Consider the following 57,671-nt stretch of genomic DNA (forward strand, 5'->3'; position numbering starts at 1 on the left):
GTTTCAGGTTTCAGGTTTTTAGAAGTATTTAAATTATAATAGTAAATGAAAAAGTTTGTTTTTATTTTAAGTTGCCTTTTACTGCTCAGTTTTCAATCCTGTGGCTTATACTCTTTTACCGGTGCCGATACCGGTGCAGCTAAAACTTTTCAAGTAAACTATTTCCAGAATACTGCAGATAGAGTTGAACCGGGAATTGACAGAACCTTTACATTACAGCTTCAAGATCTTATTCAGAATCAAACTAATTTAAGCTTAACAAATGAAGGAGGAGATCTTATTTATGAAGGTGAAATAATAGATTATTATGTTGCACCAATTACGGCAACTGCACAAAACACTGCTGCTCAAAATAGGCTAACCATTTCGGTGAATCTTAGATATTATAATACCTTACAACCAGAGAAGGATCTAGAAAGGAGATTTTCTTTTTATTATGATTATGGAGCAAATGACCAATTAATAGGCGCCATTCTAGACACTGCCCTGGAAGAGATTTATACCAGAATTACTCAGGATATTTTTAATGCAACGCTTACAAATTGGTAATGAATTCTAAAGAATTAACTTCCTTATTTGAAAATTCTGCTTCTGTAAAATCGTCAGAAATAGCCGAGTTGGAATCTATTTTAGAGAGATTTCCATTTTTTCAGGCTGCAAGAGCGACTTATCTTAAGGGTCTACATTCTATGGATAGTCCTAAATACAACTCTGAACTTAGAAGAACAGCTGCGCATACTTTAGATAGGAGTGTTTTATTCGATTTTATTACTTCAGCAAATTTTCTTCAAGATAAAGTTGCGCTGCAAATCAAGAATCAGGAAGAAAATTTAAGAAATATCACGGTTTTTGAACCTGAAGAAGTTTTCGGAACTAAAAGCCTTGCTATAAATGAAGCTATAAAAATGAAGCAAATAGAATCGGATCAGGTAATGGATCCTTTCTTATTTGAAAAATTAGAAGCTGCACCTGAAGTTGTAATAAAAGAAAATAAGGCTTCTGAAGAATCTCCAATAAGCATTGGAAAGCCTTTAGAATTTAATGCGAAGGAATCACATTCTTTTTCAGAGTGGCTTAGTTTAACCAGAGCAACTCCTATTGAGCGCAACATTTCTAATCAAAAAAAGAAGCCCTCATTAAAATCCAGAAAATCGCAGCTTATAGATAATTTTATTTCGAAAAGCCCAAAGATAAAACCAATTAAACCTGCTACAAATTCCAATATAGCATTAGACAGAACCGTGCCTCCGGAGGCCCTAATGACAGAAACTTTGGCGAGGGTTTATTTGGAACAAAAAAACTATAAAAAAGCAATTCAAGCTTTCAAGATTTTAAGTTTGAAAAATCCCGAAAAAAGTGGTTTCTTTGCAGACCAAATTCGGGCAATTAAGAAATTACAAGAAAATAATACAGGAAAAGAATGAGCACATTCACAATTTTTTTTAGCGTTGATAATCATTGTAGCATTTTTGCTAGTAGTAGTAATTATGGTACAAAACCCTAAAGGGGGCGGACTTTCATCTTCATTTGGAGGTGGCGGAGGTCAACAAATAGGAGGAGTAAAGAAAACTGGAGACTTTTTAGATAAAAGTACTTGGACTCTTGCTACTTTAATGTTGGCTTTAATCCTACTTTCTAACATTACAGTTATGGATGGAAGTGGCATTTCTGAGTCTAGAGTTATCGATAACGATGGGACAATTAAAAATACAGTTCCAGAAGCTACTCAAACTCCAATTCAAACTGAACAAGAGCCAGAGCAGGAATAATAAACTTTTCCTTATAATATACAATGCCAGCTTGTCATAAGCTGGCATTTTTTTGTTTCATAATGTCAGTATAATTGGCGTGGCATAATTTTGGTCAATTAGGCTCTGTACAAATTAAATTAATTAACTAAAATACATTTCATAATGGCTTTAAAAATTAAACCTCTTTCAGACAGAGTACTTATCGAGCCTGCTGCTGCCGAGACTCAAACAGCATCTGGTATTTATATTCCTGAAACCGCAAAAGAAAAACCACAAAAAGGTAAAGTAGTTGCAGTTGGAAAAGGGACCAAAAAACATGACATGACCGTTAAGGTTGGTGATGAAGTACTTTATGGTAAATATTCTGGTACCGAACTAAAATTGGAAGGGAAAGATTATCTTATCATGAGAGAAGATGATATTCTTGCAATAGTGTAAACCCTTACACATTTAAAATGCCTTCTGCATTTTGAAATTAGAATCTATAATTTATTAACTAAAATAAAATTTCGCTTTTATGCCTAGCATAAATACAAGCTGAAGTTTTCAAAAAACTAAAAACAATGGCAAAAGATATTAAATTTAATCTTGAAGCCGCGACGGAATAAAGCGCGGAGTAGATGCATTAGCAAATGCTGTAAAAGTTACTTTAGGACCTAAAGGTCGTAACGTAATTATTGGAAAATCTTTTGGTGCCCCTGTGGTTACAAAAGATGGTGTTAGCGTTGCTAAAGAAATAGAATTAGAGGACACGCTTGAGAATATGGGAGCTCAAATGGTGAAGGAAGTTGCTTCTAAAACCAATGATCTTGCCGGTGATGGTACTACTACAGCAACTGTGTTGGCTCAGGCTATCGTAGCAGAAGGTCTTAAGAACGTTGCTGCAGGTGCAAACCCGATGGATCTTAAAAGAGGTATAGATAAAGCTGTGGAATCAATTACAGCAGATCTTACCAAACAAGCGAAAGAAGTTGGAAACTCTTCAGAAAAAATAAAGCAAGTAGCATCTATCTCTGCTAATAATGATGACCATATTGGTGAATTAATAGCTCAAGCCTTCCAAAAAGTTGGAAAAGATGGTGTAATTACTGTTGAAGAAGCTAAAGGAACTGAGACTCATGTAGATGTTGTTGAAGGGATGCAATTCGATAGAGGATACCTTTCTCCATATTTTGTTACTAATAGCGAGAAAATGACTTCAGATCTTGAAGATCCATATATCTTGTTATATGACAAAAAGATCTCTTCTATGAAAGACCTACTTCCAATCTTGGAACCGGTTGCTCAATCAGGAAAACCTTTATTGATTATCGCTGAAGATGTAGATGGTGAAGCACTTGCTACTTTAGTAGTAAACAAACTTCGTGGATCTTTAAAAATTGCTGCAGTGAAAGCTCCAGGATTTGGAGACAGAAGAAAAGCAATGTTGGAAGATATCGCAATTCTTACCGGAGGTACTGTAATTTCTGAAGAAAGAGGTTTCTCTTTAGAAAATGCTACTTTAGATATGTTAGGAACTGCTGAAAAAGTTGCTATTGATAAAGACAATACAACCTTAGTAAACGGAGCTGGAGATAATAAAGTTATCAAAGAGCGTGTTCAACAAATTAAAGCTCAAATAGAATCTACTACTTCAGATTACGATAAAGAAAAACTTCAAGAGCGTCTAGCTAAATTAGCTGGTGGTGTTGCTGTACTTTATGTAGGTGCTGCTTCAGAGGTTGAAATGAAAGAAAAGAAAGACCGTGTGGACGATGCATTAAATGCAACTCGTGCGGCTATTGAAGAAGGTATTGTTGCCGGTGGTGGTGTTGCATTGGTTAGAGCCAAGAAAGTTCTTGAGAGCTTAAAAGGTGAAAATGCAGACCAAATGACTGGTATCCAAATCGTGAATAAAGCGATAGAATCTCCTTTACGTACTATTGTTGAAAATGCTGGTGGTGAAGGTGCCGTGGTAATCAACAAAGTACTGGAAGGTAAAAAAGATTTTGGTTACGATGCTAAAACCGATACTTATGTAGATATGCTAAAAGCAGGTATTATAGATCCTAAGAAAGTAACAAGAATTGCATTAGAAAATGCTGCTTCTGTTGCCGGAATGATCTTAACTACAGAATGCGCTTTAATAGATATTAAAGAAGATAGCGCTGGTGGCGGAATGCCAGGCGGAATGGTGGAGGTATGCCCGGAATGATGTAATGGTAATGGCGCAGCATATTAAATATTAAAACCCGTTTCAAAATTTGAAACGGGTTTTTTTTATTGATTTTTCAAATAATAAACTTCATCGCTTTTGTCTGTTCGAGCGCAGTCGAGAACTTTTCAATTTAAAAGGGAGGTTTCGCCCGAAGTTTCGGGGCTTTCAATCTGACAACTGTTATAAATTAATGTAGGGCAAAAGACTCTAAAAAAACTAAATTAAATTATAACTCTTTCGCTTAAAAAGCAGAAAATAATCCTTCTTTAAAATGTTCCCAATCTGATAGAATCTGACTTACAACTAAAAAAAACCACAACGAATATCAAGATCATTTTCCAATTCCATTGTTTGCTCTTTGATTCTTCCATCATTTGAAATTTTAAAAATTAAAGATATTAAAAAAGCCATCTGTAAATACTACAGATGGCTTTTTAAAAAATCTAATCTCCGTTTAAGAAACCGCTTTCAGCTTGCTTATGGTAGATTTATTTAATTTGTCTTCTGCATATTCTTTTGTCACGATAAGTTCTTTTTCTTCACCTTCCGGCATTTCGAACATCGCATCGGTTAAAATTGCCTCACACAAAGATCGTAATCCTCTTGCTCCCAATTTATATTCTACAGCTTTTCCAACTATATAGTTAAGTGCATCTTCAGTAATTTCAAAAGAAATGTCATCCATTTCAAACAACTTCTTGTATTGTTTAATAATGGCATTTTTAGGCTCTGTTAGAATTGCTCTTAACGTATCCTTATCTAATGGATCCATATACGTAAGAGCTGGTAGACGTCCAATGATTTCAGGAATCAACCCATAATCTTTTAAATCCTTCGGAATAATATATTTCAGAAGATTGGTGCGCTCTATTTTATCTTCACTCTGGGAAGCGCTAAATCCAACAGCCTGCATGTTTAAACGCTTACTGATGTTTCTTTCGATACCATCAAAAGCTCCACCTGCAATGAATAAAATATTTTCAGTATCAACTTCTATAAATTTTTGATCTGGATGCTTTCTTCCTCCCTTTGGCGGAACATTTACAGTAGTTCCTTCCAACAACTTCAATAATGCCTGTTGAACTCCTTCTCCGGAAACATCTCGGGTAATTGAAGGATTATCGCTTTTACGAGCAATCTTATCTATTTCATCTATAAAAACAATACCGCGTTGGGCTTTATCTACATTGTAATCTGCAGCCTGTAAAAGCTTCGTAAGAATTCCTTCTACATCTTCTCCTACATAACCAGCTTCCGTTAAAACTGTAGCATCTACAATAGCCAAAGGAACATTTAACATCTTAGAGATTGTTTTTGCCATGAGGGTTTTTCCAGTTCCGGTCTCCCCTACCATAACGATATTACTCTTTTGAATTTCAATATCGTCTTCGCTTTTAGGTTGCAATAATCTTTTATAGTGATTATAAACCGCCACAGACATTACTTTTTTTAGTAGCTTCCTGTCCTATAATGTATTCATCTAAAAAGGCTTTTATTACCTTCGGCTTACTAAGCATCAAATCTGATAACAACTCTTTGGCACCTCCTTGTTTTGATTCCTCCAAAACAATCCCATGAGCCTGTTCGATACATTTATCACAAATGTGTGCATCTAAACCTGCAATCAGGAGATCTGTTTCTGGTTTTTTCCTTCCACAAAAGGAACACTCTAAATCATCTTTCGCCATTTCTTTCAATTTCAATATTTTAAATACTGCTTCCAGAATATATGAAATATACCGGCAGTATCCTAAATCATTCTATTTGTCGCGGGTTAGGATTTCATCTATCATCCCATACTCTTTCGCACGATCTGCTTTCATCCAGAAGTCTCTATCGCTATCCTCTTCAATTTTGTCGTAAGATTGACCACTGTGCTTTGCAATAATATCATACAATTCCTTTTTCAAGCTAAGGATCTCACGTGCAGTAATTTCTATATCACTCGCTTGTCCTTGTGCGCCACCTAAAGGCTGATGAATCATAACTCTAGAATGTGGCAATCCACTACGTTTTCCTTTTTCTCCTGCACATAACAATACCGCTCCCATAGAAGCTGCCATTCCCGTACAGATTGTTGCCACGTCCGGTTTAATAAACTGCATCGTATCGTAGATTCCAAGACCTGCATACACACTTCCGCCCGGAGAGTTAATGTAAATTTGGATGTCCTTAGCAGCATCTGTACTTTCTAAAAACAAAAGTTGCGCTTGAATAATATTAGCGATTTGGTCGTTGATGCCCGTACCTAAAAAGATAATTCTGTCCATCATTAACCGTGAAAAAACGTCCATTGCCACAGCATTCATTTGGCGTTCTTCAATAATATTTGGGGTCATCCCCATTGGGTTCATACTCGTGATAATTTTATCGTAATAATTCCCGTTGATGCCATGATCTTTTATGGCGTATTTTTCGAATTCTTTTCCGTAATTCATAGCTGTTTATATTCTCTATTTAAGTAAATAAGGCGTTATAACCATTGGTTTAACGCCTTAAAGATATGTATAAATTTCAAGAAAGTCTACTTGTAGATTTCTTTAACAAAGTCTTCGTAAGTAACCTCTTTTTGTTTTAAACTGATGTTTTCTTTATAGAATCCTAACAGCTTTTCGTTCATCAATTGCTCAGATAAACGTTTGATCTCGTCTTGGTTTGAAAGTACACGCGCAGCGATATCATCCAGTTCTTTTTCTGAAGGATTCATTTGCCCGAATTGAGCCATTTGCTCCTTGATTCTAGCCGTTGTGAATTCTTTAAGATCTTCAAATTTTACTTCCAAATTGTTCTCACGGATCAATTTCCCTTCGATTAATTGAAATCTTAAACCTTGCTCACTCTTTACAAATTCTTCTTTAGCTTCTTCTTCTGTTAATGGCTTCTCACCTGCTGTGCGGATCCATTTCTGAAGAAATTCTTTTGGAAGATCAAATTTGTTGTTTTCTATTAAAGCTTCAGTGACATCATTCAATAATTGCTGATCGCTTTGTTGCTGAAATTGTTTTGAAGCATCTTCTTTGATCTTTTCTTTAAGATCTTCTACATTTTTCACTTCTGAATTTGGGAAAAGCTTGTCAAACAATTCTTGATTCAACTCTGCAGATTCCTGATGATTAATTTCAGTTACGGTAAGAGTCACCTCAACATCTAAATCATGAATTCTATCATGTTCTACATTAAGAACTTTTTCTAATTGGTGATCATCTTCAAAAAGGCCTTTAGTTTTCAATTTGATAACATCCCCTTTTTTAGCTCCAACTAATTTATTTAGATTCTTCTTTCCTTTTAATTGGTCTAAAGTAATAGTCCCTAAATTATCTATATTCTCGTCTTCATTTACGAAAGTTCCTGCTACGATATCTCCTTCTTCAGCTACCTCTTTAGAAACCAACTTCCCATATTGCTTCTGGATATGAGTGATCTGATTTTTGATCATCTCTTCACCTGCCACAATATTGTAATGAGTGATAGGCTTTTTAGTCTTCAAATTCACGTCGAATTGTGGAGTTAAACCTAATTCGAATTCAAAAGAATAATTATCCTGATCCCAGTTAAAATTATCTTGCTCTTTTGGTAACGGATTACCAAGAACATCTAATTTTTCTTCAGTTAAATATTTATTTAAAGCGTCTTGCAATAATTTATTCACCTCATCTACCAATACAGCTTTCCCGTATTGCTTCTTCACCATTCCCATAGGAACATGACCTTTCCTAAATCCAGGAATATTCGCATTCTTCTTATAATCCTTTAAGATTTTATCTACTTTTTCAGTATAGTCGTCTTTCGCGATATCTACTTTTACTATCGCATTCAATTCATCAATATTCTCTCTGGTAATATTCATTGTAACGTGTTATAAAAATTGGTGTGCAAAAGTACACATTTTTCGCTTGTTCGCAAAGTTTCAAAACGCTGAATTTCAGCACTCTTCTAATCGGATCCTAGTATGGAATATAATATTGTTTGCAAAAGCGATAGCAACAAACTAAATATAAGGGCTATCAAGAATCCATCGACTCCAAATCCGCTTACAAAAGCATCTGCCAGCAAGATTATAACCGCATTAATAACTAACAAAAACAAACCTAAAGTAACAATGGTAACCGGTAAAGTTAAAATAACCAGAATTGGCTTCACTATAAGATTAAGAATAGCCAAGACAATCGCCACAATAATCGCAGTGACGTAACCGGCAACTGTTACGCCAGGTAAAAATTTCGCCAGTAAAACTACAGCTACGGCGGTTAAAAGAATGCGTATTAGAAACTTCATATTTTAGTTTTTTTTGATTGATTATCTCACAAAAATGCAAAAAAAACGCCGGAATAAATCCGACGTTTTAGTTTTTTATGATATAATTATTAGCATCCAAAAATTTAATTAGTTGAATACTATCAAGAAATATTATTGAACATCATTACTTAAAGTAACCGTACCATAAGCTCCGATATTTACTTTTGGAACTGTGGAGTTGTAAGTTGCATTAATCGCATCTATAATTGTGTTTGCAACCAAGGCATACCCTCTTGGAGTTGGGTGTACTCCATCTAGAGAAAACCCACCTCCTGTTACGAACTGAGAAGTCACAACACCTCCATCAAATGGGATTCCACCATTAGCAACTTGTGCTAATGTAGCTCTAGCATCTACAAATGCCAATCCATTAGCTTGCGCCAAGGCTTTTATAGTTGCATTATAACTAGCCTGAGCTGTAGAAATTGCAGACAACTCATCTTTATCCAAAGCATCTTTATCGTCTACCCCGCTTACCGCAGCTAATACTAACTGAGCTTGTTCTGGAGTTGGCTGTCCTCCTGTTTGTAAGATCCCCAATACCTGTAAAACTTCAGGAGTTAAAACCACAGAACCATAACCTTGAGCTAAGGCTGCCTGATCTATAGTAAGAACTAATAATTCATCTTCTGTCATTTGTCTAAACCCTAAAGGATTTGTTTGAGAAACCGGCACATCTATTAAAAATCTATTTGGACCTGCACTAAATGTAAGTGCATACTGAGCAGCTAAAGCTTGAGCTACTGCAGGATCTACACCTTGTTGGATTGCTCCTTGTGCAAATATCCCTGCTACTGCTTGGAAGAAACCTGTTAGGTTTGCTGCCGTTGCTGCATCTAAAACCAATGCATTATTTGGAACTGTAGTAAAAAATGGAATAGAAGTTACATCCGGTAAATTCACCAAAGCACCATCTGCCCCTGTTCCAACCATTGTATTTACTATCGTTGAATAAACTGAAGCAAAAACCTGTGGATCCGTAATATCATTCATTCCATACGTACTTGGATCTAAATTTCCTGTTTGATCTACTCCAACTCCACCAGAAGTCGCAAAACTCAACACATCGTTATTCCCTATAAATACAGAAAAGAAGCTTGGGTTTTGAGCGGCAGCATCAGCTAAAATAGTTGAGCTAGGGCTTGTAGCAAACCTTACAAAATATGGATTTGCAGTTCCAACTGGAACTCCAGAAACATCACCATAACCTGGAGTTACCAAATGGAAACTTTTTGCTCCCGGCACACCCATGTTGCTAAATGGTCCAGATAATACATTTGCAATATCTGTAGTAGGCTGCATTCCTGTATAAATTTGAGGACGCGGACTTCCATTCGCACCAACAGCCAATACAAATCTATTAGCAGTAATTTGATTTCCTGCCAGTAATAATCCTCCAGCATTGTCATTTACTAATGGCTGAGTAAACAATTGAGTTTCCTGAACTTTAGCAAATTGCTGTGCCATAATATTAGGATACGAATTTTCTTGCCCAGTTATGTAAAGGGCACCATCTGCATATCCCGCAGTTAGTGAATTCCCTAAAGCTACAAAATTGGAAAAGTCTGTTTCTCCATTAGAATAAAATCCGACTTCATCTACGGGATTGTCTAGTTCCGGCTCACAAGAAATAACTCCTAATGCCAGAAATGGTAAATATTTTATATAATTTTTCATTTTTTAATATCTGGTTTAAACTATTATAATTTATAAGTTATTCCTATTCCCGGTACAAATGCACTAGACTTGTAGGTTCCTGAAAATGGAACTGCTTGTCCGTTTTCGAAATAAAAATCGTAAGACGCGTCTATTTCTTTAAACCTAGAATATAAGAAAGAGGCATCTATAGCAAAACGCTCATTTACATTAACTGAAAGTCCAGCAGTAAAGTTGTTGGAATCGTTACGAGGCGTTTCAGGAGCAAAATACCCATCTTGCACTGGAGACTCATCAAAGTAATATCCAGCTCTTAAGGTGAACATGTCGTTAGTTTCATATTGAAGACCGAACCTATAGATAGAAGAGTCTTCATACATTCTAGCATTTTGAGAGTCTGGAATGTTAGGATTAGCAAAATCTAAATCCAAAGATTCGTAAACACTCCAAAAAGTCATATTATAGTCGAATGCAAATAACCATTTATCGCAAAATTCATAAGAAAAACCTACAGCAAGTTCAGCCGGCAAAGGTAATTCTGCATCAAATTGAGTATCCTCGAATGGAGTTAAAGGAGAGTTTGGAATATTCTCAAAATCTGCATCCCCATCTTTCGCTTCCAAAATGATTTCAGATCTATAGTTAAAACCAATTCTTAAATCTTCGGTTGGAGAAAACATTGCACTAGCAGACCATCCCCAGTTAGAAACACCAGAGGCATCTACTGTTACTTCCGCTCTATTTCCATCGATATCAGTTAAAGTTCTATTTAGATTTCTATTGAAATTTACACTTCCAGTCACATATATTGGTCCACCCCCAACGCTAAAATATTCGTTTAACTTTAAAGACAATAAAGGTTGAATGTAAATTGCAGCAAGATCTATATTATTTACAAGATGTGAACCTGCCCAGTCGTCTTCCCATTCCACAGAACTTCCGTAAGGAGTATAAACACTTAAGCCTGCCGTAAGCCAATCTGTAACTTTATAGGAAGCATACAAATACAAGGGTGTTCCTACACCGCTATCTGTTCTAGCAAAATCTCCAGTTTCTACATTTTGATAAACAACATCTGAAAACACTCCAAACCCACCAACAGATACGTTTAACTTATTCTCTAAATACACTAATCCAGCAGGGTTAAAAAACCCAAGTTCTGCACTGTTTACGACTGCCACTCCGGTATGTCCCATTGCCAAAGCCCGCTGCCCCTGCAAACTCACACGATACCCTCCGGCATAGGTTACTGCGGTAGTCAACGCGAAAACCGCTAGAAATAATAGTTTTTTCATAATTAAATTTAGAGTTAATATGTTTTTTTATGGATGCCTCAAAATTAGCATAAATTATAAATTACGCAAGGAAATGAATAAATTTATTATGCGTACATAATAAATTTAACAGAAAACTACAGAAACGATAATACTAGTCGATAAAATTCATTCATTTTCTCAGCATGTATCCAATGCCCAGCATTTTCTATAGTTTTGATTTCGGAATTTGTGAAGTGCTTATGTATTAAAGTATTATCTTCTTCAGTGATATACCCCGAATTTCCTCCCCGAATAAATAAAGTAGGTTTAGAAAAAATGATTTTTTCTGAAAGTGCAGCGCCAATATCTTCTCCAGAATTGCTCAATACTTCCAAGTTCAATCTAAGAGAAAGTTTTTCTTTGGTTTTCCAGTATAAATTCTTCAGAAGAAAAAGCCGGGTTCCTTTATCCGGAACAAATTTGGCTAAGAAATCTTCAGCATCTCCTCTGGAGGTGATCGTTTCATTATCTAAAGCTTCTAGACCTTTTAATATTTCATGATGATGAGGCGGATAATATTTTGGAGAAATATCTACAACGATAAGTTTTTGTAACAATTCCGGAAAATCTCCCGCTACCTGCATAGCCACTTTCCCACCCATAGAATGCCCAAGCAGCACAATATTCTTTAAATTGTTTTCTTCGCAGTAATGTTTAATGTCCTGAGCCATTACCTTATAATTCATTTCTGAAGTATGAGGACTTCTACCATGATTGCGCTGATCTAATAAATGAACCTGAAACCCATTTTCCGAAAACTTACTGCCGAGGGTTTTCCAGTTATCACTCATCCCTAAAAACCCATGAAGGATTAAGAATGGAATACCTTCCCCTATGACGGTCGCATTTAATTTTATCATCCTTTCAGTAATTTTAAATACCTCTTAATTGTTGTTTCTAAACCAAAATAAAGAGATTCCGTAATTAAGGCATGTCCAATAGAAACCTCTAGCAATCCAGGAACTTCTTGCTTAAAATATTGAATATTTTGCAAGGAAAGATCATGACCCGCATTTAAACCCAGATCCATTTCAATAGCCATTTTAGCACAATCTGTATATATCTTTACAGCGTCTTTATTTCCTTTTCCAAATTCTTCCGCATAACCTTCAGTATACAATTCTATTCTATCTGTACCAGTTTTTGCCGCATGCTCCACCATCTTCACATTTGGATCTACAAAAATGGAAGTTCTAATGTTATTCCTCTTAAATTCTGAAATAACTTCTTTTAAAAAATTTTTATGCTGAATGGTATCCCAACCCGCATTGGAGGTGATAGCATCCACAGCATCCGGCACCAAGGTTACTTGAGTAGGTTTTGCTTTCAAAACCAAATCGATAAACTTAGGGATTGGATTCCCTTCAATATTAAATTCAGTTTTTACCACTGGCTTAAGATCAAAAACGTCCTGATATCTAATATGGCGCTCGTCCGGCCTGGGATGAACCGTGATTCCTTCAGCCCCAAAAGATTCTATATCCTTCGTAAATTGAACTAAATCTGGAACATTACCACCTCTAGCATTTCTTAGTGTGGCAATTTTATTGATATTTACACTTAAATGAGTCATTTTATTTGGCTTTGAATTAACAAAAATACAAAGATGCAGATGCCTTATTGAATATAATTTTAATTAATTTGCATTAAAATGAAGAGGAATTATGAGTATTGAGAGTTATATAATAAACGACATGGAGATCTGTCAGGTTACCGATAAAATAGGTGATCTAAAGGAAAAGTTCAATGAGCTCACCTATTCTCATTTGCCTGTCGGGAAAGAAGATGTTTATTTGGGATGTATTTCTGAAAATGATGTGCGATGTTTTAATTCAGAAAAAACAATTTCCGATTATCAATACGCTCTGGAAGGCTTTTATGCACGATTATCTGACAATTGGTTGGAAACCTTAGAAACATTTGCCCAACAGCAAACCAATATTTTACCAGTTTTAGGATTAGAAAATCAATATCTTGGCTATTTAGAGCTTAGTGATATTCTGCATCAATTTAACGAAACGCCGTTTCTTAATGAAGCTGGAGGAATAGTTGTTCTAGAGAAAGGGAGTTTAGATTATTCATTTAGCGAAATAGGCCAGATTATAGAATCCCAAAATGCCCGGATTTCCGGAATGTTTGTTTCTTTACAGGAAAATGACCTTACACAAATCACTGTAAAAGTAAATGCCTCGGGTTTAAATGAAATTTTACAAACACTTAGAAGGTATGGCTATACCATAATTTCTGAACATCAAGAGGACCTTTATAGCAAGAATTTAAAAGAACGCTCCAGATATTTGGATAAGTACCTTAATATATAAAGATGAAAATAGGGATTTACGGTCAATTTTATCACAAAGATTCTGGTATTTATATAAAGGAGCTTTTTGATATACTAAATCAAGAAAATATTGAGGTATTTGTTGAAAAAAATTTCCTTCAACTCATTCATGAGCATAAAATACTAAGCAAAGAGTATAATCATTTTAGCACTTTTAAAGAGCTAGACAATTCTTATGACCTTTTTTTTTAGCATCGGTGGAGATGGTACTATTTTAAAATCCATCAACTATATACAGGATCTTAACATTCCTATTTTAGGGATTAATACTGGAAGACTCGGTTTTCTTGCCACTATTCAAAAGGAAGAGATTAAGAAGAGTATTTCTTCTATCCTTCAAAAAAAGTATGAGATTTCAGAAAGAACAGTTTTGTGCATAGAGACAAGTCCAAAAAGCGAAGAAATTGGAGAGACAAATTATGCACTGAATGAAATAGCGGTGAGCAGAAAAAATACAACTTCCATGATCACCGTGGAAACCTGGTTAAACGATAAATATTTAACGTCTTATTGGGCAGATGGCTTAATAGTTTCTACCCCTACTGGCTCTACAGGTTATTCTCTAAGTTGTGGTGGCCCGGTAATCGTTCCAGACACAAAAGCCTTGGTCATAACTCCAATTGCTCCTCATAATTTGAACGCAAGACCCTTAGTAATAAAGGATGACACTAAAATTAGTCTTAAAGTATCGGGAAGAGAGGACTTTTTTCTAGTTTCTATGGATTCTCGCATTGCAACCCTTAGCAATGACACCAAGATCAACATTAAAATTGCTCCCTTCACAATTAGTATGGTAGAGATCGAAAAAGATAGTTTTCTTGGGACCCTTAGAAAAAAACTTTTATGGGGCGAAGACAAACGCAACTAAACAATAAAACCCTGCATTATTTGTTTATAGACATATACAAAAACGCCTAAATTATTGCAGGGCAAACAATATTGTTATATTTGCAAACTTTTGAAAACCTATGAGGCACCTGATATTACTAATTATTTTGTTTGCTTTCTCTAAATCTACTGTTGCTCAAACCTTTGAATTAGGTCCATTTATTGGAGGTGCAAACTATATAGGAGATGTAGGAAAATCTTCCTATATAAATCCCAGTACGCTTGTAGGTGGTGCTTTAGTTAAATGGAATAGAAGCGATAGACATAGCTTTAGATTTAGTTTACTATATGCTGAAATTCAGGCAGACGACACTAAATCTAATGAAGTACGTAGGCAGCAAAGAGCTTATAGTTTTACAAACCATATTGCAGAAGCTTCATTAGGACTGGAGTTCAATTTTTACGCTTTCGATCTTCATGATGCTGTACAGCAAGGCACACCATACCTTTATACAGGAATCACCTATTTTAACACAAATCATCATTATTTAAGTGCGGATCGCCCAAACTCAGGGATGTTAGAACCTCAAGGAGACAACTGGAGTTTTGCAATTCCATTGATTTTTGGATATAAGCAAACAATAACTCCAAAAATCATAGGCGCTCTAGAAATTGGGGTAAGATATACCTTTACCGACAATATCGATGGTAGTAATCCTCAAGAATTATTAGGGCGAAGAGACCCCCCAAGAGAATTTGGGAACACAAATACTAAAGACTGGTATGTATTTTCAGGTGTAAGCTTTACCTTTACGTTCGGAAAAAAACCATGTTACTGTAATATATAAAATGTTCAAAGAAAAAATCAACCTAAAAAGTTTACCAAAACATATTTCCATTATTATGGATGGTAATGGTAGATGGGCAAAGCAAAAAGGATTTTTACGTGCATTTGGACATGAAGAAGGCACGAAAGCCGTTCGCGACGTTGTAGAAGGTTCTGCGGAGTTAGGCATCGAAAATCTTACTTTATATGCTTTTTCTACAGAAAATTGGAATCGCCCAAAATTGGAAGTAGATACGCTAATGCGATTATTGGTCACTTCACTGAAAAAAGAAATAAAAACACTTATCAAAAATGACATTAAGCTAAATGCCATAGGAAATCTTGATACATTACCTAAAAAAGCGCAAAAAGAGCTTAAAGAAGTTATAGATAAGACGAAAAATAACAATAGAATGACCCTTACTTTAGCTTTAAGCTATGGTTCTAGGGAAGAATTGATTCATGCAGTTAAGGATATTAGCCAAAAAGTAAAAAATGAGGAATTATCCTTAGATGCTATTGATGAATCAATTATAAATCAGCATCTTTACACCCAAAATTTACCGGACGTAGATTTACTTATTCGAACCAGTGGCGAACAACGGATAAGTAACTTTCTATTATGGCAAATAGCATACGCAGAATTATATTTTAGCAAGATTTTATGGCCTGATTTTCGTAGAGAAGATTTGTACGAAGCCATTTATAATTATCAAACGAGAGAACGAAGATTTGGAAAAACCAGTGAGCAGATTAGTTAAAGCAAGCATGTCAAAAAAGTTTTTAAGCCTTTTGGCATTTTGTTTTTTGTATACCCTATCATTTCAGGCACAAGATTTACCGCTAGGTGGAGGAAGTAAATATACAATAGGAAAGATTGAAGTAACAGGAACAGTTAGTTATAATGAGCAGACTGTCATAGCCTATACAGGCTTAAAAACTGGTGATGAAATCTTTATTCCGGGAGATAAATTAAGTAAGGTTATAAAGAAGCTTTGGGACCTTGGTCTTTTTAGCGACATTAATTTTTACGTTAGCAATATAGATGGTAACGTTGCAGATCTTGAACTTGAAATTCAGGAAGTTCCGGAGTTGGCAGAAGTTAGAATTCAAGGAATCAAGAAAAAGACTGCTCAAGAGGAACTCATAAAAGAGAACTCTTTAACTCCTGGTTCCAAGGTAACAGAAAATCTCACAACTACTACCAAAAATTATATAGAAGACAAGTATAAAAAAGATGGCTACTTTAATACAAAAGTATCTATCAATACGACTCCAGTTGTAGATACTACAGGTGCCAGTAAGGTAAACATGGTAGTAAATGTAGATCGTGGAGAAAAGGTAAAAGTGAGCGATATTGAATTCATTGGTAATGAAGAGTTGAGTGATGCTAAGCTTAAAAGTGCCATGAGCAACACTAAAGAGAAGAATTTCTTTAGAGTTTGGAAGCGATCAAAATTTAATTATGATGATTTTGAAGCAGATAAAGTTGAAATTGTAAATAAGTATAAAGAAAAAGGATTTAGAGATGCACGGATAGTATCTGATACCTTGATCATAGAAAATCCTGAAACAGTTGCATTGCAACTTCAAGTAGAAGAAGGAAATAGACATTATATTGGAAACATAGATTTCATAGGAAATGTGGTTTATTCTGATGACTTACTAAAGAGAGCTTTAGGAATAAGTAAAGGGGATGTGTATAATGGAGTACTATTAGAGAAACGTATCTCAGATCAGTCCAAGCCAGATTCTCAGGATATTGCCAACCTTTACAAAAACAACGGGTACCTTTTTGCTCAAATAAACACGGTTGAAACCAAGGTATATAATGACACTATAGATTTTGAGATCAGAATTGTGGAAGGTAAGGAAGCTTATTTCAACAAAATTAGTATAGTTGGAAATACCAAGACCAAAGATCACGTTGTATATCGTGAACTACGTACGAAGCCAGGCCAAAAATACAGTCAGGAAAATGTTGTAAGAACTATTAGAGAAATAGGTCAGCTTGGATTTTTTGATGCAGAGAATGTGCAGCCAAATTTCCAAAACGTAGATCCAAATAGCGGAACGCTAGATATGGAATATGCCGTAACAGAAGCTGGAGCTAGCCAGATAGAGCTACAAGGTGGTTATGGTGGTGGTGGTTTCATTGGGACCTTAGGATTATCTTTTAATAACTTCTCACTTGCAGGTATTTTTGATAAAGAGGCCTATAAGCCAATTCCAATGGGAGACGGTCAAAAACTATCTTTGAGAGCACAAGCAAGTATCTATTACCAAACCTATAGTCTTTCTTTTGTAGAACCATGGTTAGGTGGAAAAAAACCTAAAAGTTTATCTACTTCCTTTTCTTATACAAGACAATTCTTATTTGACCCACAAACTAGAAGAGCAGATAAATCTAGAAGTTTCGATATTTTAGGAGTAAATGTTGGTTTAGCGAAGAGATTACAATGGCCAGACGATTATTTCACCTTATCTCAAGCAGTAGGTTTCCAGAGATACGATTTAAATAATTATAACACAGGACTATTTACTTTTGGGGATGGATTCTCTAATAACCTTACCTACACATTAGGACTTAGCAGAAACAGTAAAGGGTTAAACCCAATTTTTCCAACAGTAGGATCTGAATTTAATTTTATAGCAAAATTTACGCCTCCGTACTCTTTATGGAACGGTGTAGATTATAATGATCTTGAAAACCAAAGAGAATTCCAACTTGAAGATGCAGATGGAAATCTTTTAAATTCAGATGGCTTAAGACTACGACCAGGTGATACACCGGTAGGAGATCAAGCTAAAATAGATCAGGAAAAATTTAAATGGTTAGAATTTTATAAAATAAAATTTGACGCTGCATGGTTTACGACCTTATTTAATATAGGGCCTAAAGGACCTCTAGTTTTAAAAACAGGTGTAGAATATGGATTCCTTGGAGCTTATAATAATGATCGTGGGATTCCTCCTTTTGAGCGTTTCTATTTAGGTGGAGATGGACTAGGGGCTTTCAGCTTAGATGGAAGAGAAAGTATTGCATTAAGGGGATATCCAAACCAATCTTTAGTACCTTTAGATAGAACAAGTTTTAGTCAGGCTACCAATCAAGATGGAGCCGTGATCTATAACAAATACTCGCTGGAATTAAGGTATCCTATCACGCTTAAACCAGCAGCATCTATTTACGCATTAATGTTTATGGAAGGTGGAGCATCTTATGACAATTTTAGAGACTTTAATCCGTTTCAGTTAAACAGGTCTGCAGGTGCCGGATTGAGAATTTTTATGCCTCAATTTGGGTTGCTAGGAATAGACTTTGGTTATGGTTTTGATCCTATCCCTGGAGGAACATCACCAAATGGTTGGGAAACTCACTTTATAATCGGGCAGCAATTCTAGGTTTGGCACGATTATTTCTAATAGCAATACTATGAAACGTCAAGTTTTTATTCTACTAATTTTTTTAGCAGGATTTCAGCCATTAGTTCAGGCTCAGAAACCAAACAGGATCGCTTATATAGATATGGAATTTATCTTGGCAAATGTTCCTGAATATAAAGAGGCTTCGGCGCAATTAGAAGAGCGAGTGCAGCAGTGGAAGATGGAGTTGGATAGAGATTTGAAGAAAGTGGAAGCAATGCAAATTGCTCTGGAACAAGAAAGACCTTTATTAACAAAGGAACTTATTGAAGAAAGAGAAGCAACGATCGCTTTCGAAGAATCTAAAATAGCAGAATATCAGCAGAAACGTTTCGGTTCTAATGGAGATTTTTTACTTCAGAAGAAACAATTAATAAAGCCAATTCAGGATCAGGTTTTTAATGCGATTCAGGAAATTGGAGCTCAAAGAAATTACGATTATATTTTTGACAGAACCTCTAATGTGGGAATGGTTTTTTCAGCAGAAAAACATAACATTAGCGATCAAGTTTTAAGGATCATTACAAGAGCATCTAAAAGAGAACAGTTAAGTTCTAGAGACGAGATTGCTGAAATGGAAATTGAAGAGAATCGTACTGTAGAGGAAGATGAAGAAATTGCTGAAAAGCAACAAGCTGTGAAAGCCGTGCAAGATGAAAGAGAAGCTCTTTTAGAAGCTAGAAAGCAAGAAAAAGACTCGATTAGAGAGGTTAAAAAAAGAGAGTTTGAAGAGCGCAGGCAAAAATATTAGCAGATAGACAACGTAAAAAGGACTCGATAGATGCCGCTAGAAAGCAAAAAATTGAGGACATGAAAAAGAAAGATAACGATTAATAAATAACGCAAACCTTTAACACTTAACAATTAATACATTAAAAATGAAACAATTTAGAACCCTTTTTATAGCAGTAGCTTTAATGATTGGAGCAACAGCTTTTACTAATGCACAATCGAAAGTTGCTCATATTGCGTCTCAAGAATTAGTTGAAACTATGCCTTCTTACAAAGAAGCTATGGGACAATTAGAAAAATTACAAAAGACCTACGATGCTGAGATCAGAGATATGATGACTGAAGCTCAAAAAACAATGCAACGTTACGAATCTGAGGCTGCTACAAAGACAGATGAAGAAAATGCAAAAAGAGCTCAAGAATTACAAGGAACTCAAAGAAGAATTCAAGAACACGGACAAAAGGCACAACAAGATCTTCAGAAAAAAGAACTTGATCTTTTAAAGCCAGTTTACGAAAAAGCTAGAGTTGCAATCCAAAAAGTTGCAAGAGCTAAAGGATACGATTACGTATTAGACTCTTCTAATGGAGCTGGAGTGATCATGGCAGATGGTTATAATTTAATGCCTGACGTAAAGAAAGAATTAGGAATGTAATATTTTCTAAATAATATTTCATAAAACTGCGCTTCATTGAGGCGCAGTTTTTATTTTTGTACCAATGAGCAACTCAAGCCCCATTGGTTTTTTTGATTCTGGCGTAGGCGGCACTTCTATTTGGAAGGAAGTGATCCAGCTATTACCTAGAGAACATAGCATTTATCTTTCCGATAGTAAGAATGCTCCTTATGGGGAAAAACCTATCGAGGAAATTATAGCTTTAAGTAAAAAAAATACTGAAAAGCTTCTAGCTATGGGTTGCAAAATTATCGTAGTAGCGTGTAATACGGCTACCACCAATGCTATTCAAATTTTAAGAGACACCTACCCTCTACCAATTATTGGGATAGAACCTGCAATTAAACCGGCAGCATTAAAATCTCAAACAAAATCTATTGGGATTCTAGCCACCAAAGGGACACTTTCCAGTAAACTGTTCTCCAAGACTTCCGAACTATATTCAGAAAATATCAATATTATAGAAGTAGTAGGAAACGGTTTGGTAAGTCTTATCGAGCAAGGAAGACAAAATTCCACCGAGATTAAGGAGCTATTATCCAAACTTCTAAAACCAATGCTCGATGCAAGGATCGATTATCTGGTTTTGGGATGTAGCCACTATCCCTATTTACTTCCTGTCTTAAAAGAAATTTTACCTGCAGATGTAACCATTATAGACTCCGGGGAAGCAGTTGCGAGACAAACCAAGAAAGTGCTTTTGGAAAACGAGTTAATGAATACTTCTGCAAATAACTCAAAGCACATTCTTTACAGCAATGCCGATCCTGATATTCTAGCAAAATTAGTAGCTGCTGAAGAAAATAACCTAGAAGTTACTTATTTAGATTTCTAATTGATCGCAGGACACTTACAATCGTATCTTCCACGATCCTCTCCAAAATTGTAGCCTAAGGTAATTTGATGAAAACCATTATTACTAAGCACTATAGAGTTTATTTGATGCGAATACGTATACGCAAAAAGGAATCTCTTGTATTCTAAGCCAATAAAGGGAGTTACATATTGCAATTGCTGATTTTCGATCTTTGTTCCATCAGTAGTATATTCTGCACCCTCAAAACTCCTTCTATAAGAAACACCTCCAAAAATATCTCCAAGTTCTAAAGTTCTGTACGCCTTTAGGTTTCCATCTATAGATTTTTCTGAAGTTTGATCTCTTAACTGAAATAAAATTGAAGGTTCAAAACTCCAATCGCTGTTTGCTTTGGTATAAACATAGCCCGTAGAGAATAAATACTTTCGCTGATTATTAGGCACAGCATCTGAATAGAATAATTCTCTTCTAATTGGAAGAATATTCTTAGCCGTTGCATGTGCGAAAAAATCTAAATAATAATAAGACATCCCAACATCCATATTTGCGTAGATATCTGATGGATTTCCGCCTCCAATTAGCGGATCGAAATCTGTAAAGCCGGATTGATCTAAACTATGTTGTATAACCCCTAGACTTATCCCAAACGAAAATTGATTGAGATCTAGTTCACTTCTGGAAAGCAATAAATGATATGCCATTGTAGCATACACACCTTGTTTAGAATAGTTTCCATTTTGGTCATTAAAAACGATACCTCCAACCCCAATCTTTTCACCTAATCGGCCATTTACACTTAAAGTTTGTAAACTAGGTGCCTCTTTCACGTCGAACCACTGCTGCCTCGCAGTAAGTCTAATTTTATTGAAATTTGCTGCACCCGCCATAGAAGGATGCAATAAATATAAATTATCAGTTAAATAGTCTGAATAGGTAGGTATTACTTCTTGAGCTTCAGAAGTCGAAGTCGTTAAAAAGCATAGCGCAAGAATGACAAAAAAATATAATTTCATTAAATGACAAATCATTTGAAAAATACCAAGGCCCTTTTTAAATTCAGAATAATTCCAAGATAAGTTTAACCTATCAAGGCAAGTGGAATAACAATTGTAAATATATAGATTACCGCACTTTGTTTTAGTAATTTTGCAACAAAATATTGAAGATGAACACATATACCATAAATATAGAGCCAACCTCTAATCCGGCGATTGTAAAATTTGAAACAAATCAGTTTTTAACAAGACATGAAAGTTTTGAATTCGGAAATATAGAGGAAGCTCAAAAATCCCCTTTAGCACAGCAATTATTTCACTTACCATTTGTAAAAACTGTTTTTATAGCTCAGAATTTTATAGCTATAGAAAAGTACAATATAATAGAATGGGCAGATGTGCAGGAAGAGGTTTCAGAACAATTATTGGAGTACTTAAATAATCATGGAGTTATTATAAAAGCAGATGACAGTACTGCGACCCCTTCCAAAAAAGTGCCTGTTACTGTTTATGCAGAAACTACTCCCAACCCATCTGTAATGAAATTTGTGGCCAACAAGAAATTGGTGATCGCAGCAGCTGAGTTTAAAAATATAGATGCTACTCAAAATGCTCCTTTAGCAAGAGCCTTATTCAACTTTTCTTATGTGAAGGAAATATTTATCGATGAGAATTATATTTCTATTAATAAATACGATATCGCAAACTGGGAGGAGATTGCCATGGAATTACGTGAATTTATCACCAAATACATTCAGGATGGGAAAGACATCGTTTTAAAAGAAACGCTTAAAAAAGAGCAAGAAAATAAAGCTGTTGCTACTGGAGATAAGAAACCGGAAAATTTGGATCCTGTTTCTACTCAAGTTATCGAGATCTTAGAAGAATACATAAAACCCGCTGTTGCAAGTGATGGAGGAAATATCATTTTTGACTCCTACAATGAAGAAACCAAAACTGTGAAAGTTATCTTACAGGGAGCTTGTAGTGGTTGCCCATCTTCTACCGCTACCTTAAAAAATGGGATCGAAGCCATGATGCGAGATATGCTGCAAGGGAAAGTAGAACATGTAGAAGCTGCAAACGGATAGTATTATTTTACAAATGCTAAGGATTAGCCATTTAACATAGCTTTATAAACAAGGCCTTTATAATTCACTAACTTAGATAGGTAATTAATAATAACCAATTTAAAAGAAATATTATGGCAGTAATTAAAGTAATTGAAGTAATGGCAACCTCTAGTAAAGGTTGGGAAGACGCAGCTAAAAATGCTGTAGTACACGCAGCTAAAACGATAAAGAACATCAAATCTGTTTACATAAAAGACCAAAGTGCACGAGTACAAGGTGAAAATTTAACCGAGTATCGTGTAAACGTAAAAATCTCTTTTGAAGTAAGCTAAAATTTTCTTCAGAAAAATTAGTAAAAGCTAATAGCAAGTAATTTAATAGTCTTACAGACTGAAATACTTGTTATTAGCTTTTTCGCTTTAAATGATTCTTTTATTTTTTTATATTATTATTTATGAAATCTGAAAAGCATACAAATTCTCTAATCAACGAAAGCAGCCCCTATCTTTTACAGCATGCTCACAATCCTGTAAATTGGTATCCTTGGGGATCTGATATTCTAGAGAAAGCTGTTGCAGATAATAAGCTGATTATTATTAGCGTAGGTTACGCCGCTTGCCATTGGTGCCACGTAATGGAACATGAAAGTTTTGAAGATGAAGATGTGGCAGAAATCATGAACACCCATTATTATAATATAAAAGTAGATCGGGAGGAGCGACCAGATGTAGATATGGTATATATGAGTGCCGTACAAATAATGACAGGAAGCGGTGGATGGCCAATGAATATAGTTGCCTTACCAGATGGTCGCCCGGTTTGGGGCGGTACTTACTTTAGGAAAGAAGACTGGAAAAATTCGTTGTTACAAATTGCCAAACTCTATAAAGAAAACCCTGAAAAGTTATATGAATACGCCGATAAATTAAATGAAGGACTTAAAAATATTCAATTGATTGCAAGTTCGAAATCTGAAAACGATATCGATCTCAATCTTATCTCTGAAAAATTAGAAAAGAATTTCGATTGGCAATATGGGGGAACTAAACAAACTCCCAAGTTTGTGATCCCTTCTAATTTTGAATTTTTACTGAAGTATTCACAGTTATACAATCATAAAAACATTAAAGATTTTGTAAAACTGAGTCTAACTAAGATTTCCTTTGGTGGCATTTACGATCATATTGAAGGAGGATTCTCAAGATATTCTGTAGACGAAAAATGGCACATTCCGCATTTTGAGAAAATGCTGTATGACAACGCCCAAATGGTGAGTCTATATAGCAAAGCCTATGCTGTAACAAAAATAGGTTGGTATAGAGAAGTGGTAGAACAAACCTTGGAATTTATAGAAAACAACCTTAAAACCAAAGAAGGCTCATTTTACTCTTCGCTAGATGCAGACAGCATCGATAAAAACGGCAAACTTAGAGAAGGAGCTTTTTATACTTGGGAAGTAGACGAATTGAAAGAGCTCTTAAAAGATGAGTTTTCCCTTTTTAAGGAATATTACAATGTGAATTCTTATGGAAAATGGGAGGACAATGAGTACGTTTTAATTCGAACCGAAGATGAAGCTTCATTTTTAAACAAGAATCAATTAGATTCAATGGAATTTAAAGCGATAAAAGCTCATTGGTTAGAGGTACTTTCTTCAGAAGAAAGAAATAAAAGAGAAAAGCCAAGATTAGACGATAAACAACTAACCTCTTGGAACGCCTTGATGCTATCCGGTTATGTAGATGCTTATAAGATTACTCAAAACAAAGATTATTTAGCTACCGCCCTTCAAAATGCTACCTTTATACAAGAACACTTATATAAATCTGAAGGAAATCTTCATCGCTCCTTTAAAAATGGAATAAGTTCCATTAACGGCTATTTAGAAGACTATGCTTTTACAATTGAAGCCTTTATTAAATTGTATGAGATTACCTTAGATTTTGAATGGCTTCATTTTTCAAAGAAATTGATGGATTATAGCATCCAAATTTTCTATGAGCCGGAAACAGGACTATTTTATTTTACATCTAAGCAAGACAAGCCACTTATTACTCGGAATTACGAACTTTCAGACAATGTAATCCCTGCATCAAATTCTGTGATGGCTCAAAATCTATTCAAACTTTCAAAATATTTTGAAGAGGGGACTTTTTTAAATATTTCAGAAGAAATGATAAATGCGGTAACCCCTCAACTTGAGGATTATCCACAAGGCTATTCCAACTGGCTAAGTCTTCACCTTAATTTTAACCACAGTTTTTATGAAGTTGTAATTATGGGGCCAAATGCAAAAAAAAATACTGCAAGAGCTTAACACCCAGTATCTTCCTAATGTTTTAATTGCAGGTTCAGAAGTAGAAAGTGAAAATTCCCCCCTTTTTCAACATAGATTTAAAGAAGGTCAAGATCTCATTTACGTTTGCACCAATGGAGCATGCCAGCTTCCTGTAACAACAATAAAAGCAGCTTTAGAGTTAATAAAATAGATTTAACAATACTTAAACAGCAAAAATTATCAATTCCGCAATAAATATCTTTTTTTTGCGAAAAATTAAAATCAATGAAATACTTAGACAATTGGGAAGAATACGCAAAAGAATATACAGACAAGTTTATAGACTTTCTTCCTAGTCTTCTTTACGCTCTATTTTTATTAATATTTGGACTTTGGCTTATTAAAATTGTAGTAGGCTATATTCGAAGATATTTTGACAAAGCAGATTTTGATGTAACTCTCGAAAATTTTATAGTTAACATCACCAACTACACGCTTAAAATCATCTTATTTATATTGGTGATTACAAAACTAGGTGTGGAAACCACCTCTCTAGTAGCAATTATTGGTGCTGCAGGTTTGGCAATTGGTTTAGCCTTACAAGGTTCACTCTCTAATTTTGCCGGAGGAGTTCTAATTATTGTATTGAAACCCTTTAAAGTGGAGATTTTATTGAAGCTCAAGGTGTTTCCGGAACGGTGAAGGAAACCTCTTTATTTTATACTAAATTAACAACCTTTGGAAATCAGTTGGCGGTAATTCCTAATGGTCAGTTAACAAACGATAATATTATAAATTATACCGTTGAAGGTAAGAGAAAAGATGCAATTACTATAGGAATCTCTTACGATAGTGATATTAAGCTAGCGAAAGATATTCTTGTAAATCTTATGGCAGAGCAAGAGAAAATCTTTAAAGACCCTGCGCCTCAAGTAGTTGTTACAGAATTAGCAGATAGTGCAGTAAATCTATCTCTAAGATTTTGGGCTTTAAATGAAGATTTCTGGGATTGCCACTGGTATACAATTGAAGAAGCAAAAACGAGATTAGAAGCTGCCGGAGTAGGAATTCCTTTCCCACAAAGAGATGTGCATTTTTATAATCATTCAGATAAAAAAGAAGGGATTAGTTAATTTATCCCACCATAAAATCTTTTAAATAATAAGGTTCAAAATAAGCGACATCCTCAAAGTCGCTTTTTTTGTGCTTTGTAGTTGCCAATGTTATCATTTGCGCTGCAGATGGCAATATATTTACTATATATCGAGCGTTCGGGTGTTCACAGATCTTCTGAAGTTTTTCTACGCCACTCCCTATAAAATAAACAATGTGCTCATCTAAATAGTTCTTATAAGATGTTGCATCAAGAATTTTAGCAGAGGTTTCTTCAATTTGATTTCCATCCTTATCGAATATTGCCGTGTAAACTTCCATTCTTCTAGCGTCCATCATAGGTATAGCTAAGCCTTCTTCGCTTCCTTTAACCTGCATGGCTAAAGAAGTTAGTGTAGGCACGGAAATAAGAGGAATGTCTAATGAAAAACATAAACCTTTAGCTGCAGACACGCCGATGCGCAAGCCGGTATAAGATCCCGGACCTTTACTTACCGCAATAGCGTCCAGATCTGAAAGTTCTAAGTTGTTTTCAGCAAGTATTTCTTGAATGAATATATGCAATCTTTCCGCATGCGAATAGTTGGAATCGTAATCTTCTTTTAAGGCGAGCAACTTTCCATTCACACCAATCGCCACAGAGCAATTGGTGGAAGCGGTTTCTATACAAAGTATTGTGAACACTATTCTTTTATTTATTCACTAGGCTTTTCCTCTTTCAATAAGGTTACCTCATCTCCAGATTTTAAAGATTTTGTAACTGTATTATAAGGCCCAGTAATTACTACTTCTCCTGGTTTTAAACCCGAAAGAATTTCGATATTTCTATCGTCTTGAATTCCGGTTTTAACAACGCGCAATTTAGCCTTATCTCCGTCCTTTACAAAAACAGTCTCAAATTTTTGTTCTTTATTTTCATTAGCTTCGTCCTTCTTTCCTTTAGATTTTGTGGTAGTGGTGTCATTTTTAATAACAATGGCGCTAATTGGCACACCTATCACATTGCTTTTTCTTCTAGTAATAATATCTACAGTAGCAGTCATTCCTGGTCTGAAGGGAGAATAATTTTCCTTTTTCCCTTCCAAAAGATCTTGATAAGAAGACTCTAATATTCTAACCTTTACTTTAAAATTCGTTACCTGATCTGCTGTTAAGCCTTGGATCGCAGAGTTCGAAATTTCTGTAACCACCCCTTTAAATTCTCTTTTTAAGTAAGCATCCACTTCTACTTTCGTGCTATCTCCTACGGATACCTTTACAATATCATTTTCATTTACATCTACTTCCACTTCCATTTTAGAAAGATTGGCAACACGCATAATTTCTGTTCCAGCCATTTGCTGAGTTCCAACAACACGTTCCCCCAACTCTACATCCAGCTTAGAAATCGTTCCGCGCATTGGAGCGTAAATAGTTGTTCTTGCTAAGTTATCTGTTGCTTCGGTGACTGTTGCTGCCGCACTTTGCATACTGTAGTAACTTGCATTTTTAGAAGCTTCAGATCGCTCGTAAGCCGCTACTATTTGGTCCCATTCTGCTTTAGAAATTATTCCTTTATCAAATAAGGTTTTATTTCTCTCATAATTAGATTTTGCTTCCTTTAAGCTTGCTTCAGATTGTGCAAAGTTCGCACGTACATTCTGAAGACCTGCTCTTGATCTCTGTAAACTAGACTGATAAATATCAGGATTAATTCGAACTAAAAGATCTCCTTTTTCTACCATCTGGCCTTCCACAATTGGAAGATCTATAATTTCTCCGGAAACTTCAGAAGATAGTTTCACTTCGATCTCCGGCTGAATTTTTCCAGTAGCAGATACCGTTTCAATTATTTCTAAAGGCTCAATTTTAGTAATCTCTACTTCTTTAAAGTTTCCTGAAGCTCCAAACCAACCGGCTTTTTTTCCTACCACAAGGACAACTATTAATAAAACTGCAATGACACCAATGATAATAAGTGTTTTTTTCTTCATGATTTAAAATTTAAGATCGGTTGCCGGGATTCCAAAATATAACTCGATCACCTTTAATTTGAATATATAATCGTACTTAGTTCGCAATAATTCTGTTTGTGCATTTTCCAATCTCACTTTAGACTGACTGAAATCGAAGGCATTGGTTAAACCAACATCAAAACGCTCTGTAGCATACAAATAGGCCTGATCTTGTGCATCTAAAGCCGACTGTGCTGCTTCGTAAGCTTTTAATGCTCCTTGGGCATCTACATAGGCTTGGTATACATTTGCCTCCAAATCCAACTCTGCCTGCTCCAAACGATATTCTGCTCGCTCTACGTTGATTTTGCTGCGTTTTACCTGATTTCTAGTGGCAAAGCCATTCAAAATAGGAATATTCATTTGCAATCCATAAGATACCCCGTCATTCTCATATAATTGGCGTGTGAAATCCCTGCCAAAATTATCGTTATCCGCATATCGAGTATTATAATCGAAGAAAGCAGAAAGCGTGGGATAATAAGCTCCTTTTGCTATTTGCACATCCTTTTCTGCTATCGCTTTTTGCTCTTCAGCAATTTTAATCTCATAACGCTCTTCCTTAGCTTTTTCTATAAGCTCGTAGGGTGAATTCGCTAACATTTCATTCCCAACAATATTATAATCCCCTTCTACAATGTCAAAATTTTCGTAATCTTTAATCAACAATAGTTGAGCAAGACTAATTAAAGAGATTTTAATGTTGTTTTCTGCTACTATAATTCGTTGCTGCTCATTGGCTGCTGTAGCTTCAATTTCTAAAAGGTCACCTTTTGGTAACACCCCTGCATCTACTAAGTCCTGAGTTCTTTTTAATTGGTCGATAGTAATTGTATTTTGAGATCTAAGTACTTCTGCGTTTTGTTTATTGAATAACACTTGCAAATACGAGTTAGCCACAAAAAGTGCAATATCGTCTTTCATTTGTTCCAAGGAATATTGACTGGCCAACTTTGAAAGTTTAGCGCGCTCTAATTGCCTTAAATTCCGAAGCCCATCAAACAAGGCTAAACTGGAAGAAAAACCACCTGAAAATGATGTGAAACGAGTGTTCTCAAATTGGTTGCTTGTTGGATTAATACTTAAACCTCCACTACTCGTTAAAGAACCACGACCATTTAAGGAGGGGATAAAATTCCCAACAGCATCTAAGCGTTCGATCTCCGCCGATTCAATATCCAATGCCGATTGTTTAACAGAGATATTATTTTCTAATGCATAGGCTACGCATTCTTGCAGGCTCCATTTTTTAGTTTGCGCAGTCACCACTGCAGAAATTAAAAATAGGCAAGCTAGTAATATTGTTTTTTTCATAATTAAGATTGTGAAGGATTGGTCTAAGAAATTAGGAAGTTGTTACACAAAAGTTGAAACTAGTTATTATTCATGGCTTGAGCCGGTTTTACTTGATTCCAGATTTTAATCTTATCTCCTTCTGAAACTCCACTTAAAACCTGTACAAAAATCCCATCGCTCACCCCTAATTCAACCTCTTTTTTCGTGAATTCCTGATCGCCGGTCATTACTTCTACAAATGGTTTTTGTGTCTTAGGATCAAATTGAATTAAAGCCTCTTTTAATGCCAAGGCATTATCTACTTTAGCCAATATAATTGAAGCATTTGCACTAAGGCCTGCTCTAATAAAGGTAGTGTCCGCTTTATTTAATGTTCCTTTAATATTGAATTGGATTGCCCCATTCTCACTGATTCCTTTTGGAGCGATATAATCTAAAATCGCATCAAACTTTTTATTCTCAATGGCACCAACGGTTATTTCTAAAGGAAGGTTTTCCTTTATTTTCCCTACTTCACTTTCATCTACCTTTCCTTCAAAGATCATGTTATTCACATCTGCCAGCGTGGCTAAGGTAGTTCCATCATTAAAGTTGTTACTTTCAATTACTTGGTTTCCTTCTTTCACAGGAACATCCAATACCATCCCGTCTATTGTAGATCTTATTAAAGTATTCGCTGAGCTTCCAAGACCACTAGTAGTTCCAGTTTTAATAATCTCATAATTCTGTTGTGCAGATTTATAATTCTGAAGCGACCTCTGGTATGCAACTTGGGCATTATCCCAATCGTTTGCAGAGATTACACCTTTATCAAAAAGTGATTTTTGCCGGTCGTATAATTTCTTTTCGGTATCTAAATTGATCTTAGCCGTTGCAACCGCATCTTTCCCACTTTGTAAGGAAGACACATTAGGGATTACCCTAATTTTCGCAATAAGATCACCAGACTTAATTGCATCTCCAGCTTCGATATAAATCTCATCTATAATTCCTGAAATATTTGGTTTTATAAGTACTTCTTCTTTTGGAACTATGCTTCCAGTAGCAACCGTCTTCTTCACGATAGATTGGCGCGATGGAGTTTCGGTCTCATACACTATTGGATCTTCTTGATTCTTTTGAAACAAATAATACAAAGCCCCCACAAAGGTGATGGCGATAAGTACAAGAATTATTACTGTAAATACTTTTTTCATTTTTCTTATTATTAGTCTAAATTGTCTTTTATTCTGTTCTGAGTGCGTCTACGGGTTGAATTTTAATGGCATTCTGTGCAGGAATTAAACCTGCCAATAAACCTGAAATTATTAAGATACTCAAAGCCACAAATACAACCCCAAGATCTACGCTAGGATTTGCAAACATCATAGTGGATGTATCTACTCCCTCTAATTGCATATTTACCAAGGCGATAACTCCTGTAGCGAGTACAATACCAGCCATTCCGGATATAATTGTTAAAAATATAGATTCCATTAATATCTGGCCTCTAATGTTCCAAGGAGTAGCTCCAAGTGCTCTACGAACACCAATTTCATTGGTTCTCTCTTTCACTACTATGAGCATAATATTAGAAATACCAATAATTCCCGATAGTAACACCAAAATTCCTACGAAATAAGCCACTGCTTTCAAGGCCACGAATAATCCGTTTATTTTGCTGAATTCTTCATATAAGTCAAAATTCCCTATAGCCCGATCGTCTTCGGGATGTAATGAGTGTCTGGATTTTATAACATCGAAAACTTGAGTTTTTAAACTGGTAATAGAAGAACCATCTTCCGCAGTAATCGCCATCCAACCTACATTATCTGCCATATTAAAAGCCTGTGAAAAAGCTGTGAAGGGAACAAAAATTTGTTTCTGATTTTCTTCCGGATTCCCATTATTACCCTTCTTTTTATAAGAGCCAATAACCATAAAGTTCACACCATTGATTTTTATATAAGAACCTATGATATCCTCTCCGGGATCATACATATCTTTAATAACGCCTTCTCCTATAATGGCTACTTTTCGGTTGTCTTCTATATCTGAATAATTTATAAATCTTCCGGACGTAATATCCATAGGCTCTTGCTGAATTACTTCAGGATAATCACCATACACATTAAATGCTCCGGTTTTAAGACCGCGAACCACATTATTCGCTCCTCCAAAACCACCTAATTGATTCCTAGGAGAAACAAAACGAAGATTAGGAACATTTTGTTTGATCGCTTCTACATCCCCAGTCTTAAAATTATAACGTCTTCCTTTAGGCAAACCTTTATAAGGTTTTGAGGGAGTTTGCGCCCACATGAACATAGAGTTGGTAGCCATGCCACCAAAACCTTGCTTTACACCATTTTCCAAACCTTTCCCTGCAGCTAATAAGATTACCAATATAAAGATCCCCCAAAGTACTCCAAAGGCGGTTAGTACAGTTCTAAACCAATTGGAAGTTAAGGCTTCTATTATTTCGCTCCAGTTATCCTTGCTAAACATACTATTCGTCTCTTAAAGCGATTATTGGTTTAATTCTGGCGGCTCGCCAAGCAGGAAAAAAGCCTGCAATGGCTCCTGCTAAAACTAAAATAAACACTGTGATTAATGCCACATTAAAGTTCACCGAAGGGTTTGCTATATATTCTGTTTCTATTAAAGGCCCAACAAATTCGAGCAACGCCAAACTAAAAATAAGCCCTACAAAACCAGCAATAGTGGTTACAAAAATAGATTCGTGAAGAATCATACCGATAATGCTTAATGGTTGTGCGCCAAGGGCTTTACGGATTCCAATTTCTTTGGTTCGCTCCTTCACTATAATTAACATGATGTTACTAACTCCAACGATCCCGGCAATGATGGTACAAATACCAACACCCCAGAAAAAGAATCGTATCATATCCATTAAGTCATAGAATCTTTTTGCATTCTCCAAGGAGTTGTTAATTCGGATAGCTCTTTCGTCATCTGGTGCTACAGTGTGTCTTTCTTTTAAAAAAGTTTCAAGTTCTTCTGAAAATTTTTCAGAAGAAGCTAGAGCAGCTTCGAAATTCTCTTCTTTTTGTAGCGTAAAAGACATGAAATTAATATCGTTCCCCGCATTAAATGCTTTTTGAGATGTTGAAATAGGTATAAAAACTCTAGACTCTTCACGCTCCCCTCCCGGATCTGTATAAACCCCTATAACCTTAAAATTGATATCTTTTATTTGAACATACTCTCCTATAGGATCCTTTCCATTCTTAAAAAGATCGTTTTTTACCTTATTCCCAAGTACTACGACTTTTTCGAAGCTATTGTTATCATTCGGATTAATAAATCTTCCGTGGGTCATCGAAGCATTTTCAAGAAATTGAAAATCGGGATACACCCCTTCTACCCTATACGAGCCAGATTCTTTTTCGTAATTTATTAAACCACCCCAAATTCTATAAACAGATGATTTATATTCTAATTGATCTTCGTTTTTAGCAACTGTGGTATTATAATCATCATTTTTCATGGTGATCCGTCGCCCGGGATTAAGGCCCTTGTATTCTTTAGATGTAGCTCCAGTGAATATAAATAAAATATTGGCAGCGTCATTCTCGAATTCGCTAGATATCCCATTTTGCATTCCTTGTCCAATTCCCAATAAAATAACCAATATAAAGATCCCAGAAGCTACAGAAAGCCCGGTTAGAAACGTTCGCATTTTATTCTTGCTAATGGTTTCAAAGATCTCTTGCCATCTTTCTAAATCAAACATTGCTTAATGCTCTTACTTGATTAACTTTAGAATCGTCTATAATAACCCCATCCTTTAAGTTCACAATTCTTCTGGTCATCTCTGCAATATCGTGCTCATGAGTTACAATAAGAATTGTTCTTCCTTCATCATTTATTCCTTGGATTAGGTCCATCACTTCATACGAAGTTTTGGTATCTAATGCTCCGGTAGGTTCATCGGCCAATAATACTTTTGGATTAGACGCTAAGGCTCTTGCAATTGCTACTCGCTGTTTTTGTCCTCCAGAAAGTTCGTTTGGCAAATGTCCAGCCCAGTCTGCCAATCCAACTTTTTCAAGATAGCTCATGGCAACATCCAAACGCTCTTTGCTCTTTACTCCTTGATAATATAATGGCAGTGCCACATTATCTAAGGCACTTTTATAAGATATTAAGTTGAAAGATTGAAATATAAAACCTAGAAATTTATTGCGGTATCGAGCTGCAATTTTTTCATTTAAATTTTTGATAGGAAGACCATCCAGGGTATAAGAACCAGAATCGGCTTCATCAAGCATTCCTAAAATATTTAGTAGTGTAGATTTCCCGGATCCCGAAGAGCCCATTATTGAAACTAACTCTCCTTCTTGAACATTAAAATTTATCCCTTTAAGAACATGGAGTGAATTACTCCCCATTTTATAGGATTTATGCAAGTCTTTAATTTCAATCATATTTCCAGAATTAGAACCAGCCTACAGAACTTGAGTGTTCAATTTTTAGGTATATGCATAAGACTAAGACTAAGAAGAATTGTTACAGTCTTGTTTGTTACAAAACTGTTAAATTTTAACTGAAATTTAAGAAACTAAGCAGCAGTTTTCTTATTCCGTAGCGATCTATAAATAAAGAAGCCTATTCCTCCTATAAGGATATATGGGAAAATCATTAAATAAACGATCCCGTCATTTATACCTTTGGCAGCAGCCTCAGAGCCTTCGCTTTCCAATACTGCTCTACACATAGCGCATTGTGCTTCAGCAAAAGTTGGCAGTAGCACAAATAATAACAATATTAGGATTAACTTAATTTTCATTTCGATTCTTTCAGAATTAATTCATCAAACCTCGACTATAAATTTAATAAAAATTAATAGTAAGGCCACATAAAGACATACACTAAAACCCCAGTTACTGCGACATATAGCCAAATTGGAAATGTCCATCGAGCAACTTTAGTATGTTTATCGTACTGCCCAGTGAGTCCGCGATACATTGCAAACAAGACCAAGGGAACTATAATTGCCGAAAGGATTATATGGGTTATTAAAATAAAGAAATAAATATAACGCAACATCCCTTCTCCGCCATAGGGCACCGGCTCGTTACTGATTTTTGAGATCACGTAACTTACAAGAAATACTGAGGATAGCACAAATGCCATAATCATCACATTTCTGTGCCATTTATACTCTTTAATGCTCATTAAAAAATAACCAACAGTAAGCAAAATTGCTGTACTACCATTTAAGACAGCATGGAAAAATGGAAAAGTTCCAGATTGAGTTCCAAAAACATTATACCGCTCCGGTAAATACATTAAAATTATAACTACGATAGGAATAAGGATGGAAAGTGCAATGATTATTGGCACTGCAATTCTATCGGAACTTATTTTTGCCATTTATAAAAGTTTTTTAAGGTCTTCTATTAATATCTCTATTTGAGGCTCTTCTTCCCCTTCTAAAACAGATATCCCACGCTCTATGGAGCCCTTGTAATAAATAATAGGGTTTCCAAATTGATCTGTTCTAGAACGGATATACCCTTCTCTATCTACAAGTGCAAACATCCCAGAATGAGCAAAACCTCCAGGAACATTTTCATCTGGATTGGCAAAAATACCAAACCCCTTATTTGCTAGTGTATAAATAGCTTCTCTATCCCCGGTTAAAAAGTTCCAATTTGGATTAGTTATTCCATAATTCTCAGCATATTGCTTTAAGACCTCTGGAGTGTCATGAGCCGGATCTATAGAAATAGATACAATCCCAAAATCTTTATTTTCACCTACCTCCTTTTCAACCCCTACCAAGTTCTTATTCATAATCGGACAAATAGATGGACAAGTGGTAAAGAAAAATTCTATCAAGTATACTTTTCCCATATAATCTTTATTGGATATAGTGTCACCATTTTGATTTACAAATTGAAAATCTGGTACTTTTTTATTTTCACCGTATAATTCGATATAAGAAAGCTCATCAGTTTTAGTAAGCCCCTTCCCAATATTCATTCGGTCATTTTCTACGACCTCATTATTGGAGATTCTATCAATTATTTTAGGAATAAAAATGATTCCAAAAACCAATATCACTAAGGATATACCTATATAAGATTTGTTGTTCATTACTTCTTAGTTAATTTGGAGTTATATTTTTTTAATGCCAGTCTATATTCTGCCAGAATCACTTTAATATCATCATTCATCTTGTTTCCAAGTTCCGAAACAGATCTGGAATCATATCCATACAGCAAGCCCTCGTCGTCATCATCTCGGCCCCTTAAATTAGAATCCTTATCTACTATAAATACATAAGGAGTTTGCAGCTTAGAATCCAGTTCTAAATTTGTTTTAAAACTTTTGAAAATATCTTCAATTTCGTTTGGTTCTCCATAAACGAAGCTCCAGTAGTTAGAGTTTGTAATGTTATTAAACTCTGAAACAAATTCATCTGCTTGCGCTTTGGCTGATTTTGGAAGAATGATTACAAATTGAAAATCATCGAATTCGTAAAATTTTTCGAGAATCTTCTTATCTAAATTGAATGTATTTCCTTTTAGAGCATCTAGATCATTCCCAAAGAAAGCAACGATACTAATCTTATTTTGAAAACTAACTATGGAATCCCTGTTGTTCTCTAAATCCCTAATGTCTTTTACATTCTCTGTAAGCACAGGAAGTTTAGCGAAATTATTTATTCCAGAAGAAAAGAATAAATAGGCAACGATTGGCAATAAGAATAAAACGCCAAGTATTAGAAATTTCTTCATAAATCCGTGTTATTACGGGTTACAAAAATAAAAAGACGGTTTTAAATAACCGTCTTTTCTTATGCTTTTAACTTATAGTTGGAGATTAAAAATCCCAAGCTACGTGGTTACTCTTATAAACATCGAAGATATAATCTCCTTCGGTTAATAGAATAAACATTAAGTAACTTATTAGAAAGATCGCAGTCCAAACAACAGATCTTCTCATGCCTTTAGTTTCACCTTCCAGGTGCATAAATGCCCATGCAATATAATAAGCTTTATAAATTGTAAGAATTATAAAGATCCAGTTAAGCAGACTCATCGCAAGGAAATGCGTATCTACTAAGAAATCTGGTTTTATAATCCCTAAAACTACCTCGACTATTGTAACAACAGAAAGCAAGGCAAAAACAAACCAAATTCTTTTGGTATTAGACTCGTGATGATGTGTAGTACTATGTGCCATTTTTATTTATTTCAGAATTAAACCAGGTAAAAGAATGTAAATACAAATACCCAAACTAAATCTACAAAGTGCCAGTATAAACCAACCTTTTCAACCATTTCATAACTTCCGCGACGCTCGTATGTTCCTAAGATCACGTTGAAGAAGATAATAATATTTATAATTACCCCAGATAATACGTGGAAACCGTGGAATCCAGTAATAAAAAAGAAGAAATCTGCAAATAATGGTGGGCCATACTCATTTTCAACAAGATTGGCTCCATGAACCACTCCTATAGCTTCAGTGTTTAATTTGCTTAAAGATTCCTCTCTGGAAAGAATGGTCTTTTCACCATTCTCATCGATTATTTTAGTTCGAACAAAAATATTGTCATTCGCTAAAAAACCAGCTTTTACTTCTTCAATAGTAAAGTCAGATAAAGTTTCGTTTTCAGAAAACCAAATCCCGCTGTTTCTTTGATTAGCTACTCGGGTTACAGGTAGTTCTGCTGCGAAGTCTGCAAGTGCAACTCGCTCACCTTCACCATCTACAAACTGAAGAACATTTCCTCCTCTGGTTGTTACCGCACCATATTCACCTTTTATAAAATTCTTCCATTCCCAAGCTTGAGACCCTACGAATATCGCTCCACCAATAATGGTTAAAAACATATACAAGGTCACTTTTCCCTTTTTCATATGATGCCCGGCATCTACTGCCAATACCATCGTTACAGATGAAAAAATAAGAATGAACGTCATTAACGCCACATAATACATAGGAGCATCTAATCCATGTAAAAATGGGAAGTGATTAAACACTTCATCGGCAATTGGCCAAGAATCTATGAATTTAAATCTCGAAAAACCGTAAGCAGCTAAGAATCCGGAAAATGTAAGTGCATCAGAAACGATGAAGAACCACATCATCATTTTACCGTAACTAGCCCTTAATGGGTCATTTCCACCGCCCCAGGTTTTACCTTCGGTACCTGTTCTAATAACAGTAGCTTCCATATGAAGAATTTGATTTTATATGATGGGCAAAAATACGCAAATTTATTATCTAAAGAAATATAAAAACACAAACAGGTAAACCCATAATGCATCGAGGAAGTGCCAAAACGTGACACCTAGCTCAATTCCAAGCATTTGACCCTTTTTGTAGCGTTGTTTAAAATGGTTATAAATTACTACCAAAAGCACTATCAGCCTGCCGCGAGGTGGGCAAGGTGTAGTAAAACCACCACATATATAAACGAAGTAGTAATTGTACTTTCACTTCCGGTAAAATAATAACCGGATGATATAATTTCTGAAAAACTTCGGAATTGCAAATCAACAAACCCAATCCCTAAAGCTAGGGTAGTTAACAACAGTACCGTTGCTTGCGAACGATTTTCCTTTAGAATTGCTCTTTTCGCCAGCATAAATGTGACGCTACTTATTAGAATAACCAATGTGCTCCAATACAAGGTTTCCGGTAGCACAAAATCAGAGATCCAATCTGGTCTATTTTTACTTACAACATAAGCACTGGTAATCCCCGCAAACATCATTACCATACTGGCAATACCAAACCATAACATCATTTTCTTGGCTCTGCCAATTTTATACTGTCTGGTTTCTTGTGTTATATCCATTCTCTTAAAAATTTATCCAATACATAAACAATTTGCAACAGTGTAATATAGGATACACTTGCAAACATTAATTTTTTAGCTGAAATAGCATCACGATTCTTATATAATTTGAAGGCATAATATAGCATCCCTAAGCCTAGCACTAAAATAATTGCTCCCGCATACGGCGTAAGGAACAATCTTCCCGTAACTCCAAAAACCGGAATCAAAGACACCATAATAGTCCAAACCGTGTACAATATCACTTGTATTGCCGTACCCTTATCCCTCTTCCCGGTAGGCAGCATAAAAAATCCACCTTTCTTATAATCATCGAACAACCACCAACCAATAGCCCAAAAGTGAGGAAACTGCCAGAAGAACTGAATCATAAAAAGTGTTCCCGGTTCAATACTAAATTCATTGGTAGCTGCTACCCATCCCAACATAAACGGAATAGCACCCGGAAACGCACCAACAAATACAGATAATGGTGTTCTAGTTTTAAGCGGAGTATAAACACTTACATATAAAAAGATGCTAATAGCCCCAAACATAGCTGTTTTAGGGTTGATGATATAAAGCACTATCAAACCAATGACAGTTAGCGTGCTCGCTATTATAAAAGCAGCATTAACAGACATTCTTCCCGCAGGAATAGGCCTATCCTTAGTACGATCCATCAAAACGTCAAGATCCCGCTCAATTATTTGATTGTAGGCATTAGAAGCCCCAACCATGCAATAACCTCCTATTGCCAATAGCAAAACGGTAACAAAATTCACTACCTCCGCCCCTAAAAAGTATCCTGCTACAGAAGAAAACACCACACTAATGGCTAATCGCATTTTTGTGATCTCTTTAAAATCTGAAAGTATTGATATAGAAGGGGTATGTACGCTTGTATTACTCAAAAAAGCAATTTTATATTTGGCGCAAAGATACTTCTTAATTGTGTTTTAACAAGAATGTAAAAAAGTTAATTTTCAGGATAGGTTCCATATAAAAAAATTAAACTTTTAGGGCTTATTGAATTTTAAGACAAGAACAAATAAGCTCACAGAGTTTTTGTGATAATCCTTGATAACTAATAAGATAAACTAACAGAATTGCTTCATATTTTTTAATAGAGCTTAATAACTGTTAATATTCGTAATACCAGTTAAAGATATCGGTTCGTATTCCAACATTAAACCAAACCGTATTTTCCTTTAATATAAGATCTGTATTTACTTGTGGATTAAAATCTCTATAGATAAGACTTCCAAAAACTTTAAGATTGGTTATAGGATTTATAATATATCCTGCTTCCACTTCAGAAAACAAGGTTGTAGTAGTATTACCCTGCCCAATTTTCACTCCATCTTCAAAAGCGCGGTCGCGCTCGCTGCGGTAAATATTTCCGCCATAATATCTATCGTCACTCCCGTCATCAAAATCGAATCCTCGTTTACCATAGATTACCTTTGCACTTCCAAAAATTCGATCTCTCCTATATCTTGCAATTCCTATGATCTCCCTAAAGTTTGCTCCCCATAAGTGAGCTAAAGATTGGTTGTTATGCCCATAGTTTAATACTATTGAATTATGGGAATACGTATAAGGTCTCACCTGATTATATTCTGCCTGCAAATAAAAATCGGGCACATTAAAAGCATCAAAATATTTTACCCCTAACTGATAGCCTAATTTATTTTTCCAACTCTGATTGCCCCCAAAGATCTTTTCCGTAGAAAATTCATCTATAATCCATTGTCCATAAAGATTGATTTGGTCGCTCCATTTATACTTTCCTGTGATCCCAATGATGGCATTTCCACCCCTCGCTCCAGTTGAAAACTCGATGGATCTATAAAAAATAACCGGATTCAAATAATTAACATCAAAGCCACGGCCATTATCATTTTGCCAGATCACCGATTCGAATAAACCAAGATTAAACCTCTTTGTTAAATTCAAACTCAAGTAATGATTGGCCATATATTTTGTTCTATAAGAACCTTCTGCCGCAACCTCTTCCCTTACATCACGTAAAGACATAAATGTATTGGTGTATTTTAACTTCCAAAAGCTCGTGTTTAGTTTAAAGTAAGGATACGGACTGGCAATATCACTCATCAATAAAGAGCGATACCCATCTCCAATAAAATTTTTCCCATGCCCAAATTGGACATTGAAAAAATCTGAAACTTTATAAGACAAATAACCTTCAGCTACAGGGAAATCATACCCGTCTTCTAAAAACTCTTTAGCAATACCCCTACCTGGAACAATCGCCGGATTTCCGCCAAATGGGCCAATACTCTCCGCATATCTATTAAAATAATCGGCAAAGCGACCTTGGCTTTCAAAAACTACCGTGTAAAAATTAAAATTCTCTCCCAAGCCTCCCTGAAAAATGGCACCACGAGTATTGTTATAAGTAAATTCAACATCACTTTGGAAATCCTTCCCAATTTGAAGATCTAGAACCACATCTCCCGTAAACCAGTAGTTTTCACCTTGAAAAGTAACTAAATGTTCGTCCCATATTTTTCTTCCCACCCAAGAACTCCGTGTTTTCCCTTGTTCGAATTCAGCATCGAAATTGTAATATTTGGAAACATCGTTATATAAATAGGGTTTAGTAGCGGTATGGCTATTATTTCCAATCCTATTCATTTCTGCATCAAAGCGGTTATATCTCTCATGAGAAAGCGGCACAAACAAATTGCTAGAATTTATTTTGCTCACAAATGGTTTGGATACAATACTGTCGTATTCGGTAAGTGTATTTTTCTTCTGAACAGATCTAGCTTCCTTTGCAATAGCAGCTTCAGATGAAGAAGAAATCATTTCAGTATATCCCAATGGAATTTTTAACGGTAATCGGAATTGAGCATATGCAGGTTTTCCATTGTATGTTGCCGGAGAGATTGTTGGCAAATCATCGAAAACACGCTGTATCTCATTTTTTAATTCAGAATAAATAGCATCTACATAAAGCACCTTGAAATCCCCTTCTTTTGTTACCTCAAAAAGAATGATGACTTCACCTGTATAATTTTCTTCGGAAACTTTAGCAGGTAACTGAAAATTATCAGTCAGCATTTTCATTAAAGTATTTTTGAAACAAGCTTCTTCTCCATTAAATTCTACTTCTGAACATTCAGAGAACGTCGGATAGGTTTCAAATTCAGAAAATTCGTCTTGCGAAAATGCATTATAGGAAATAAAGCAGAGAAGTAGGAATCCAATATATTTCATAAAAGGAGCACAGATGTTATAGCGTGAAACAGCCGAAAGATACCAAAATTTTTATTCTTGCATACAAAACCTTTATAAACGAAAAATTCCCAAACTGCTAAGCAATTTGGGAATTTATATAATTTTTAAACTGTTTTAATCCTGTACTTGAAATACAATTGGTAAAGAGTACATAACTCCTACTGGTTTACCTCTCTGTCTTCCTGGTTGCATTTTAGGTAATGCATTTATAACCCTCGCAGCTTCTTGCTCCAATCTTGGGTGTGGCGCACGAGAACGAACATCTGTAATATTACCATTCTTGTCTATCTTAAACTGAACGATTACACGGTTAACCCCTGTTAATCCTAATTGACTACCAAGATCTGTATTAAATTTTTTCTGTACAAATTCTTGTACTTTCTCACTCATACATTTCTTACGCTGATCGTTGTTAGCTAATTTTTCACAACCCGGGAAAATTGGCACATTTTCAATTACTGCAAATGGAACATCTGCAATTACTTCTTCAACAGGTGCTTCAATAACCTCTTTTACCTCAACAATCTCGTCTTGATTAGTTTCTGTAGATTCAATGATATCTTCCTCTACCTCTTCCTCATCTTCAACAACCTCGATAATTTCCGGTGCTGGTGGTGGTGGTGGTGGAGGTGGTGGAGTGTTAAGAATTTCCGTGATTGGAATTTCTTCATCATCTAAATCACCAAGGTCTAATTGACCAAGATCTACATTGCTTTTATCGTATGTTTTCCATTCTATACCTTGCCAAGCAAGAAATAAGACTAAAATAAGTCCTAACTGAAGAAAGAGAACGCTACGTTTTGTTAAATCGGCTTTCGGATTTTTCTTGGGTTTCATAATTCGATACTAATTAATAAGGGTTGCTAAAGTAAAATATTTTTTCATAAAAATGAATTAATCTTATGTTTTAAGCGTTTAAAGAATTTTAATAATCCTAGACATATGCCCAACGCCAATAAAACTCCGATACTATTTGCCAGTATATCAGCCCAATCCGGGTCTCGATAATCTGTAAGTGCTCCTTGTAAAACCTCAATTAACATACCAAATAGTATAATTATAATTGAAATGTTAAAAAAAGCCTTCCTTTTAATACTTCCATCCTCGTTTTTAAACAAATAGTAAAAAAACCAAACAAAGCCCAACACAAAATATGCACCTAAATGCATCATTTTATCTGTAGGGTTAAAACTTCCAAGTGAAATTTTCCCTAATTGCATTAAGGACAAAGAAGTAATTAATAGGGTGTACAGTACTGCAAGTACAAGTAATAGTCTAGCCGCCAATAAGATCTTTATATTCTTCCGGACTCATTAAACCAGTGATTTCATCTTCATCTGTAATCTGAATCTTCACCATCCATCCGTCTCCATAAGGATCTGTATTCACTTTTTCCGGAGTGTCTTCAAGGCTTTCATTAAATTCGATGATCTCTCCGGCAAGAGGTAAAAATAGGTCTGAAACAGTTTTTACGGCTTCTACAGTCCCAAAAACTTCTTCACGCTCCATAGTTTCACCAACGGTTTCCACCTCAACATAAACTATATCACCAAGTTCTCCTTGTGCGAAATCTGTAACGCCAATTGTGGCAATGTTCCCATCAATTTTCACCCATTCGTGATCTTTGGTGTACTTTAATTCTTGTGGTATATTCATAAAAATATTTTTTTCTAGGTGCACAAAGTTAATTTATTCTTGGGTTTGTTCAAATAGCTACCAATTAATTTCCAAAATTATATCTCAAGGTGATCCCAGATCGAATTGTTGTTTGCGGGAACGCAGTAGAAATGGCATATTCCGAGAATGTATGATCGTAATATACTAAAGCCGTTAAATTTTTGGAAATCGCATAATCTGCTACAAAATTTATAGCCCACAGATCTTGCCCGGCAATCACCTGACTATTATCAAGATCCAGATATCTAATGATATTTATATTTTTTCTATAAGCAACATCCGCTTTAAAATTAAGGTCACTGCTTAAAACGCGTTGTTTCCCCCCAAGGTTGGTAACAATCTTAAAATCTTTTATTCTATACCCCAAGCCTAAGATATATTCATTTCCTTTTACCTCTGTAAGCAAGTTGTTATCGAAACTCAAAGACATGGTTCTATCTTTCTTAATTTCGGCCAAAATCCTAATGGCTTCATTTGTTTCCATATCTACTCTAACCAACGGACTAAATAGCTCAGTTAAATTGATATTTGCGAACAATAGCTCATTTTTAAAATTGTTAGCCTGATTAAATTCAAAAGGATTATTAGGATTATAATCTAAGTTAGATTGAAATTGATTAATTGTATATCCTGCTCGATATCCATGACTTAAAGAGAACCTTCTAAAATTCTTTTTAAACCACTCCAATCGCATTAAGCCGGTATATTTAATATCCCAGTTAGGAATGGGCACATTTCTAAAAGCTCCTAATTTTACAGAAGATGCATTTTGTCCCATATACGCAGCAAGAAATGCCGGCAACAAAACAGCCTGATTGGTTTTTCCGTAACCTACCGGAAAACCATCTGCATCCACATCATTAGGATCGCGTCCGTTTTCTGATGCCAATCGTTGTGCAACTTCCAGTCGATTCTCTCTAAAGGTCTGAAAGGTTTCAGAAAATTCCTGATCATTCCTTTCAAAAGCGCTCTTAATAAGAACTGTTGAAATATTGAAATTTCCAAAATTATAAGGGCTCAAAGATTGATACTCTAAACTAGTAGGACTAATTCTATAGTTTTCATTATAGGTTTCCGAATAGATTCTGCTTGCGTTTAAATCTATCGTAAGATCTGGAATAAAACTCAACGAAGCCTGCATGTCCAATTGCTTGTTTTGAACCGAAGTGTACTGCTGATTGAATTCCTGATACAAGGTTAACCAGCCATTTCTTGCTGCAATACCTCTAACATCGCTTTGACTTCCCAAGGTAAAGCCTGTTGTAGGTCTTAGCGTTCCTAAAAACCCTATACTAGGCGTATATCCGGGTAAAAAGATCCCTCTATTTTCTCGATATGTTACTTGCACTCGCTTAAGAGCAGTGACAAAACCTAACACAGTATTATAAGCCTTATCAGATTTCGGCTGTGTTGCCTTTTCTTCTTCCTTAGTCTCATTCGGAGATTTTGGGACACCGGCACTTCGGGCTTTTATGGAGTTCGCAGTAGACTTTCTAGGAACAAGATTTAGATACTTATACAAACCTTGCATATCCATATTAGCATTGATCTGATGGATACTGGAGTTTTGTACTGAATTTCCTAAATCCGGCACCCCTTCTAATTGATCAAAAATTTGAGATCCGCGCTGCCATTGAAAATCTCCAGTATAGGAATACGTGGTTTTAATAAATTCTAAGATCGGGATTTTAGCAAATGGCAGTTCATAATTCACCTGTAAAGATTGAAAATGCTGATTTGGAGTTCCTATGTTAAAAAAGTCGTCCCAAATCCCAATGCTGTTATCTACAAAATTATCTTCGGTAAAATAATTTCTTACTAATCTGTTATTAGTCGCACTAAAACTAAATTGAAGCGATTTCGTTAAATTATAATTTATCCGATATTGCCAATCGAACATAAAATTTCGTTGGTACAAAGTTGGGATTCCTATATCATTTTCATTTAAAGATAACTCTCTGAATTTTTGCTCGTTATACTGTCTAAATATATTTGAACCTAAAGAAATATTAGTAGGCAGTAAATTCACATTAAAATCTTTCACTAAAGAATAATAATCACTGCTATCTAATGCCTTTATATTTTTGAAAGGCTCCAAGGTTAAGGGCAAGAATCCATAATCGTAGGTTGCTCCAACCCGCACATTTTGACTCAATGCATCTTCAATTTCAAAATCACGATGATCTACTTGATTGTAAGAACTAGAAAATGCAAAATTCTCGATGTCGTAAGGCATAGGTTTTTTATCTCCTACCCGTTCTTTTCGCAAACCAATAACATTTACACTTTGCCTTTTCGTGTAAGATTCAGATTGCTCCCTTACTAAGTCTCGTTCTGCAGGATCTGCAATATCATCTAATCTGGTTTGAAGTTCCAGATCTAAGAATTCCTGATCGTATTTAGGAGTGATTAGCTCTTCTCCTCTGCTATAATTAAATGGAATTTGAACCCCCCATTTTTGTGGCAATAACTGCCCTGCATTTATATTGGTGACAACATCATACTGCTGAAAATCTTCTCTACTTCTTTGATTTGGTCCTTCCTCTAAAGCCCCAAATCCAATGGTGCTTTTTCTTCCAGTTGCAGATACCGTAGCAAAATCGGCAATGTTGGTATCCATATTTACAATCGCTGCCCAACCTCCTTGGTTATCCAAATCGGACAATCGCAATTCGTTGAACCAAACTTCCCCGCAAATATCTGATGCAGAATTCTCAGGACTTCCGTTTTTCACCCCAAGCATTAATAGCCTTACATTTCCAAAGCTTGGATTTCCTTTAATCCCTATTCTAAGCTGCCCAACTTCATATGGATCGTTAGAATTAACAAGACTTAGATCCTCATTAAAATAATTCAATTCGGTAGGAATCAAGGATGGCTCTCCTAAAGCCCTTGTTTTTACCTGTTGTAATAAATCCAATTGCAATAAAAGCCTGTTCGCTTCCGGCCAGATCTCTTCAGCAGAAGTTGCACCGGGTAAGGTTGCAGTTAATGGTATTTCAATTTGATAATAGTTATCTGTAAAATCGGTTCCTATTCTTACAAAAGCAATTAGTTGCCCATCTTTTAAAGCGATCTCATTCACAAAAGATTCAGCATGCAAGAACATTTCCAGATTCTTATACTGGCGCATATCCACTTGAAAATTCTTATAAACTGCACGCGCATCCTGAGGTTCTAATTCGCAAGTTCTAATAGACAGCGATTGCTCATTCTGGCGGATATTTGTATTGTTATTGAACAATTCCTCGCGATTTACCCCCGGAGGTAATACGTAAGGAATCGGCTCACGATTTTCATTTTCTTCAATATTTACTGCAGAAACCTCGAACAGAGTTCCTTCTTCTACAGGCTGTCCGGGTGTATCCGGATCTAAACTTTGATTGTATCTTCTATAATCCCCACGAACCAAATCCATAGTTCCGAATCTCAAAACGGTCTCCTGTTGAAAGTCTGATAAGAAAAGTCGCATAAATCGGATCGATCTAAAATCGGCAATTCCACCTTTGGTATCAGTTGGCTCAAAAATTGGAACTTTAAATTGAATCCATCGTACCGGTAAATCTTGACCATTAGGAAGCGGCGCATCCAATTCTCTAACATCTGTAACATATGGGCTATTAGCAGCGTTCATTCCAGGAAAGATCTTTACATCATACTGGAAATAACTATTAATAGTGTTCATCGTATTATCTCTATTGAGATCCTCGGTGGTTGGCAAAGTTGTATTTCCCCTATTCGTATCTGTTAACTCTGTTGGAGAGTTTCCTTGAGTACCATTATAATTTCTATAACGATCTATAATACTTCCCGTCCTATTCAGAAAATACTCATAGTTATCTGCAGATGGATCTGGCAGGTTTCCAAATGCTGAAAATTTTATGGCTTCTTCTGCATCTCCTAAACCATCAAATCCTACATCTTGATTAATTCGTTCCTGACCTTGCGTATCAAAAGCATAAATCAAAGATTGATCTGCAGGCACTTTTGCAAATGCCGTAATTACCGTATTTTGAACCCCACCATCCTGCGGAAGCCCATTTTCATATTGTTTTCTACCATCCCGAAGTACATCTTCAGAAATATTACCTAAGTTAAAAGTGATGGTCCCTCCTGGATTTCCTGCGTTTTCTGAATAAATAAAAGGATCCATCATCCAGAATTCGATAAATTCTACATTGGTTTGCTCAAAATTGGTAGAGGTGATGGCTCTTGAAATACCTGCAAAATTTTCCTTAGGATTATTCAATATGTTTCCTCCTGCCGCCGATGGGTTGAAATTGTATGGTCCACGAGTAGTTGGAGAAAAGGCAAGGTCCATCGTATAAATTACCTGCGGTTGCCCTTGAATCACATCGGTATTCGGAAATATTTCATTTAGAAAAACCCTTCTTGTAGCAAAATTAGAAAGATCGGCATCTGTGATTCCGTCCGGCCTTCTACTACTATAAAAAATAGGATCTATCGTATACCAAGATAGATTAGCCCTTTTATATCCTGAAGCCAAATCTCCATTATTTAATTCTCCTCCAAAATCCAGAGGCACACTGGAAAGCTCCCAACTTAATGGATTATTGATTGAGATAGAAGTTTGAGAAGCTTCAAAATCGTCTATATACGTTGTTGCTTTTTGGTCGAAATCATTAACCTGCGGTGCTCCGGGTTGTAAATAAGCAAACTCTCCTCTAATAGAAAAATTAGAAGGAACATCGGTATCTATATTTGGCAGTTTATTTACCAATCTGGTTAAAAATGGCACTTCTGTACTATACGTAGCATTTAAGCCATAAATCGTATTGTTTACAGGCTCGTAACTATAATTGGCTTTTTGTGTAAGCGGACGTTCTTTTAGGTTCAGAAATGTTCCACCAACCAATAATTTTTCATTGAACTGATGTTCGATATTTATCCCTGTAAACCTTTTAGATTGCTGCCCGAATAAGGCATTGTTCTCTGTAGAAACCTGAATCGGAATATTAGAAGCCAACAAAGAATCGTCTATAATTTGCACTCTTCCTAACTGATAATTCACGACATAATCTACCCCTTCCTGTAAAACTCTTCCTCCCGCGGTAACGGTTACCGAGCCTTGTGGTAAATTAAAACCAACCGGAATTCCATCTACTTGAGAAGATTTATACCTTCCTTTTAACTGAAATTTATTTTTATCGGCATCTTCTTGCTCTGCCTGAATCTTGGTTGTTCGATATAATGATCTAAATACATATTCCCGCTGATTGTCATTATAAGATTGTGGAATATTGTAATCTTCACCTCCACCATTTGGGGTGTTATCCAGTTTATTAAATAAGTATTCTCCAAAAGGCTCTACTGTAGTAAAAATCACCAATCCGTTTTGCGGATTTATAGTAATTCCCGGTACATAATCGAAAAACCCATCTCCTCCATTTATGGGATCGTTGTTCGTGTTTAATTTATCGAGGTTAAACACCCGTAGTAAGGTAGTTTCAGCAACATCTTCCGGCAAAGGCACACCAGATCCCGGAGCTGGAGATAAATAATTTTGTGGCTGTGGATCTGTATATAAAATATTTAATCTGAAGTCATCTTCCTCTAATTGAAAAGCACCTAAAGCATAGATATTCTTCATCATTAAATCCCAAATTGGCTCACTCACATTGGTAACAGTACTTTTCAATAACTTAACCACCAGGTTCTGATTAATTCTAGCACCATCTCCATCTGCTTGAGTATTCGCATCTACTCCATCATTGGCAAATTCCCCAACCTGATACACTTGGCCATTCACCGTATATTGAAAGGCAACACCCAAAACCTCATCATTACTCAATCTTTGGTTCAGACTTATATACCCCAATCTCTGATCGAATGTAAATTCATTAGGCTTTAATTGTCTGGCATTTTCTAATTTCGCATAATCTTGTCCTTCAGAAACAACAACTCCACCAAAACCACTTTGTACGGTAGAAATATCTCTAATCGCAGGAGTTAAAATAGACTCTCCGGGCCCTGTAATTCCAAAAGGATTAAAATCGTTATTTGCGTTATTTGGAAATGCTCCCGCTGGCGTATTAAAAAATCCACCAGGTGGATTCTCTAAACCGATATTTCCGGGAATATTAGTTTCCCCAAGATCTTGTATGGCAACAATGTTTCGGGTATCATTTAAATTTTGAATATTATTTGTTCGGTTGGTTACCCAAACCTGAATACGCTGAATTTGAATATTACTATTGATAAATGGATAATTCTGAAGCGATTGATTATAGGTGTCCCTAAAATAATGTGCTAAGAAAAAGTGCCGATCTTGATCGTAATCTATGGCAAATTTCTCGAATTCTTCAACTGTAGCACCACCTTCTACATTCACAGTTCTACGTTCTGATTTTTGTTCAGAAAAAACTCCGGTAACCCGAGTTTTCCCAAATTGTAATTCAGTTTTAAATCCAAATAAACTTTGGGCTCCTTGAATAAGAGCACTATTTAGTGGCATATTTACATTACCAACCTCTATCTTTTGTATGATATCGTCTTCATTGGGAGTGTATTCCAGTTTCAACTGATTCTGAAAATCGAAAGTAGATTCGGTATCGTAATTTGCGAGTACTTTTAGTTTTGTCCCAACGTTTCCAAGCAAACTAAGTTGAATCCTTTGATCGAAATCGAAGGTTAAATTGCTTCTGTTCCTTGGAGAAAAAGATGGATTGTCCTGTTTAGTATAGAGCAGTCCAAGATCCATGGCAACGCTACCTTGTGGCACTACTTCTATTTCTTTTCCACCAAAAATGCTTTCAAAAAAACCAGAATTCACATAATAACTTGGTAAAAGATCTTGTTGAGCTTCAGGATCTCCTTCTCTATTTTCAGAAATCGCATTGTTTTTTTCTTTAAAATAATTACGAATCTCTTCCTGAATAACCAATTGCTGGTATTCCTCCGGAGTAAGAATTAAAGGAATGGATAAGTTATAAGTTCCTAACTTTTCAGAATAAATATATCTATTGAGAATTGGATCGTACTCATAACCTGCTACGATGCTGGCGGGATTAGGCAAAGACAGCGTCCCGGTTGCATAACCAGTACGGATTGAATCCTGAGCTACCAGTGTATCTTGCGCATATAAACTAGGTGAAGAGACAAATAACCAGAAAATCCCAAACAGAGATGTTAATTGCAGTTTCAAGTAATTATTCCTCAAAATTAGTTAGTGTGAAATTATAAATTCTTTAATGCTAATTTTATTATAGTTTCTACGGTAGGGTCTTCTGTAGCACCTTTCATAATGCGATCTACCACCTTTTCGGCAGATTTTCTCGCAAAACCTAAAGTTTCTAATGCAGATAACGCTTCTTCCTTGTTTGTATTGCTCTGAGAAACGAAAATCTCCCCTTCTCCAAAGACTTTTAAAACTTTATCCTTTAAATCCAAAATCACTCGCTGCGAAGTTTTTGCGCCAATACCTTTAATACTTTGGATTGTCGCCACATTACCAGATGCAATAGCATCCATGATTTGTTTAGGGTCTAAAGAAGACAACATGGTACGTGCAATACTGGCGCCAATACCGGAAACAGAGATTAGCAACCTAAACAGTTCCCTCTCAGATTTCTCCATAAATCCAAATAGGGTATGGGAGTCTTCTTTAACTTGTAAATGTGTATAGAGACTTATCGCCTCTGAGGAATTTTTGAGTAATGCAAATGTGTGCAAAGAAATATGTAAAAAATATCCTACGCCATTGCAATCTATTACAACATACGTAGGATTTTTTTCTATTAACTGCCCCTTGAGGTGGTGGATCATGCTATTAAAAAAATGTTAATATTCAAATGTACTAAAATAATACAGAGCTCCAAGTCTTAAAAAGACTTGAAAACACAGCTATTTTGCCGTTTTTGCTCTTTTTTCTTTTTCTTGAGCATCAACCACCGCTACAGCTGCCATATTTACTATTTCTTCTACACTAGCTCCTAATTGTAAAATATGAACCGGCTTTCTCATTCCCATCATAATAGGACCAATTGAGTCGGCATTATTCATTTCTTTCAGAAGTTTATAAGTACCATTAGCCGACTCTAAATTAGGGTATATCAAGGTATTCACCTTTTTTCCTACCAATTTAGAGAATGGAAATTTACTTTGAAGCATTTCCTTATTCAGGGCGAAATCTGTTTGTATTTCTCCATCTATAATAAGTTCGGGATGAGATCTATGTAGAATGGAAACCGCCTCTTTTACCTTTCGAGCTCTTTCATTTTTGGAAGATCCAAAATTGGCATAAGAGATCATAGCTACCACCGGCTCCATTCCAAATAATTTTACAGTCCGCGCTGTCATCATCGCAATCTTAGCAAGGTCTTTTGCTGAAGGATCTATGTTAATAGAAGTATCACTAATAAAAAGTGGCCCTCTTGAAGTATTCATTAAATTGGTTGCAGCAATCCTATCTACGCCTTTCGCCATTCCAATTAATTCCAACATTGGCTTTACAACCGAAGGATACGCTCTAGAATATCCGGATAAAAGAGCATCTGCATCTCCTTCATTCACCATCATCGCCGCAAAATAGTTGCGCTCGCGCATTAAATTATTTGCATCATATTTAGTTACTCCACTTCTATAGCGAGTCTTCCAATACACATCGGCATAGCGTTCTCTACGAACTTTTTCCTCGTCGGATTTTGGGTCTATAATGGAAACTAACTCCTCATCAAAATCTATTTCATTCATCAACTCCAAAATCACTTCTTTTCTTCCCAAAAGTATTGGAATAGCAATTCCTTCTTCTTGAGTGATCTGTGCCGCCTTCAAAACATCTAACTGATCTGCTTCGGCAAAAACCACTCTTTTAGGATCTGTTTTTGCGCGATTCATCAAGAGACGAGAAACTTTATTATCGTTCCCCATTCTATTCAGCAGCTCTTCTTCATAACGCTCCCAATCTAAAATCGGGCTTTTCGCCACGCCACTTTCCATAGCAGCTTGCGCTACTGCTGGAGGAACCTTAGCGATTAATCTAGGATCGAAAGGTTTTGGAATAATATATTCAGGCCCAAAATTCAATTTAGTCTCGCCATAGGCGATATTCACTTGCTCAGGCACCGGTTCTTTGGCTAAATCGGCTAAAGCCTTCACTGCTGCCATTTTCATGGCTTCGTTAATTTTTGTTGCTCTAACATCCAAGGCCCCTCTAAATATGAAAGGAAAACCAAGCACGTTATTCACCTGATTAGGATGATCGCTTCTTCCTGTTGCCATAATTAGATCTTTTCTTGCTGAAACGGCAAGATTATATTCGATCTCCGGGTCCGGATTAGCCATTGCAAAAACTATTGGCCGCTTGGCCATACTTTTCAACATCTCAGGTGATACAATATTAGCGATAGAAAGACCCACAAATACATCGGCATCTTTCATCGCTTCTTTAAGGGTGTCTATTTTTCTTTTAGTAGCAAATTCAAGCTTCTCCACAGTTAGGTTAGGTCTATCTGCACGAATAACTCCTTTGCTATCCAACATTATAATGTTCTCTGCTTTTACACCGAAAGCTTTGTACAATTTAGTACATGAAACTGCTGCTGCTCCAGCTCCACTTATTACTATTTTAACCTTTTCAATTTTCTTTTTTGCTATTTCTAAAGAATTAAGCAATGCTGCTGCCGAGATAATAGCAGTTCCATGCTGATCGTCGTGCATTACGGGAATATCCAATTCCTCTTTCAATCTGCGTTCAATTTCAAAAGCTTCCGGAGCCTTAATATCTTCCAGATTAATCCCTCCAAAAGTAGGAGCGATATTTTTTACTGTTTGAATAAAAGCTTCTACATCTTTGGTATCCACTTCTATATCGAACACATCGATATCTGCAAAAATCTTAAATAATAAGCCTTTTCCTTCCATCACCGGTTTTGAAGCTTCCGGGCCAATGTCACCAAGCCCTAGCACTGCAGTTCCATTGGAGATCACAGCTACAAGATTTCCCTTAGATGTGTATTTATAGGCATTCTCTTTATTTTTTTCTATCTCTAAACAAGGGATGGCCACACCCGGAGAATATGCCAAAGAAAGATCTCTCTGGGTTGCATATTTCTTTGTTGGTACAACTTCTATTTTACCAGGTTTTGGTTTGGCGTGATATACCAAAGCTTCTCTCCTTTTACTATCCTTACTCATAATCTTAATTTTTGGCGGAACTACAAATGTAACAAGCTAATGTTGCTTGAAGAAAATTATTTTAACTTAAAAAATAATTTCATATATATAAAGGTCAACCAATGATATCCTCATATATTGTAAAAAAAAAATAGACTATGAAAGTATTTCTGATATATATAATTCTTACACCTTTTTGTTTACTAAATACAAATGCTCAACCTAAAATTTATACATCATTAGAAGTGGATGATCTCCCTGTAATTGAAAATTGCCAAGAAGAAAATCCAAATTGTTTCCAAGAATCTCTTAAAATTTACATACAGCAAAACATTAATATTAAAAGCCTTACTAAATACGCTTCTGCTAAAGCTTATGCCCAGTTTGTAGTAATGGAATCAGGAGAGATAAAAGACATAAAAATAAGAACTACAAATCAAGATCTGAAAAAGGAGGCATATAAATTATTGAATAAGCTAGATGTTAAATCCCCAGCTATGCTAAATGGTGCTCCCGTTAGAATGATCTACACTACTCCAATAAGCTTTAGTAGCATGAGTATAAATACAGGGACTTATAACCCTAAAAATGACCTTACAAACAACCCGAGGCCAAGTCTCGCATCGGAAGATGCAGCTATACTTCCTTTATATAATGAATGTAAATCTAGTAGCACTGATACTTGTTTTGAGGATATTACTACTAAACGAATCTTAAGCTTTCTAAATTTTTCTAAAAAAAATGAAAATGGAATTAGAAAACATTATGGAACTAAAAATTTATTTTGAAATTCAAATAAATGGTCAGTTTACTAATGCGATGGTGGTTTGCGGAAGCAATAAGATCATGAAAGAGCTTCCTGCTTTTATAAATAACATGAAGGTTTCAGAAGCGGCTAAAGACACAAACAATAATTATGTATCCACTTTTTTTTCGAAAACTATAACCTTATAAAACCTACTCTTTCAAAAAATCAATATTTCGTTTTAAACCCTCAAATTTCGTGCGTTTTACTGCTGATTTTTTAAAGATCTCATTAAAAGTTTCTTTGGTAAGCTCTTCCCAGTCTTTTCTAGAATTATTTAATAGCTGCGGATTCGGATCGAATAACGGCTCATTATGAGATTTTGAAAATTTATTCCACGGGCACACATCCTGGCACACATCACAGCCAAACATCCAATCGTCGAACTGATTCTTATAGGAGTTTGGTAACTCATTTTTTAATTCTATCGTGAAGTAAGAAATGCATTTACTACCATCTACTTTATAAGGCTCTACAATGGCTTGCGTTGGGCAAGCATCTATGCAGGCGGTACAACTTCCACAATGATCCGTTACCGGCATATCATATTCCAATTCCAGATCTATAATAAGTTCTGCGATGAAATAAAAGGAACCCACTTGCTTGGTTAAAAGGTTTGAATGTTTCCCTATCCATCCCAATCCGCTTTTCGCTGCCCATGCTTTATCTAAAACAGGTGCAGAATCTACAAAAGCTCTTCCCTCCACTTCTCCTATTTCCTGCTGAATAAATTGAAGTAACTGCTTTAGCTTCTCTTTGATCACAAAGTGATAGTCTGCACCGTATGCATATTTACTGATTTTATAAGAATCGTCTCGCTGAAATTCTGAAGGATAATAATTAAGCAAGAGAGAAATGACGCTTTTGGAGCCGTCTACTAATTTTGTTGGATCGAGCCGCTTATCGAAATGATTCTCCATATAGCTCATTTCCCCGTGCATATTCTGGTTCAGCCAATTTTCTAGTCTTGGTGCTTCGGCTTCTAAAAATTCAGCTTTGGAAATTCCGCAAGACATAAAGCCGAGGCGTTTGGCTTCAGATTTTATCTGATCAGAATATTTTGCTTTGGGCAACATGAATGCTATCTCTTTTGAAACCTTAAAATAGCATTTTTTGGCTTCAAAGTAATTAAAGGAAGGATTTCTATTGGAGTTGTCTTTGGAGAGATTTTATATTTTTCCACCAATTCTGCAATTGCGATCATCATTTCGAACATTGCAAAGTTATTGCCAATACATTTTCTTGGTCCTGCCCCAAAAGGAGCATAAAATGGAGTGTGCAAATAAGGATCTGTTTCAGAAAAACGTTCCGGATCGAATTTTTCAGGATCTTTCCAATGCGATTTATGTTTATGGATCTCATGAAAAGAAAACAATAAATTAGAGCCTTTGGGGATTTTCATACCTTCAAATTCATCATCCTCTTTATTAATTCGGTCTATAAAATAGGCAGGCGGATACAAACGCATAGTTTCTTCGATCATCTTTTTTGTATAGCTGCAGGATTGAATAAATTCCATTAAAGAATTGGTTTCCTGCTTTGCTTTAACAACCTCCTGAAAAATCTTTTCTTGAGACTCCGGGTTTCTTGCTAATAATTCGGCTGAAAATGTAAGTGCATTCGATGTTGTTTCGTGACCGGCGGTAAACAGAATTAAGATCTCATCTATCAACTGCTCTTCATCCATTTCATTTCCATCCTCATATCGCGCATCGAGGAGCATATCCAAGAGATCGTCCTCTCTTTTTCCACTATCTTTTCTTTCCTTCACCAATTTTTTAAGAATGTCTCTGGCTTCATCGGTAAGATCTGTATGCTTTTTAATTTCCCCTCCATACTTAAACCATAGGCTTAAAAAGGGTTGCCGAAGCTCTCTAACCAACATTTTTTGAGCAGCTTCGGTAATATATTGCAGTCTTGCGATGTCCTTATCTCCAACTGCACTGCTGAACAAAGATTTTACAACCGTTTGAAAAGCCAGATCATTAAAAATTGGAAATATATCTACCTCCTTATCTGTTTCAATTTTATTGAGTTCAGTAAGAATTGCCTTGTGAATACTCTCTAATAATAAGGTAAGTTGTTTTTTATGAAATGCCGGCTGAATTAATTTTCGTTGTTTTTTCCAATGTCCCCCTTCTGCAGTTAATAAGCCACGACCAACATATTTAGCCAGATCTTTGGTTTGGATAGGTGATTTAGCGTAGTTCTTCTGATTTTTTTGAAGTACATATTCTGCCAGATAGGCATCTCTCGAAAAGATAACAGACTTCCCGGGACCAATAATCAAACGAAAAGTATCTCCCTTTTCTTCAAAATTCTTATGGTGAAATGGCAATGGATTTTTAAGAATATTCCGGGCATGCCCCAAAAATTTTAAAAATGAAACTTGGGGAATATTCTTATTACTCATATTATATTATTCTAGAAAATAATTCAATTATGGACTTTACACGAAAACCATCATATATTTACACCGCCTTCTTTTCTTCATGCTGAACTTGTTTCAGCATCCCAGTAAGCCCGGTGATGTCCCTGAAACCATCCAGAAAGCCTTCGGGACAGGGTGACAAGATGATTAAATATTATTTCATACCATTTAGCCTTCAACTGCGCTCAGACTGACAATTGAATTAAATTTTAAAAAAGCCCACCTTGGGAAGCGCCTTTAATCCTTCCTAAATGTTTGTAAGCTGCTTCAGTTACTTCCCGACCTCTTGGAGTTCTAAAAATAAAACCTTGCTGAATCAAAAAAGGCTCATACACTTCTTCAATAGTTTCAGCATTTTCGCTTACAGCGGTCGCCAAGGTGGAAATTCCAACAGGTCCGCCCTTAAATTTATCTATAATGGTGGTCAAGATCTTGTTATCCATTTCATCTAACCCATGAGCATCCACATTCAAGGCTTTCAAACTATATTTAGCCATCTCTATGTCTATCTTACCATTCCCTTTAATCTGAGCAAAATCCCGTACTCTACGTAAAAGAGCATTTGCTATCCTAGGTGTTCCCCTACTTCTCCCGGCAATTTCAATTGCAGCATCCAATGATATTGGTACATTTAAAATATCTGCACTTCGTTGGAGGATAGTAGACAATAATTCTGTGGTGTAATATTGAAGTCGGCTGGAAATTCCAAATCTCGCTCTCATTGGCGAAGTAAGCAAACCGGAACGCGTGGTGGCTCCAATTAGGGTAAACGGATTCAGGTTAATCTGAACGGTACGGGCATTTGGGCCCGTTTCTATCATGATATCTATCTTATAATCTTCCATTGCAGAATACAAATATTCCTCTACAATCGGGCTCAATCTATGGATCTCATCTATAAAAAGCACATCTCGTTCTTCCAGATTTGTTAGCAATCCCGCTAGA

Annotated in this window: 50 protein-coding genes and 5 pseudogenes (1 of these 55 running past the window's edge); 21 read left to right on the top strand and 34 right to left on the bottom strand. The window is 35.8% G+C overall.

Annotated elements, in window-relative coordinates:
* The first annotated feature begins 45 nt into the window (after positions 1-45).
* From ON07_RS02785 to groL, 5 genes and pseudogenes are all read left to right on the top strand, one after another.
* Positions 46-549 (top strand): LptE family protein, encoded by a 504-nt coding sequence (locus tag ON07_RS02785; protein WP_010228016.1) that lies wholly within the window; start codon positions 46-48, stop codon positions 547-549.
* Entirely contained in the window at positions 549-1,424 is an 876-nt protein-coding gene (locus tag ON07_RS02790; RefSeq protein WP_010228018.1) for a hypothetical protein, read from the top strand. Before ON07_RS02785 ends, ON07_RS02790 begins: the two co-directional genes overlap by 1 nt.
* Positions 1,421-1,769: pseudogene (secG, locus tag ON07_RS02795) on the top strand (preprotein translocase subunit SecG). Before ON07_RS02790 ends, secG begins: the two are co-directional and overlap by 4 nt.
* A 144-nt stretch (positions 1,770-1,913) precedes the next feature.
* Positions 1,914-2,189, top strand: coding sequence for a co-chaperone GroES (locus ON07_RS02800; RefSeq protein ID WP_010228022.1), 276 nt, complete (start codon positions 1,914-1,916; stop codon positions 2,187-2,189).
* A gap of 125 nt (positions 2,190-2,314) precedes the next feature.
* Positions 2,315-3,950, top strand: a pseudogene (groL, locus tag ON07_RS14305) (chaperonin GroEL).
* A 452-nt stretch (positions 3,951-4,402) separates the two neighbouring features.
* Here the strand turns inward: groL and clpX are convergent.
* The 8 genes and pseudogenes from clpX to ON07_RS02845 all read right to left on the bottom strand — a co-directional run bounded on the left by clpX (position 4,403) and on the right by ON07_RS02845 (position 12,789).
* A pseudogene (gene clpX, locus ON07_RS14310) lies at positions 4,403-5,636 on the bottom strand (ATP-dependent Clp protease ATP-binding subunit ClpX).
* 72 nt (positions 5,637-5,708) lie between these two features.
* Complete coding sequence (clpP, locus tag ON07_RS02815) at positions 5,709-6,386, bottom strand: ATP-dependent Clp endopeptidase proteolytic subunit ClpP (protein WP_029331376.1); 678 nt, start codon at positions 6,384-6,386, stop codon at positions 5,709-5,711.
* An 86-nt stretch (positions 6,387-6,472) separates the two neighbouring features.
* On the bottom strand, positions 6,473-7,795 hold the full coding sequence (gene tig, locus ON07_RS02820; protein ID WP_010228027.1) for a trigger factor: 1,323 nt from the start codon (positions 7,793-7,795) through the stop codon (positions 6,473-6,475).
* A gap of 86 nt (positions 7,796-7,881) precedes the next feature.
* The gene (locus tag ON07_RS02825) at positions 7,882-8,223 is read right to left on the bottom strand and encodes a phage holin family protein (RefSeq protein ID WP_010228029.1); all 342 of its coding nucleotides are present in this window, start codon (positions 8,221-8,223) and stop codon (positions 7,882-7,884) included.
* A 132-nt stretch (positions 8,224-8,355) separates the two neighbouring features.
* A complete protein-coding gene (locus tag ON07_RS02830) occupies positions 8,356-9,921 on the bottom strand; it encodes an SGNH/GDSL hydrolase family protein (protein WP_010228031.1) in 1,566 nt (521 codons plus the stop codon).
* Positions 9,922-9,944: 23 nt separating this feature from the next.
* A complete protein-coding gene (locus ON07_RS02835; RefSeq protein ID WP_010228033.1) occupies positions 9,945-11,195 on the bottom strand; it encodes an OmpP1/FadL family transporter in 1,251 nt (416 codons plus the stop codon).
* A 116-nt stretch (positions 11,196-11,311) separates the two neighbouring features.
* Complete coding sequence (locus ON07_RS02840; RefSeq protein WP_010228035.1) at positions 11,312-12,076, bottom strand: alpha/beta fold hydrolase; 765 nt, start codon at positions 12,074-12,076, stop codon at positions 11,312-11,314.
* Positions 12,073-12,789: a pyridoxine 5'-phosphate synthase gene (locus ON07_RS02845; RefSeq protein ID WP_010228037.1), complete on the bottom strand. Its 717-nt coding sequence runs from the start codon at positions 12,787-12,789 to the stop codon at positions 12,073-12,075. The genes ON07_RS02840 and ON07_RS02845 overlap by 4 nt, the downstream gene beginning before the upstream one ends.
* A gap of 91 nt (positions 12,790-12,880) precedes the next feature.
* On the opposite strand from ON07_RS02845, the gene ON07_RS02850 reads away from it, so the two are divergent.
* The 8 genes and pseudogenes from ON07_RS02850 to murI all read left to right on the top strand — a co-directional run bounded on the left by ON07_RS02850 (position 12,881) and on the right by murI (position 20,881).
* Positions 12,881-13,537, top strand: a complete 657-nt coding sequence (locus tag ON07_RS02850) for a CBS domain-containing protein (RefSeq protein WP_010228038.1) — start codon at positions 12,881-12,883, stop codon at positions 13,535-13,537.
* 2 nt (positions 13,538-13,539) lie between these two features.
* Positions 13,540-14,425: pseudogene (locus ON07_RS14315) on the top strand (NAD kinase).
* 100 nt (positions 14,426-14,525) lie between these two features.
* The gene (porG, locus tag ON07_RS02860; RefSeq protein WP_010228039.1) at positions 14,526-15,233 is read left to right on the top strand and encodes a type IX secretion system protein PorG; all 708 of its coding nucleotides are present in this window, start codon (positions 14,526-14,528) and stop codon (positions 15,231-15,233) included.
* A gap of 1 nt (position 15,234) precedes the next feature.
* Positions 15,235-15,972, top strand: a complete 738-nt coding sequence (locus tag ON07_RS02865) for an isoprenyl transferase (protein WP_010228040.1) — start codon at positions 15,235-15,237, stop codon at positions 15,970-15,972.
* 7 nt (positions 15,973-15,979) lie between these two features.
* Positions 15,980-18,616 carry an outer membrane protein assembly factor BamA gene (bamA, locus tag ON07_RS02870; RefSeq protein ID WP_081483364.1) on the top strand — a complete coding sequence of 879 codons (2,637 nt, stop codon included), beginning with the start codon at positions 15,980-15,982 and terminating at the stop codon, positions 18,614-18,616.
* Positions 18,617-18,647: 31 nt separating this feature from the next.
* Positions 18,648-19,388 carry an OmpH family outer membrane protein gene (locus tag ON07_RS14320; protein WP_010228042.1) on the top strand — a complete coding sequence of 247 codons (741 nt, stop codon included), beginning with the start codon at positions 18,648-18,650 and terminating at the stop codon, positions 19,386-19,388.
* Positions 19,389-19,515: 127 nt separating this feature from the next.
* Positions 19,516-20,025, top strand: a complete 510-nt coding sequence (locus ON07_RS02880) for an OmpH family outer membrane protein (RefSeq protein WP_010228043.1) — start codon at positions 19,516-19,518, stop codon at positions 20,023-20,025.
* Between the two features lie 64 nt (positions 20,026-20,089).
* Positions 20,090-20,881, top strand: coding sequence for a glutamate racemase (gene murI, locus ON07_RS02885; protein WP_010228044.1), 792 nt, complete (start codon positions 20,090-20,092; stop codon positions 20,879-20,881).
* Here the strand turns inward: murI and ON07_RS02890 are convergent.
* The gene (locus ON07_RS02890; RefSeq protein ID WP_050915842.1) at positions 20,878-21,876 is read right to left on the bottom strand and encodes a PorP/SprF family type IX secretion system membrane protein; all 999 of its coding nucleotides are present in this window, start codon (positions 21,874-21,876) and stop codon (positions 20,878-20,880) included. The two genes, murI and ON07_RS02890, sit on opposite strands and share 4 nt — an antisense overlap.
* Before the next feature lie 152 nt (positions 21,877-22,028).
* On the opposite strand from ON07_RS02890, the gene ON07_RS02895 reads away from it, so the two are divergent.
* The 6 genes from ON07_RS02895 to ON07_RS17900 all read left to right on the top strand — a co-directional run bounded on the left by ON07_RS02895 (position 22,029) and on the right by ON07_RS17900 (position 26,342).
* Positions 22,029-22,949, top strand: a complete 921-nt coding sequence (locus ON07_RS02895) for a NifU family protein (protein ID WP_010228047.1) — start codon at positions 22,029-22,031, stop codon at positions 22,947-22,949.
* A 113-nt stretch (positions 22,950-23,062) separates the two neighbouring features.
* Positions 23,063-23,263, top strand: coding sequence for a dodecin family protein (locus ON07_RS02900; RefSeq protein ID WP_010228050.1), 201 nt, complete (start codon positions 23,063-23,065; stop codon positions 23,261-23,263).
* A gap of 122 nt (positions 23,264-23,385) precedes the next feature.
* Positions 23,386-25,248: a thioredoxin domain-containing protein gene (locus ON07_RS14325; RefSeq protein WP_010228052.1), complete on the top strand. Its 1,863-nt coding sequence runs from the start codon at positions 23,386-23,388 to the stop codon at positions 25,246-25,248.
* A complete protein-coding gene (locus ON07_RS17630; protein WP_010228053.1) occupies positions 25,220-25,420 on the top strand; it encodes a hypothetical protein in 201 nt (66 codons plus the stop codon). The genes ON07_RS14325 and ON07_RS17630 overlap by 29 nt, the downstream gene beginning before the upstream one ends.
* A 74-nt stretch (positions 25,421-25,494) precedes the next feature.
* On the top strand, positions 25,495-25,911 hold the full coding sequence (locus ON07_RS17895; protein WP_394330126.1) for a mechanosensitive ion channel family protein: 417 nt from the start codon (positions 25,495-25,497) through the stop codon (positions 25,909-25,911).
* Positions 25,908-26,342: a mechanosensitive ion channel family protein gene (locus tag ON07_RS17900; RefSeq protein WP_394330127.1), complete on the top strand. Its 435-nt coding sequence runs from the start codon at positions 25,908-25,910 to the stop codon at positions 26,340-26,342. Before ON07_RS17895 ends, ON07_RS17900 begins: the two co-directional genes overlap by 4 nt.
* A gap of 1 nt (position 26,343) precedes the next feature.
* Here the strand turns inward: ON07_RS17900 and tsaB are convergent, their stop codons facing one another.
* The 22 genes and pseudogenes from tsaB to ON07_RS03020 all read right to left on the bottom strand — a co-directional run bounded on the left by tsaB (position 26,344) and on the right by ON07_RS03020 (position 53,511).
* The gene (tsaB, locus tag ON07_RS02915; protein WP_010228055.1) at positions 26,344-27,006 is read right to left on the bottom strand and encodes a tRNA (adenosine(37)-N6)-threonylcarbamoyltransferase complex dimerization subunit type 1 TsaB; all 663 of its coding nucleotides are present in this window, start codon (positions 27,004-27,006) and stop codon (positions 26,344-26,346) included.
* Between the two features lie 11 nt (positions 27,007-27,017).
* On the bottom strand, positions 27,018-28,295 hold the full coding sequence (locus ON07_RS02920) for an efflux RND transporter periplasmic adaptor subunit (RefSeq protein ID WP_010228057.1): 1,278 nt from the start codon (positions 28,293-28,295) through the stop codon (positions 27,018-27,020).
* Between the two features lie 3 nt (positions 28,296-28,298).
* The gene (locus tag ON07_RS02925) at positions 28,299-29,630 is read right to left on the bottom strand and encodes a TolC family protein (protein WP_010228059.1); all 1,332 of its coding nucleotides are present in this window, start codon (positions 29,628-29,630) and stop codon (positions 28,299-28,301) included.
* 59 nt (positions 29,631-29,689) lie between these two features.
* Positions 29,690-30,808, bottom strand: coding sequence for an efflux RND transporter periplasmic adaptor subunit (locus tag ON07_RS02930; protein WP_010228061.1), 1,119 nt, complete (start codon positions 30,806-30,808; stop codon positions 29,690-29,692).
* Between the two features lie 28 nt (positions 30,809-30,836).
* Positions 30,837-32,099, bottom strand: coding sequence for an ABC transporter permease (locus ON07_RS02935; RefSeq protein ID WP_010228063.1), 1,263 nt, complete (start codon positions 32,097-32,099; stop codon positions 30,837-30,839).
* Position 32,100: 1 nt separating this feature from the next.
* The gene (locus ON07_RS02940) at positions 32,101-33,348 is read right to left on the bottom strand and encodes an ABC transporter permease (protein ID WP_010228064.1); all 1,248 of its coding nucleotides are present in this window, start codon (positions 33,346-33,348) and stop codon (positions 32,101-32,103) included.
* Positions 33,341-34,042 carry an ABC transporter ATP-binding protein gene (locus tag ON07_RS02945; RefSeq protein ID WP_010228067.1) on the bottom strand — a complete coding sequence of 234 codons (702 nt, stop codon included), beginning with the start codon at positions 34,040-34,042 and terminating at the stop codon, positions 33,341-33,343. The genes ON07_RS02940 and ON07_RS02945 overlap by 8 nt, the downstream gene beginning before the upstream one ends.
* 134 nt (positions 34,043-34,176) lie before the next feature.
* Positions 34,177-34,404: a hypothetical protein gene (locus tag ON07_RS02950; protein ID WP_010228069.1), complete on the bottom strand. Its 228-nt coding sequence runs from the start codon at positions 34,402-34,404 to the stop codon at positions 34,177-34,179.
* A gap of 53 nt (positions 34,405-34,457) precedes the next feature.
* Positions 34,458-34,991: a DUF420 domain-containing protein gene (locus ON07_RS02955; protein ID WP_010228071.1), complete on the bottom strand. Its 534-nt coding sequence runs from the start codon at positions 34,989-34,991 to the stop codon at positions 34,458-34,460.
* The gene (locus ON07_RS02960) at positions 34,992-35,717 is read right to left on the bottom strand and encodes an SCO family protein (RefSeq protein ID WP_010228073.1); all 726 of its coding nucleotides are present in this window, start codon (positions 35,715-35,717) and stop codon (positions 34,992-34,994) included. It lies immediately after the preceding gene.
* The gene (locus ON07_RS02965) at positions 35,717-36,361 is read right to left on the bottom strand and encodes a hypothetical protein (protein ID WP_010228075.1); all 645 of its coding nucleotides are present in this window, start codon (positions 36,359-36,361) and stop codon (positions 35,717-35,719) included. The genes ON07_RS02960 and ON07_RS02965 overlap by 1 nt, the downstream gene beginning before the upstream one ends.
* A gap of 85 nt (positions 36,362-36,446) precedes the next feature.
* Positions 36,447-36,809 (bottom strand): cytochrome C oxidase subunit IV family protein, encoded by a 363-nt coding sequence (locus tag ON07_RS02970; protein WP_010228077.1) that lies wholly within the window; start codon positions 36,807-36,809, stop codon positions 36,447-36,449.
* A gap of 17 nt (positions 36,810-36,826) precedes the next feature.
* Positions 36,827-37,807 carry a cytochrome c oxidase subunit 3 gene (locus ON07_RS02975; protein ID WP_010228079.1) on the bottom strand — a complete coding sequence of 327 codons (981 nt, stop codon included), beginning with the start codon at positions 37,805-37,807 and terminating at the stop codon, positions 36,827-36,829.
* 45 nt (positions 37,808-37,852) lie between these two features.
* Positions 37,853-38,433, bottom strand: a pseudogene (locus ON07_RS14335) (cytochrome c oxidase subunit 3).
* Positions 38,424-39,326, bottom strand: a complete 903-nt coding sequence (cyoE, locus tag ON07_RS02985; RefSeq protein ID WP_010228083.1) for a heme o synthase — start codon at positions 39,324-39,326, stop codon at positions 38,424-38,426. The pseudogene ON07_RS14335 and the gene cyoE overlap by 10 nt, the downstream one beginning before the upstream one ends.
* A gap of 229 nt (positions 39,327-39,555) precedes the next feature.
* On the bottom strand, positions 39,556-41,658 hold the full coding sequence (locus ON07_RS02990; RefSeq protein ID WP_010228085.1) for a hypothetical protein: 2,103 nt from the start codon (positions 41,656-41,658) through the stop codon (positions 39,556-39,558).
* Between the two features lie 135 nt (positions 41,659-41,793).
* A complete protein-coding gene (locus ON07_RS02995; protein ID WP_010228087.1) occupies positions 41,794-42,516 on the bottom strand; it encodes an energy transducer TonB in 723 nt (240 codons plus the stop codon).
* A 44-nt stretch (positions 42,517-42,560) separates the two neighbouring features.
* Positions 42,561-42,965 carry a VanZ family protein gene (locus ON07_RS03000; RefSeq protein WP_050915843.1) on the bottom strand — a complete coding sequence of 135 codons (405 nt, stop codon included), beginning with the start codon at positions 42,963-42,965 and terminating at the stop codon, positions 42,561-42,563.
* On the bottom strand, positions 42,955-43,335 hold the full coding sequence (gene gcvH, locus ON07_RS03005; RefSeq protein WP_010228090.1) for a glycine cleavage system protein GcvH: 381 nt from the start codon (positions 43,333-43,335) through the stop codon (positions 42,955-42,957). The genes ON07_RS03000 and gcvH overlap by 11 nt, the downstream gene beginning before the upstream one ends.
* Before the next feature lie 64 nt (positions 43,336-43,399).
* Positions 43,400-50,521, bottom strand: coding sequence for a T9SS outer membrane translocon Sov/SprA (gene sov / locus ON07_RS03010; RefSeq protein WP_010228092.1), 7,122 nt, complete (start codon positions 50,519-50,521; stop codon positions 43,400-43,402).
* A 32-nt stretch (positions 50,522-50,553) separates the two neighbouring features.
* Positions 50,554-51,141, bottom strand: a complete 588-nt coding sequence (gene ruvA, locus ON07_RS03015; protein ID WP_010228094.1) for a Holliday junction branch migration protein RuvA — start codon at positions 51,139-51,141, stop codon at positions 50,554-50,556.
* A 78-nt stretch (positions 51,142-51,219) separates the two neighbouring features.
* Entirely contained in the window at positions 51,220-53,511 is a 2,292-nt protein-coding gene (locus ON07_RS03020; RefSeq protein ID WP_010228096.1) for an NADP-dependent malic enzyme, read from the bottom strand.
* 137 nt (positions 53,512-53,648) lie between these two features.
* On the opposite strand from ON07_RS03020, the gene ON07_RS03025 reads away from it, so the two are divergent.
* A complete protein-coding gene (locus ON07_RS03025) occupies positions 53,649-54,278 on the top strand; it encodes an energy transducer TonB (protein ID WP_010228098.1) in 630 nt (209 codons plus the stop codon).
* Positions 54,238-54,444 carry a hypothetical protein gene (locus tag ON07_RS03030; protein WP_010228100.1) on the top strand — a complete coding sequence of 69 codons (207 nt, stop codon included), beginning with the start codon at positions 54,238-54,240 and terminating at the stop codon, positions 54,442-54,444. Before ON07_RS03025 ends, ON07_RS03030 begins: the two co-directional genes overlap by 41 nt.
* Positions 54,445-54,447: 3 nt before the next feature.
* Here ON07_RS03030 and queG read toward each other — a convergent pair whose 3' ends face one another.
* From queG to ruvB, 3 genes are all read right to left on the bottom strand, one after another.
* Positions 54,448-55,371 carry a tRNA epoxyqueuosine(34) reductase QueG gene (gene queG, locus ON07_RS03035; RefSeq protein WP_010228102.1) on the bottom strand — a complete coding sequence of 308 codons (924 nt, stop codon included), beginning with the start codon at positions 55,369-55,371 and terminating at the stop codon, positions 54,448-54,450.
* A gap of 5 nt (positions 55,372-55,376) precedes the next feature.
* On the bottom strand, positions 55,377-56,708 hold the full coding sequence (locus ON07_RS03040; protein ID WP_010228104.1) for a cytochrome P450: 1,332 nt from the start codon (positions 56,706-56,708) through the stop codon (positions 55,377-55,379).
* A gap of 227 nt (positions 56,709-56,935) precedes the next feature.
* A protein-coding gene (ruvB, locus tag ON07_RS03045) for a Holliday junction branch migration DNA helicase RuvB (protein ID WP_010228106.1) crosses the window boundary here: on the bottom strand, positions 56,936-57,671 show its 3' portion. Its footprint extends 287 nt past the window's final position; the window shows 736 of its 1,023 coding nt (coding positions 288-1,023); its start codon lies beyond the right edge, outside the window — the gene reads right to left on this strand; its stop codon occupies positions 56,936-56,938.

The sequence above is a fragment of the Gillisia marina genome (genome assembly GCF_000258765.1).
GTDB classification, from domain to species: Bacteria; Bacteroidota; Bacteroidia; order Flavobacteriales; family Flavobacteriaceae; genus Gillisia; species Gillisia marina.

What these genes read in the sequence shown, in the direction of transcription:
- ON07_RS02850 (WP_010228038.1), top strand. Translation starts at nt 12,881, where the DNA reads ATGAGTATTGAGAGTTATATAATAAACGACATGGAGATCTGTCAGGTT.
- ON07_RS02920 (WP_010228057.1), bottom strand. Translation starts at nt 28,295, where the DNA reads ATGAAGAAAAAAACACTTATTATCATTGGTGTCATTGCAGTTTTATTA.
- ON07_RS02845 (WP_010228037.1), bottom strand. Translation starts at nt 12,789, where the DNA reads ATGACTCATTTAAGTGTAAATATCAATAAAATTGCCACACTAAGAAAT.
- ON07_RS03030 (WP_010228100.1), top strand. Translation starts at nt 54,238, where the DNA reads ATGGAATTAGAAAACATTATGGAACTAAAAATTTATTTTGAAATTCAA.
- ruvA (WP_010228094.1), bottom strand. Translation starts at nt 51,141, where the DNA reads ATGATCCACCACCTCAAGGGGCAGTTAATAGAAAAAAATCCTACGTAT.
- ON07_RS02790 (WP_010228018.1), top strand. Translation starts at nt 549, where the DNA reads ATGAATTCTAAAGAATTAACTTCCTTATTTGAAAATTCTGCTTCTGTA.
- ON07_RS02955 (WP_010228071.1), bottom strand. Translation starts at nt 34,991, where the DNA reads ATGGCAAAAATAAGTTCCGATAGAATTGCAGTGCCAATAATCATTGCA.
- porG (WP_010228039.1), top strand. Translation starts at nt 14,526, where the DNA reads ATGAGGCACCTGATATTACTAATTATTTTGTTTGCTTTCTCTAAATCT.
- ON07_RS03040 (WP_010228104.1), bottom strand. Translation starts at nt 56,708, where the DNA reads ATGAGTAATAAGAATATTCCCCAAGTTTCATTTTTAAAATTTTTGGGG.
- ON07_RS02825 (WP_010228029.1), bottom strand. Translation starts at nt 8,223, where the DNA reads ATGAAGTTTCTAATACGCATTCTTTTAACCGCCGTAGCTGTAGTTTTA.
- clpP (WP_029331376.1), bottom strand. Translation starts at nt 6,386, where the DNA reads ATGAATTACGGAAAAGAATTCGAAAAATACGCCATAAAAGATCATGGC.
- ON07_RS02995 (WP_010228087.1), bottom strand. Translation starts at nt 42,516, where the DNA reads ATGAAACCCAAGAAAAATCCGAAAGCCGATTTAACAAAACGTAGCGTT.
- ON07_RS02945 (WP_010228067.1), bottom strand. Translation starts at nt 34,042, where the DNA reads ATGATTGAAATTAAAGACTTGCATAAATCCTATAAAATGGGGAGTAAT.
- tig (WP_010228027.1), bottom strand. Translation starts at nt 7,795, where the DNA reads ATGAATATTACCAGAGAGAATATTGATGAATTGAATGCGATAGTAAAA.
- ON07_RS02965 (WP_010228075.1), bottom strand. Translation starts at nt 36,361, where the DNA reads ATGAAGAAATTTCTAATACTTGGCGTTTTATTCTTATTGCCAATCGTT.
- bamA (WP_081483364.1), top strand. Translation starts at nt 15,980, where the DNA reads ATGTCAAAAAAGTTTTTAAGCCTTTTGGCATTTTGTTTTTTGTATACC.
- ON07_RS02990 (WP_010228085.1), bottom strand. Translation starts at nt 41,658, where the DNA reads ATGAAATATATTGGATTCCTACTTCTCTGCTTTATTTCCTATAATGCA.
- ON07_RS03025 (WP_010228098.1), top strand. Translation starts at nt 53,649, where the DNA reads ATGAAAGTATTTCTGATATATATAATTCTTACACCTTTTTGTTTACTA.
- gcvH (WP_010228090.1), bottom strand. Translation starts at nt 43,335, where the DNA reads ATGAATATACCACAAGAATTAAAGTACACCAAAGATCACGAATGGGTG.
- ON07_RS02865 (WP_010228040.1), top strand. Translation starts at nt 15,235, where the DNA reads ATGTTCAAAGAAAAAATCAACCTAAAAAGTTTACCAAAACATATTTCC.
- ON07_RS02835 (WP_010228033.1), bottom strand. Translation starts at nt 11,195, where the DNA reads ATGAAAAAACTATTATTTCTAGCGGTTTTCGCGTTGACTACCGCAGTA.
- ON07_RS03020 (WP_010228096.1), bottom strand. Translation starts at nt 53,511, where the DNA reads ATGAGTAAGGATAGTAAAAGGAGAGAAGCTTTGGTATATCACGCCAAA.
- ON07_RS02935 (WP_010228063.1), bottom strand. Translation starts at nt 32,099, where the DNA reads ATGTTTAGCAAGGATAACTGGAGCGAAATAATAGAAGCCTTAACTTCC.
- ON07_RS02960 (WP_010228073.1), bottom strand. Translation starts at nt 35,717, where the DNA reads ATGAACAACAAATCTTATATAGGTATATCCTTAGTGATATTGGTTTTT.
- ON07_RS02840 (WP_010228035.1), bottom strand. Translation starts at nt 12,076, where the DNA reads ATGATAAAATTAAATGCGACCGTCATAGGGGAAGGTATTCCATTCTTA.
- ON07_RS02785 (WP_010228016.1), top strand. Translation starts at nt 46, where the DNA reads ATGAAAAAGTTTGTTTTTATTTTAAGTTGCCTTTTACTGCTCAGTTTT.
- ON07_RS17895 (WP_394330126.1), top strand. Translation starts at nt 25,495, where the DNA reads ATGAAATACTTAGACAATTGGGAAGAATACGCAAAAGAATATACAGAC.
- ON07_RS02930 (WP_010228061.1), bottom strand. Translation starts at nt 30,808, where the DNA reads ATGAAAAAAGTATTTACAGTAATAATTCTTGTACTTATCGCCATCACC.
- ON07_RS17630 (WP_010228053.1), top strand. Translation starts at nt 25,220, where the DNA reads ATGCAAAAAAAAATACTGCAAGAGCTTAACACCCAGTATCTTCCTAAT.
- ON07_RS02800 (WP_010228022.1), top strand. Translation starts at nt 1,914, where the DNA reads ATGGCTTTAAAAATTAAACCTCTTTCAGACAGAGTACTTATCGAGCCT.
- ON07_RS02895 (WP_010228047.1), top strand. Translation starts at nt 22,029, where the DNA reads ATGAACACATATACCATAAATATAGAGCCAACCTCTAATCCGGCGATT.
- murI (WP_010228044.1), top strand. Translation starts at nt 20,090, where the DNA reads ATGAGCAACTCAAGCCCCATTGGTTTTTTTGATTCTGGCGTAGGCGGC.
- ON07_RS02970 (WP_010228077.1), bottom strand. Translation starts at nt 36,809, where the DNA reads ATGGCACATAGTACTACACATCATCACGAGTCTAATACCAAAAGAATT.
- ON07_RS02925 (WP_010228059.1), bottom strand. Translation starts at nt 29,630, where the DNA reads ATGAAAAAAACAATATTACTAGCTTGCCTATTTTTAATTTCTGCAGTG.
- ON07_RS02880 (WP_010228043.1), top strand. Translation starts at nt 19,516, where the DNA reads ATGAAACAATTTAGAACCCTTTTTATAGCAGTAGCTTTAATGATTGGA.
- ON07_RS14320 (WP_010228042.1), top strand. Translation starts at nt 18,648, where the DNA reads ATGAAACGTCAAGTTTTTATTCTACTAATTTTTTTAGCAGGATTTCAG.
- ON07_RS02890 (WP_050915842.1), bottom strand. Translation starts at nt 21,876, where the DNA reads ATGAAATTATATTTTTTTGTCATTCTTGCGCTATGCTTTTTAACGACT.
- ON07_RS02975 (WP_010228079.1), bottom strand. Translation starts at nt 37,807, where the DNA reads ATGGAAGCTACTGTTATTAGAACAGGTACCGAAGGTAAAACCTGGGGC.
- ON07_RS14325 (WP_010228052.1), top strand. Translation starts at nt 23,386, where the DNA reads ATGAAATCTGAAAAGCATACAAATTCTCTAATCAACGAAAGCAGCCCC.
- ON07_RS02940 (WP_010228064.1), bottom strand. Translation starts at nt 33,348, where the DNA reads ATGTTTGATTTAGAAAGATGGCAAGAGATCTTTGAAACCATTAGCAAG.
- queG (WP_010228102.1), bottom strand. Translation starts at nt 55,371, where the DNA reads ATGTTGCCCAAAGCAAAATATTCTGATCAGATAAAATCTGAAGCCAAA.
- ON07_RS02950 (WP_010228069.1), bottom strand. Translation starts at nt 34,404, where the DNA reads ATGAAAATTAAGTTAATCCTAATATTGTTATTATTTGTGCTACTGCCA.
- ON07_RS02900 (WP_010228050.1), top strand. Translation starts at nt 23,063, where the DNA reads ATGGCAGTAATTAAAGTAATTGAAGTAATGGCAACCTCTAGTAAAGGT.
- ON07_RS02830 (WP_010228031.1), bottom strand. Translation starts at nt 9,921, where the DNA reads ATGAAAAATTATATAAAATATTTACCATTTCTGGCATTAGGAGTTATT.